The following is a 57671-nucleotide window of genomic DNA, read 5'->3' as shown; positions in this document are numbered from 1 at the left end:
GGCAAGCACGCCGGCGAGGTGGTGACCATCGAGGCGCCCGGCGGCATCAGCGAGTATGAGATCGTCGAGGTCAGCTACGGCTGATCCGGCGATGCCGGCCCCCAGCACCATCACCCTGCTGCTCCCGGCTGCCACGCGGCTCGGGCGGCAGCGCCTGTCCGTCGCGGACGCGACAGCGCTGGGGCGCGGCACGCGGCAGCCCGACGGCAAGCCCGGGCGACGCGCGCAGCTGCTCCGGCACTTCCCGCTGCGCGGCGAAGGCTGGCCGATCGCGGCGCTGTCGCGACAGGCCGAGGTCGGTGATGCCGAAGGCGCGGCCTGGCTGCGCGCCGATCCAGTGTGGCTGCGTCCGGACATCAACGGCGTGCGGCTGCTCGCGCATGGCGAGGCGCTCGCGCTGACGCGCGAGGAATGCGACGAACTGCTGCCCGCGCTGCGGCCGCTGTTTGGCGATGCCGGCTTCGCGCTCGACGCGCCGCACCCGGCGCGCTGGTACCTGCGCCTGCCCGGCGGCACGACGGTGCCAGCGTTCTCCGATCCGGGCGATGCGCTGGGCGAGGACCTCTTCGACCATCTCGACACCAGTCCCGAGGGCCGGCGCTGGCGCAGCCTCGCCAGCGAGGCCCAGGTGACCCTGCACAACCATCCGCTCAACGCGCGTCGCGCCGCGCGCGGGCAGGCGCCCGTGAACGCGCTGTGGTTCTGGGGTGGCGGTCGCCTCCCGGCGGTGGCCGGCGGCGGCGGCGAGACCGGCTACAGCGACGACGACACTGCGCGCGCACTGGCAGCGATCGGCGGCCTGGGCGAAGCGCTGCCGGACCGGTTCACCGGCGCGCCCGGCGTGTACGACATCGAGGGCACGCGCGATCTCGAGTGGATCGAGCGCGAGTGGCTGCTCCCGGCGCTCGAGGCGCTGCGTGGGGGGCATATCGCTGAGCTGCGGCTCGACGACGGCGACGGCTGGCGGCTTTCGCTCCGTCGCAGGCACCTGCTGCGGTTCTGGCGTCGCGCCACGCCCTGGCCGGCGCAGTGACGCCACCGCGCACCATCCGCCGCCGGCAGGTCCCCGGCGTGCAGCCTGGCGCCGATTGGCCGGCGGACGTGCCGCCACTGCTGCGCCGGATCTACGCCGCGCGCGGCGCCGCGGACATCGATGCCGCGCGCCCGCGCCTGGCCGGCCTGCTGCCGCCCGACGGCTTGCTCGACCTCGACCGCGCCACGAAGCTGCTGGCCACGGCCATCGCCGAGGGCCAGCGCATCCTCGTGGTCGGCGACTTCGACTGCGATGGGGCCACCGCCTGCGCCGTCGCGGTGCGGGGCCTGCGCATGCTCGGCGCGCGCGAGGTCCTGCACGCGGTACCCAACCGCATGATCCATGGCTACGGGCTGTCCCCGGCGCTGGTCGGCGAACTGGCGCCGACGCGCCCCGACCTGCTGGTCACGGTCGACCACGGCATCGCCTGCCACGCCGGCATCGACGCGGCCAAGGCGCTGGGATGGCGGGTCCTGGTCACCGACCACCACCTGCCCGGCGAACGCCTGCCGGCGGCGGATGCGATCGTGAACCCGAACCGGCACGGCGATGGCTTTCCCAGCAAGGTCCTCGCTGGCGTGGGCGTGATGTTCTACGTGCTGCTCGCGCTGCGGGCGCGGCTGCGCGCCGATGGACGGCTGGAAGGCAAGGGTCCGGACCTCGGGCAGCTGCTGGACCTCGTCGCGGTCGGGACGGTGGCCGACCTGGTGCCGCTGGACGCGAACAACCGTGCGCTGGTCGCCGCCGGCCTGCGCCGGCTGCGGGCGGGGCAGGGCTGCCCCGGGCTCAAGGCACTGATCGAGGTGGCCGGGCGCCGTGCGGAGTCGCTGGTGGCCGCGGATATCGGCTTCGCCGTGGGGCCGCGGTTGAACGCCGCCGGGCGCCTGGAAGACATGGCGCTGGGCATCGAGTGCCTGCTTTGCGACGAACCCGCGCGCGCCTACGAGCTGGCCCGCCAGCTCGACGCCATCAATCGCGAACGCCGCAACGTGCAGCAATCAATGCTCGACGAAGCAGAACGTGCGCTGTCGACGCAGGCCCTGGACGCGCTGGGGCGGACCGGAGCACTGCCTGCCGCGGTCTGCACCTTCGACCCGGGCTGGCACCCGGGCGTGGTGGGCCTGGTGGCCTCCAAACTGAAGGAACGCCTGCATCGGCCAGTGGTGGCCTTCGCGCCCTCCGAGCCGGGCAGCACCAGCCTGCGGGGCTCGGCGCGCTCGATCCCGGGCTTCCACATCCGTGATGCGCTCGCTGCTGTCGACGCCCGCCACCCCGGCCTGATCGAGCGCTTCGGTGGCCATGCGATGGCGGCCGGCCTGAGCCTCGACGCCGAGCGGCTGCAGGCGTTCGAAGCCGCCTTCCACGCCCATGCGGAGGCCACGCTCGATCCCGCTGCCTTGCAGGCCACCGTCGAAAGCGATGGCGCCCTGGCACCGTCCGAGTTCGATCGTGCCCACGCCCAGGCGCTGCGCGATGGTGGTCCCTGGGGGCAGGGGTTTCCAGAGCCCCTGTTCGATGGCGAGTTCGAGGTGCGCGACTGGCGCGTGGTCGCCGAGCGACATCTGCGGCTGACGCTGGGCGTGGATGGACTGCGTGCAACGCTGGCCGGCATCCACTTCGGCGCCTGGAAGGGGGAGCCGCCTCCGTCCCGCGCCCGACTCGCCTATCGGCTCACGCCCGACGATTACCGCGGCGGCGATGCCATCCAGCTGGTGGTGGAACACCTCGAAGCCTGCTGACGCCGGTCCAGGGCTATCGCTGAATACGTTAGCCCCGGATAATCCCGCGGCTTGGTCGGGCAATCAGGCCCTGCCGCATTTCTGGACCTCTTCAGCATGGAACACAAGCGACTGGCGGCACTGGCCGTTTCCCTCGGCCTTCTGGGCGGAGCGCATACGGCACTGGCCACCGAGCCCGCGGCAACGCGCATCACCCCGGGACAGCAGGTCCGCGGGGAGATCACCAGCGCGGACGTGATCAACTGGCGTGACGGTTCCCGCAGCGAACTCTTCTCCTTCGCGCTCGACGCCGGACAGGCCGTCCAGTTCGCAGTCGAAGGCCCGCTGCGCGCGCAGCTCTCGGTGTTCCTCGATGGCCAGCTGGTGCGCGCCTCGTCCGGTGACGGGGAGGCCACTAACCTTTCGATCCGCGCCCCGCGTGCGGGCCGCTACGTGCTGGCGGTCAGCGGGCATGACGGCTCCGCGTACGGACCTTTCATCCTCGGCGCGACCGAACTGCAGGTGTACGCAGGAGGCGAACTGGCGGCCGGCGCGTCGATCAGCGACTGGCTGGACGGCAGCAAGCGCATCCCGCTGCGCATCGAACGCGAAGGCGTGTACGCGCTACGCATGGCCGCCGACGGCTTCGACACGGTGTTGGGCCTGGAAGGCAACGGTGTCTCGCTCAGCAACGACGATGCCGAAGGCAGCAATTCGCAGCTGACCGCGTGGCTGGCGCCGGGCGCGTACACGCTGGTCGCCTCCGGCTTCGGCGGCAGGGCGGAAGGGCAGTACGAGCTTTCCGTGGCCGAACGCGAACTGCCGCCCGGCGTCGAGATTGCCGCCGGCGGCGAACTGGAGCCGGGCAGCGACATCACCGCGCTCTACCAGGGTCGGCCGGTGTCCTATCGTCTGAGCGTGAACGAGCGGCAACTGCTCGAGCTCGACATGCGCAGCCCCGAGCTTGATTCGCGCCTGCGGCTCGCTGGCGCGGGCGTGGTGCTTGAAAACGACGACTCCGGCGGGCGCCTGGACGCCCGCATCGCCTCGGTGATCGAACCCGGCGAATACACCGTGCAGGCGTCGGCATTCGATGCCGAAGGTGGCGCAGGCGTGTTCACGCTGGCGGCGCGCCTGTCCCCGGTGCCTCACGATGCCGGCGGCGGCGTCCTCCAGGTGGGCCAGCAGCGCGAGGCCAGGCTGCTCCCGGGCGTGACCGACCGCTACACCTTCCGCATCGCGCGCGCAGGCAGCTACGCGATCACGATGGGGGCGAACGACGGCGTGGATGCCCACCTCAGGCTGTACCGCGACAACGAACTGCTTGCCGAGGACGACGATAGCGGTGGTGGTTTGGACGCCCGCATCGAGGACACCCTGCAGCCGGGTGACTACGTGCTCGAGGCGTCATCTGCGGTGGGCGGCGAGCGTGGCCGCTACCAGGTGCAGGTGCGGCGCCGCTGAGTGCTGCATGGCCGCCAGCAGCATGCTGTAGACCCACAGATAAGCCAGGTCGTGGAGCACGCCGTGGCGGCCATGGATCAGCGGGCCGACGGACCTGTCGCCGCGATGGCCGCCGGCGCGGGACGGTAAAGCCGCAGCGCGCGCAGCATCGGTGCGGGCCCGGTCAAGAAGACGGTCTCGACGGCAGGTACAGGCCCAGCCAGCGGGCGAGCAACACAGTGCCCAGCAGGATGGCCACGAAGCCTGCCGCTGCGAAGAAGAAGGCTGCGGCGTGCCGCTCCGGCCAGCCGCCCGCCTCATAGGCGGCTTCAAACAGCCAGATCACGCCATAGCCAACCACCAGCGCGCAGGCCACGCGGCCTGCGCGTTTAACCAGCCCGGTGGCGTCATCGGGCCAGCCGAACCGCATCAGCGCGCCGATGCACAGCAGGGTGCCGACAATCTCGCCGGCCATGCCCGGATCGATCCAGGGCACCGCCCACGCGGCCGCCGCCAGCGCGCACATCGCGGCCAATGCGATCGCCCAGCTGCGCCAGGCCCGCGCGCCGGGTGTTTGCAGCCTGCCCATCAACGCCCATGCCAACGCTGCTCCGAGCATGCCCACCGCCAAGCCGCCCAGGACGTCGGCGAGGAAGTGCCGCCCGAGGTACATCCGCGACAGCCCCATCAGCAGCGGCCAAGCCACCACCAGCCCCCAGATCCACGCCGCGCGTGCGCGGAAGAACAGAGCCAGCGCGAGCGCGAACACCAACGCCGAGCTGGTGTGGCCGCTGACGAATCCGAAGCCTGGATCATGGGTGGCGCGCTTGGCAGAGATCGCCTCATCCGAAGGCAGGCCCCAGAAGCCCTCCGCTGCGCCGTCCGCCACCAGGTGTCGGCCGCCTTCGCCCTCGTACAGCACTCTTGCATCGACCTCGCTCGGCCGTGGCAGCCCGAAACCCTGCTTGAACCCTTCGGTCGCGAAAGCCACCAACAGCAGTGCCAGCAGCACGCCCATGCCCGGACGCAGGCGGATGCCGAACAGCAGCACCAGGATCGCGGGCACGTAGAACCAGGCTTCGCCAACCCAGCTCATGAAGCGCATGATTGCGTCGAACCAGGGAGCGGAGAATTGCTGCAACCAGAGGATGGGTTCGGCTTCGAACATACGGACGATCCTCGATGGTTATTGGCGTGCTGCAGCGGAAGTGGCTTCGGGGGGCCGCGGCCGTGTCCTGGCCGGCAGCCCGAACAGTGGTCGCAGCGGCCCGCCCCTGCGGATGATGCCCTCGTGCAGCAGCAGGCAGCCCGCGATCGTACCCGCGACCACCAGCAGCGGCTCCAGCCAAGGTCCCAGCGACAGCGAGCCGAGCGCGAACGCGAGTGGCACGATCAGGCTCTGGTGCAGGATGTACCAGGGATACACCGCCTCGCGGGCCCGTGGCAGCCAGCGGAAAGGACGGTCGAGCAGGGTACGCGCCCAGCCGAAGATTGCCAGCAGCGCGGTCCACGAGTACACGGCGCGGGCGATGCGTTCGATCATTGCCCAGTCCACGTGGAGCGCCCAGGCGGGAATATCCCCCGGAGGCAGATGGCGACCGGCCGCGCGCAGCGACAGCTCGATCGTGATCGCCAACAGCGCCAGCGCCAGCATCCGCCCGCGCATCGCCTGCACGCCGTCCCAGAACCTCGCCTCGTGTGCCACCAGCCAGCCGGCAAGGAAGAAGAACAGGTACTTCGCGTGCGCGTACCAGTCGCCGGCCAAAGCGTGGGTTTCCGGAAAGCGCGGCATCAGCCACCACAGGCAGGCGAACAGCCACGCTGCTGGCGCCAGCACCCACCACGCCCGGTCGCATCGGAACAACAGCCCCCGCAGCCGCCGGCTCCGGGCGGACTCCAGCACCGGGGCCAGCAGCAGCGCCAGCATGCTGTAGCTCCAGACATAGGCCAGGTACCACAGGTGGTTCCAGGTCACGCCGTACTCCGCACCACTCCAGCCGCCTTCGGGCCAGGGGCGCAGCTGCAGGTAACGCTGCATGAAGGCGCCGAATCCGGGCGTGATCGCGCCATTGGCCAGCGCTTCGCAGTAGGCCTGTACCGGCACGATCACCAGCATCCCGAACCCCAGCGGCAGCAGCAGCCGCCAGTTGCGTGACAGTCCGAGCCGCCAGCCCGGACGCGAGGCCATGGCCAGGCCCAGGGCGATGCCGGAGATCATGAACAGCAACGGCATCCGCCAGCGATTGACCGCGATCATCGGCCACTGCAGCCATTCGGTCTGGTGGACGCTCTTGACGTGGTAGCCCCACTGGGCGACGTAGACCATGCCCACGTGATAGGCGATCAGCAGGCCGAACGCGAACACCCGCAGGGCGTCGATATCGTGGCGTCGTGGGATGAGGGTCGAGGTTGTCATGGCGTGATTCCAGCGCCTCTCGAACCTCTGCGCCAGCTGGAAGTGCCGGAGTGACGTCGCTGGGGGACGAACCGCGGAATGGCGTGATGAGCCGCGGCGTGGCCGCGGGCCGAATCGCTACAATCGGTCCATGCAAGATCCCGTCGGGAATGCCGCCACACGCGAAAAGGACTTCTGGAGCCGGCACCTGTCCTGGCGGCGTCCGTTCGAGCTGGTGATCTGGACGCTGATCTTCGGCATCAGCGCCGCCGCAAACACCGTCGTGACCCTGATCGACGCCGAGCGCTACGGCCGGGTGATGGAAGCCTGGCAACCGGTGACCTGGGAGGGCAGCAGCGCACTGGTGTCGCTGCTTCTGCTGCCGCCGCTGTTGTGGCTGTGCGAGCGCTGGCCGCTGCACGCCGACACCTGGGCCAGGCGCCTGCCGGCTTACCTCATTGCCAGTCTGGCCTGGTCGCTGCTGCACGTGGCCGGCATGGTGCTGCTGCGCATTGTCATGTATGCGCTGATGGGGGACCAGTACAGCTTCGACTGGCACGTCGAGCTGCCCTACGAGTACCTGAAGGACGGACGCACCTTCGCCATGATCGTGTTTGTCGCCCACGGCTACAGCTGGTTGTGGCGGCGGCTGCAGGGAGAGGTGCGGCTGCTCGATCCGCCGGACCCGGGCATCCCGGCCCCGCGTGACGAGCGCCCTGGGCGGCCAGAACGCTTCCTGGTGCGCAAGCTGGGGCGTGAGTTCCTGGTCGCCGCCGACGACATCGAGTGGCTGCAGGCTTCGGGCAACTACGTCAACCTCCAAGTGGCCGGCCGCGCCTATCCGCTGCGCAGCACACTGGCCGGTATCGAGGCGCGGCTGGACCCTGCGCGCTTCGTGCGCATCCACCGCAGCTATCTCGTCAACCTCGACCAGGTCGGGTCAATCGAGCCCTTGGACACCGGCGACGCCCGCGTCCACCTTGTCGACGGTAGCCATCTGCCCTGCAGTCGCCGTTACCGCGACGCACTGCGCGCACGAAGCATGGCCGAGCAGCCCGCGTAGCCGCTGGCCGACGCGGGCAGACCCGGCGGAGCGCCGGAATTGCTAGAATCCGCCTCTTTCCACGCGGATCCACAGCACATGATGGAGCTCAATCCCGTCCGCCAGCGCATCGCCGACCTGAAGGGTCGGCTGGATGCGCTGAGGGGGTTTCTTTGACTACGACACCAAGCGCGAACGCCTCGAGGAAGTAGAGCGCGAACTCGAGAACCCGGATATCTGGAACGATCCCGAGCGCGCACAGGCGCTGGGGCGCGAGCGCTCGCTGCTCGACAAGACCGTCAACGGCATCCGCGACCTGACCGAGGGCCTGGTGGGCGCCGCCGAGCTGCTTGACCTGGCCGATGCCGAGGACGACGCGGACACCGCGCAGGCCGTCGAGGACGACGTGGAAAGCCTCAGCACCCAGGTCGAGAAGCTCGAGTTCCAGCGCATGTTCTCCGGCCAGATGGACACGGCCAACGCATTCCTCGACATCCAGGCCGGCGCCGGCGGCACCGAGGCCCAGGACTGGGCCGAGATCCTGCTGCGCATGTACCTGCGCTGGGCGGAAGACCGCGGCTGGAAGACCGAGATCATGGAGGCCAGCGGCGGCGACGTCGCCGGCATCAAGTCGGCCACGGTGCGCATCGAGGGCGAGTACGCCTATGGCTGGCTGAAGACAGAAATCGGCGTCCATCGACTGGTGCGGAAGTCGCCGTTCGACTCCGACAACCGCCGCCATACCAGCTTCACATCGGTGTTCGTATCGCCCGAAGTCGACGACGACATCGACATCCAGATCAACCCGGCCGACCTGCGTACCGACGTGTACCGGTCTTCGGGTGCCGGCGGCCAGCACGTCAACAAGACCGAGTCGGCGGTGCGCATCACCCACATTCCGACCAATACCGTCGTCGCCTGCCAGAATGGGCGCAGCCAGCACCAGAACCGCGACACTGCGATGAAGATGCTGGCCGCCAAGCTGTACGAACTCGAAGTGCAGAAGCGCAACGTCGAGAAGGACGCGCTGGAAGCCACCAAGTCCGACATCGGCTGGGGCAGCCAGATCCGCAACTACGTGCTCGACCAGAGCCGCATCAAGGACCTGCGTACCGGCATCGAGCGTTCGGATACCCAGAACGTGCTGGATGGCGACCTTGACGAGTTCATCGAGGCCAGCCTGAAGTCCGGGCTGGAAGCCGGGTCGAAACGCACCGACGCAGTTTGATTGCCCATTCGATCGCAGCTATAGCTGCTCCTACGGATGTTCCTCCGGCGCCACCAACGCCTGCGCGAGCGGCTACAGCCGCGATCAGGACCTGGCAGGCATCGCGGGCCGCCTGCAGCCACACCCGCCATACCGCTTCCCGAGACCAGCCATGACCACCCCCGTACAGCCCCAGACCGCCGCCGACGAAAACAGCCTCATCGCCGAGCGTCGCGGCAAACTGGCCACGCTGCGCGGGCAGGGCATCGCGTTCCCGAACGACTTCCGGCGCACCGACCACGCCGGCGACCTGCAGGACGAGTACGCCGACGCCGAGGCATGGAGCGCCGAGGCGCTGCAGGAAACCGGGCGGCGCGTGGCCGTGGCCGGGCGCATGCTCGCCAAGCGGGTGATGGGCAAGGCCGCGTTCGTGCAGCTGCAGGACGTCAGCGGTGGCGTCCAGCTGTTCCTGCAGGCGAACGCGCTGGGCGCCGCCTATGACGCGTTCAAGGCCTGGGACGTCGGCGACATCATCGCCGCCGAGGGCGGGCTGACCCGCACCCGCACCGGCGAGCTTTCGGTCAAGGTCGACTCGCTGCGCCTCTTGACCAAGTCGCTGCGCCCGCTGCCGGACAAGTGGCATGGCCTGGCCGACGTCGAGCAGCGCTACCGCCAGCGCTACGTCGACCTGATCGTGAACCCCGACGCGCGCGAGGTGTTCGTGGTGCGCTCGAAGGTGATCGCGGCCATGCGCCGCTGGCTCGATGCGCGCCGTTTCCTCGAAGTGGAGACGCCGATGATGCATTACATCGCCGGCGGTGCCACCGCGCGCCCGTTCACCACCCACCACAACGCCCTCGACCTTGAGCTCTACCTGCGCGTGGCGCCGGAGCTCTACCTCAAGCGGCTGGTGGTGGGCGGCTTCGAGCGCGTGTACGAGATCAACCGCAACTTCCGCAACGAGGGCGTCAGCACCCGGCACAACCCGGAATTCACGATGCTCGAGCTGTACGAGGCCTATGCCAGCTATATCGAGGTCATGGACCTGACCGAAGGCATGATCCGCGACGTGGCGCAGGAGTCGACCGGCACCACGCGCTTCGATTGGGACGGCCACGACATCGACCTGGCGCCAGCGTTCCGCCGCTGGAAGATGGAAGACGCGGTGCGCGAGCTCAATCCGGACATCAGCGCCGCCGACTGCCGCGACCGCGATGCGCTCGCCGCCCATTGCCAACGCCTGAAGGTGTCGATCAAGCCGTCCTGGGGCTGGGGCAAGCTGCTGCTGGAAATTTTCGAGGCGACGGTCGAAGACGGGCTGGTGCAGCCGACCTTCATCACCCACTACCCGGTGGAGGTCTCGCCGCTGGCGCGCGAGTCCGACTCGGATCCCGGCATCACCGACCGCTTCGAGTTGTTCATCGGCGGCAAGGAGTTGGCCAATGGCTTCTCCGAGCTCAACGATCCCGAGGACCAGGCCGCGCGCTTCCGCGCCCAGGTCGAAGCCAAGGCCGGCGGAGATGACGAGGCCATGCACTATGACGCCGACTACATCCGCGCGCTCGAAGTGGGCATGCCGCCCACCGGCGGGCTGGGCGTCGGCATCGACCGCCTGGTGATGCTGCTGACCGGTTCGTCGTCGATCCGCGACGTGCTGCTTTTCCCGTATATGCGCCCCAGCGGCACGGCGCAGGGGTGACCAGAACGGGCAGCAAGTGCCCGGTCCGTGCCGGATCTGTCGTATTCTCGGGCGTTGGCCCTCCAGAACGGGGGGCCGGGGCGGGCACGGACCATGCGTGCCCCGACTACCGGCGGCATCCGTGTGCCATGCCGGGACCGACCGCGCTGGGGGCAGGAATCACGTGAACATCGTCATCGTCGACGACCAGACTTCGGCACGCACGATGCTGCGGCACATCCTCGAGGACATCAGTCCCGAGCTGGAGGTGCTGGACTTCAGCGACCCGCAGGAAGCCCTGCGCTGGTGCGAGGACAACCGCCCCGACCTGCTGCTGCTCGACTACCGCATGCCGGTGATGGACGGCCTGGAGTTCGCACGGCGCTTCCGCCGCCCGCTGCTGCACCGCGACGTGCCGATCGTGCTGGTGACCGTGGTCGGCGATGAGCCGATCCGGCAGGCGGCACTCGATGCCGGCGTGATCGATTTCCTGGTCAAGCCGGTGCGCCCGCGCGAGCTGCGGGCGCGCTGCCGCAACCTGCTGCAGCTCCGCCAGCAGGCGGAGTCGGTCAAGCAGCGCGCGCTTTCGCTCGAGCAGCGGCTGCTTTCGAGCATGCACGAGGTCGAGGAACGCGAGCGCGAGACCCTGACCCGCCTGGCACGTGCGATCGCCTACCGCGACTCGGGCACCAGCGCCAACCTCGCGCGCCTGGCCGCAGTGGCGGGCATCGTCGCCGAAGGCCTGGGCCTGGGCGAAGACGAGGTCCGGACCATCGAGCTGGCCGCGCCCCTGCACGACATCGGCAAGATCGCGATCCCCGACGCCGTACTGCTCAAGCCCGGCCCGCTCACCGAGGACGAACTGGTGGTGATGCGCCGGCACCCGGAGATCGGCCACGAGCTGCTGCAGGGCAGCCAGAACCGTTTCGTGCAGATGGGGGCCAGCATCGCGCTGCGCCACCAGGAGCGCTATGACGGCAGCGGCTATCCCGACGCGCTGGTCGGTGAAGCCATCCCGCTGGAGGCGCGCGTGGTCGCGGTGGCCGACGTCTTCGACGCCCTGCTGTCCGAACGCCCCTACAAGCGCGCCTGGAGCATGGACGAGACCTTCGACTACATCACGTCCGAAAGCGGGCGACTGTTCGACCCGCGCTGCGTCGATGCGCTGGTGGCCAACCGCGGGCGCGTGGAAGAAACCTGCGCCCGCTACGCCGCCGAGGCTGCAGCAGCCGAGGCCGGGGAGGCCTGAGCGCGATGGTCGCCGCCCTGCACTGGGCTAGGCAGCGCCTGTCCGGCCGTGCCGATACCGAACACGGCCAGGCGCTGGTGCGCATGGCGATGCTGGTGCTGGTGGCGGCCTACCTGCAGGTGGTGGTCAGTGATCAGCCCGGGGTGGCGCAAGCGCTGAGCCTGTCGCGGCAACTCCTGGCAGTGGAGTTCGGGATCGGCTTCGTGATCCTCGGATGGCTGCTGGCGCGCCCGGGGGTGTCGTATCCGCGCCGGGTGCTGGGCATGATCGCCGACTACAGCCTGATGGGCGTCGGGCTGTACCTGCTGGGCGACCTGCTGGCCTGGATGTACGTGGTGATCATGTGGGTCACGGTCGGCAACGGCCTGCGCTATGGTCCGCGCTGGCTGTACCTGGCGATCGGTTTCGCGACGGTGTCCTTTGGCGCGGCCCTCCTGACCACGCCCTACTGGCAGCAGAACCTGTTGCTGGGCAGCGGGCTGCTGGTGGGGCTGGCCGCGGTACCGCTGTATCTCAGCTCGCTGCTGCGCAAGCTGGTGCAGGCCACCGAAGCCGCGGAAGCGGCCAACCGCGCCAAGAGCCGCTTCCTGGCCAATATCAGCCACGAGCTGCGTACGCCGCTCAACGGCATCCTGGGCATGTCGGAGCTGCTTTCTTCCACGCCCCTGAGCGCCGAACAGCGTGACAGCGCGGAGGTCATCCGCACCTCGGCGCGCTCGCTGCAGATGCTGGTGGACGAGGTGCTCGACCTGTCCAGCATGGAGGCGGGCAAGTTCAGGCGCACCGATGCCGACTTCTCGCTGACCGAGCTGATCCGCGGCATCCAGCTGATGCTCGAGCCCGGAGCCCAGGCCAAGGGGCTGCTGTTCGCGACCCGGGTGGCCGCGGGCGTTCCGGCGCAGATGCATGGCGACAGCAACCATTTGCGCCATGTGCTGGTGAACCTGGTGTCCAACGCGATCAAGTTCACCGACCACGGGCGGGTGTCACTCGAGGTCGAGCGGCTGCCACGCGATGACAGCGCGACCTGGCTGCGCTTTTCGGTCCGGGACACCGGTATCGGCATCGCGGAAGACGCGCACGGGCGTATCTTCGAAGCCTTCGAACAGATCGACAGCGGCCTGGGTCGCCGTTTCGGAGGCTCCGGCCTGGGCACGACCATCGCCAAGGCACTGGTCGAGCAGTTGGGCGGCAGCATCGGCGTGGAAAGCACGCCCGGCGGGGGGTCGCACTTCTGGGTGGAACTGCCGTTTGCGGCGGCGACGCAGTCGTCCGTCGGCGACGGCAGCAACATCATCGCCTTCGGCGACCCCTTCGTGCGCCACCGCGCCCGGGTGCGTCCGCTGCGCGTGCTGGTGGCCGACGACCAGGGTGCCAACCTCATGGTGATGCGTCGCCTGCTGGAAAAGGCCGGGCATCGCGCCCAGGTGGTCGACGATGGCGACGACGTGTTGTCCGCGCTCGAAGCGCAGGCCTTCGACGCCGTGATCATCGACCTGCACATGCCCGGCCAGAGCGGCGTGGAAGTGCTCAAGCAGGTGCGCTTCATGGAAGCCGGCCGCAAGCGCACGCCGTTCATCGTGCTCACCGCCGATGCCACGCCGGAGGCGCGGGCTGAATGTGAACGCGCCGGGGCCTACGCCTTCATGACCAAGCCGGTGGTGGTCGACCGCCTGCTCGAGCGCCTGGCCGCGATCGCCGAGGGCGCCGCGCCGTCGATCGCGGCCCAGGACGCCCAGCCAGCGGCCGCGGGGCAGGACGATGGCAGCGTGATCTCCCAGCACATCCTCGACGAACTGCGCGAGATGGGCCTGGGCGAGGAATTCGTGCACCGCTTCCTGGGCGAGTGCGCCAGGGACGCGCGCAAGTGCGTAGCCGAGCTCGAGGTCGCCGGCGCCGACGCGCAATGGGAGGCGTTCCGCGACGCCTGCCACGCGCTGAAGGGCGCGGCGGGCAACATGGGCGCGGTCCGCCTGTCCGACAGTGCCACGCAGGGCATGGGCATGCACAGCGACGAGCTCGCGCGCGAGTGGCCGGGCATGGTGCGCCTGCTCCGGCAACAGCTGGAACAGGCGCTGGCCGCGCTGCGTGCGCGCGGCGACCTGGTGCGCGGCGACGCCGCGACGGGTCCGGACAGCGCCTGAGGCGCCGCAGGCCCGGTCAGTGGCCGTGGGCGCGTGCCGCGGCGCCGTGCGATTCGGGCCGCTGCAGCTGGGCGCGCACCAGGCGCTCCATCATCCGCAGTTGGCGGTCGCCGAGCTGCAGCGCGGTGTCCACCCAGATGCGGGTGACTTCCATCAGGTCTTCGTGGGAAACGGGATCGATGGCATCGCGCACGCGGTGCAGGGCCAGCCTGGCAGCGGCGATGCGGCGGTTCTGGCGGATGACCTCGTTGACGCCGCGCACGCCCTCGCCGGGCTCGACCAGCACGTCGACGATGCCCATTTCATGGAGCCGCTCGCTGCTGTACATCACGCCGTCCAGCATCATCGCCTCGGCGCGCCTTGGACCGATGCGTTGCGAGAGCAGCGAGTAGGCGCCCATGCCGGGGAACAGGCCGAAGAGCACTTCGGGGAAGCCCATCTGCACGCCGCGTTCGGCAACGATGGTCTGGCAGGCGAGGGCGAGTTCGAAACCGCCGCCCAGCGCATCGCCTTCGACCAGCGCGATGGTGTGCGCGTTGGGGTGCAGGCGGGTGTGCAGCAGGTGGATGCTGTCGACGCATTCGGTGGCATAGCGCAACAGGCCGTCGCGGTCACGCTCGCGGATCAGCCGCGCGAACAGGTCAAGGTCGCCGCCAAGGTTGAATACGTGCGCATCGGAACCGATGACGATATGCGACAGCGACGGGGTGGACCCGGTTGCGGCCTCGGCCTCGGCCTGGCAGCCCTCGATGGCCTCGCGCGCGAACAGGCGCAGTTCGCGCAACAGCCGGGGCGAGAAACAGGGGCGGTATGACGCGTCGCGGAAGGCCCCGGTGGCGTGCATATGGCACCAATGCGAGGCGTTGGACGGGTCGTGTGAGATGCGGATCGTGGCCAGGTCCGTGGCGGTATTGCCGTGCAGCATTTCGACGTTCATGTGGAGGTCCCCTGACGTGCAGGACGCCTCCGGCCGGGCCCGCCGGCGGAGTCCAGGAAAGATGATGAATGCCCGTTAGCAGGCATCTATGCGCTGTTTCCCCCGCTTGGGCAAGCGGGGAGGGGGCAGCAGGGTCCAGGGCGAACGGTGTTCCGTTAAAGTTGTGATCTAAGTCACACTTCAGGCCGGTGTTTCGTCGCGGAGCTCCCGGCGCAGGATTTTTCCGACGTTCGTCTTCGGAAGTTCGTCACGGAACTCGATGATGCGCGGCTGCTTGTAGCCGGTGAGTTCGTTGCGCGCGTGCGCCTTCACCTGTTCGGCGGTCAGGGACGGATCCTTCTTCACGATCACGAGCTTCACCACCTCGCCCGATTTCTCGTCGGGAACGCCGACCGCGGCCACTTCCAGCACGCCGGGCATCATCGCGATCACGTCTTCGATCTCATTGGGATACACATTGAAGCCCGAGACCAGGATCATGTCCTTCTTGCGGTCGACGATGTAGAAGAAACCGCCTTCGTCCATGCGCGCCATGTCGCCGGTATGCAGCCAGCCATCGGCATCGATCGCCGCCGCCGTGTCTTCCGGGCGCTGCCAGTAGCCGCGCATCACCTGCGGTCCCTTGATGCACAGTTCGCCGACTTCGCCGACCGGCAGCACGCGGCCTTCCTCGTCCTTGACGCAGGCGTCTGTGGATGGAATGGGCAGGCCGATGGCGCCGTTGTATTCGACGAGGTCCATCGGGTTGATGCAGGCCGCGGGCGATGTCTCGGTGAGTCCGTAGGCCTCGACCAGGGTTACGCCGGTGGCCTTCTTCCAGCGCTCGGCCACCGAGCGCTGCACGGCCATGCCGCCGCCCAGGGTCAGCCGCAGCTGCGAGAAGTCCACGTCCTCGAAGCCGGGGGTATTGAGCAGGCCATTGAACAGGGTGTTGACGCCGGTGATCGCGGTGAACGGCTCGCGCTTGAGCTCCTTGACGAAGCCCGGCATGTCGCGCGGGTTGGTGATCAAGATGTTCTTGGCGCCGAACTTGGTGAACACCAGTCCGTTCGCCGTCAGCGCGAAGATGTGGTAAAGCGGCAGCGCGGTGACAATGACTTCCTGGCCCGGTTTGGCCTGCTTGCTGACCCAAGCAGAAGCCTGCTGCATGTTCGCCACCAGGTTGCGGTGGGTGAGCATCGCGCCCTTGGCGACGCCCGTGGTGCCGCCGGTGTACTGCAGGAAGGCGATGTCCTCTCGGTCGATGTCGACCTTGGGCGTGCCGTACCTGGCGCCGGCCTTGAGCGTGTCGCGGAAGCGGGTCGTGCCCTGGATGGAATAGTCGGGCACCATCTTCTTCACGTGCTTGACGACGAAGTTGACGATCGCGCCCTTGGGGAAGCCGAGCATGTCGCCCAGGCCGGTGGTGATGACGGTTTCGACCTTGCTGTCGGCGAGCACCTTCTGCACGACGTGGCCGAAGTTGTCCAGCACCAGGATCGCCCGCGCGCCCGAGTCCACCAGCTGGTGGCGGAGTTCGCGCGCGGTATACATCGGGTTGGTGTTCACCACCGCAAGCCCGGCGCGCAGCGCGCCAAAGGTCGCGATCGGGTACTGCAGGCAGTTGGGCATCATGATCGCGATGCGATCGCCCTTCTTCAGCTTCAGCACCTCAAGCAGGTAGGAAGCGAACTGGTTGCTGAGCGTGTCGAGCTCGCCGTAGGTGATCGAGACGCCCATGTTGGAGAACGCGGGCTGGTCGCGGTACTTGTCGATCGCTTCCTGGAGCAGCGCGGGGATCGACGGGTACTCGTCGGCATCGATATCCGCCGGGATCCCTTCCGGATAGTTCGCCAGCCACGGCCGTTCAGTACTGCTCATTCATTCCCCCTCGGGCTGTTGTGCCGGCATGCTCCATGCCTCGGCGTATCGTCTCGATTGGAGCACAGGCTTCCGCAGCGCGGCAAGGCGCAGTGCAGCTATGCTGGCAATCGCTGGATTGATCGGAGGATGCGGCATGCCCAGTCACGGAAGCGGGGACACTGCGGTTTGGCGCGCCGGTGCCCTGCTGGTGCTGCTCTGCATGATCGCGATCGGCTGCACGCGCCCGCCGCCGGAACAGGCATTGCGGGACGCTTTCAAGGGGCTGCAGGCGGCAATCGAAGCGCGCGACGCGGGCGATGTCGCGTCGTTCCTGGCGGAGGATTTCATCGGCCCCGGCGGTCTGGACCGCGACGGCGCGCGGCGCCTGGCCGCGCTTCATTTCCTTCGCCACGCCGACGTCGGCGTCCTGCCCGGACCGCTGGATGTCGAGCTGCAGGAGAACCATGCCCGGGTGCGCTTTGGCGCCGTGCTCTCCGGCGGTGGCAGCGGGCGCTTGCTGCCGGAAAGCGCCCGCGCCTGGCAGGTCGACACCGGCTGGCGCCTTGTCGACGGCGACTGGCGGATGGCCAGCGCCGACTGGTCGCCGGCGCTGCGCTGATCCTTTTTCCGTCGGAGCGGCTTTTTTGTAGGAGCGGCCTTTGCAGGAGCGGCTATAGCCGCGAAGGGGTCGCAGGACTGTCGCAAGATTGATCGCGGCTATAGCCGCTCCCACAGGTGCAGGGCGATGGCTTGGCCAAAGTGGTGCGGACTGGCCGGGTCGCAGCTATAGCTGCTCCTACAGGTGCTTCTGCGGCCGTTCCTGCAACCGCCCCTGCAACCGCCCCTGCAACCGCCCCTGCGACCGCTCATGCAGGGGCGGCGACAGGAGCGTCAGGCGGAGTGCTGCCCGGCCAGCTGCCGCAGCACGTAGTGCAGCAAGCCGCCGTTGCGGAAGTATTCCACCTCCTTGGGCGTCAGCAGCATCACCTCGGCCTGGAACGCCTTGCTGCTGCCGTCGGCTGCGGTGGCGGTCACCGTTGCACGCTTTGCGGCGCCGTCCTGCAGCCCGGTCACCGCATAGGTCTCGGTGCCATCCAGCCCCAGCGACGCCGCCCCTTCGCCCTCGACGAACTGCAGCGGCAGCACGCCCATGCCGACCAGGTTGGAGCGGTGGATGCGCTCGAAGCTCTCGGCGATCACCGCCTTCACGCCCATCAGGTTGGTGCCCTTGGCCGCCCAGTCGCGCGACGAGCCGGTGCCGTATTCCTTGCCCGCGATCACCATCAGCGGCGTGCCGTCGGCCTTGTACTTCATCGCCGCGTCGTAGATCGACATCTTCTCCGGCGGGGTGCTGCCGAAGTACAGCGTGTTGCCGCCTTCCTCGCCGCCGAAGAACTGGTTCTTGATGCGGATGTTGGCGAAGGTGCCACGCACCATGACGTCGTCGTTGCCGCGGCGCGAGCCGTAGCTGTTGAAGTCGGCCGGCTGCACGCCGCGCGACTGCAGGAACAGGCCCGCGGGCGAGTCCTTCTTGATCGCGCCCGCCGGCGAGATGTGGTCGGTGGTGATCGAGTCGCCGAACAGGCCGAGCACGCGCGCGCCATGGATGTCGTCGATGTTGCCGACCTCCATGGTCATGCCGTCGAAGTAGGGCGGGTTCTTGATGTAGGTCGAGGCCTCGTCCCAGGGATAGAGCTCGCTTTCCGGCGATTCCATCGAGTTCCAGCGCGCATCGCCCTTGAACACGTCGGCGTAGTTCTTGGCGAACAGTTCGGGGCCCACGGTCGCGGCGATCATGTCGCCGATTTCCTTGTTGCTCGGCCAGATATCGCGCAGGTAGACGTCGTTGCCGTCCCGGTCCTGGCCCAGCGCTTCGGTGGTCAGGTCGATGTCGACGGTGCCGGCGATCGCGTAGGCCACGACCAGCGGCGGCGAGGCGAGGTAGTTCATTTTCACCTCGGCGTGGATGCGTCCCTCGAAGTTGCGGTTGCCCGACAGCACGGCGGCCGCGGCGAGGTCGTTCTCGGCAATACCCTTGGACACCGCTTCCGGCAGCGGCCCGGAGTTGCCGATGCAGGTGGTGCAGCCGTAACCGACCACGTAGAAGCCGAGCTTCTCCAGGTCGTCCATGACGCCGGCCTTCTTCAGGTAGTCGGTGACCACCAGCGAGCCCGGGCCGAGCGAGGTCTTCACCCAGGGCGCGGCCTTCAGGCCCTTGGCCACGGCGTTGCGCGCCAGCAGGCCGGCGCCCAGCATCACCGCCGGGTTGGACGTGTTGGTACAGGAAGTGATGGCCGCGATCACCACCGAGCCATCGCTCAACTCGTGGTCGCAGTCGTTGATGGAGATCCTGGAAACCGGCTTGGCCGCCAGGCGCTCGGCCTGCGGCTGGCCGCCACCTTCCTTCTCGAAGCGGTTGACCTGCAGGTCGCGCGACTTTTCGCGCTGGGCGGTCATGGGGCCGACGTTGTCGTTGAAGTTCCGCTTCATGTCTTCGAGCAGCACGCGGTCCTGCGGGCGCTTGGGGCCGGCAAGCGACGGCTTGACCGTCGCCATGTCGAGTTCCATCACCGACGAATAGCTCGCATCGGCCTGGCCGGGCTCATGCCACAGGCCCTGCGCCTTCGCATAGGCCTCGACCAGCGCGATCTGCTCTTCGCTGCGCCCGGACAGGCGCAGGTAGCGCACGGCCTCGGCATCGACCGGGAAGATGCCGCAGGTGGCGCCATATTCGGGAGACATGTTGCCGATGGTGGCGCGGTCGGCCAGCGGCAGGTGCTGCAGGCCTTCGCCAAAGAATTCGACGAACTTGCCGACCACGCCATGCTTGCGCAGCATCTGGGTGACGGTGAGCACCAGGTCGGTGGCGGTGGCTCCTTCCGGGAGCTTGCCGCCGAGCTTGAAGCCCACCACCTGCGGGATCAGCATCGACGAAGGCTGGCCCAGCATTGCCGCCTCGGCCTCGATGCCGCCCACGCCCCAGCCGAGTACGCCGATGCCGTTGATCATAGTGGTGTGGCTGTCGGTGCCGAACACGGTGTCCGGGAACGCCCAGGTCTCGCCCTCCAGCTCGCGCTCCATCACCACGCGGGCGAGGTTCTCCAGGTTCACCTGGTGCACGATGCCGGTATTGGGGGGCACCACCTTGAAGTTTCCGAACGCGTTCTGGCCCCAGCGCAGGAAGCCGTAGCGCTCCCTGTTGCGCTGGAATTCGATCTTGCCGTTGAGATCCAGCGCATCCGGGCGGCCGAACACGTCGACCTGCACCGAATGGTCGATCACCAGTTCGGAAGGAATCAGCGGGTTGATCTGGTCCGGGCTGCCGCCCAGGCGCGCGACGGCATCGCGCATGGCCGCGAGGTCGACCACGCAGGGCACCCCGGTGAAGTCCTGCAGCACCACGCGCGCGGGCATGAAGGCGATTTCGGTGTCCGGCTCGGCGGTCGCGTCCCAGCGCGCCACCGCCTCGATGTGCTCCTTGCCGACCGTGACCCCGCCGTCCTCGTGGCGGAGCAGGTTCTCCAGCAGGATCTTCATGGCGTAGGGCAGGCGGGCAATGTCGAACTGCTGGCCGAGCTTGGCGAGGCTGGCGTAGGTGTAGGACTTGCCGTTGACTTCGAGGCGGTCGCGGGTAGAGAAGGAATCGGCCATGGCTGGGCTCCTTTTGTGCAGATGGCTGGCGGACTGGCAGGCCCCCAGTCTACGGATGAATGTGTAAGCGGGCGTTTGCGGCATTCCAGGTATGCGGCCTTGGGTATGCCTTGCAGGGTATGTATACTACGCGCATACCGTTCCAGCCATCCCCGCCCCGGGGCAGGAGTTCCCATGGAAGCCACCGTAGCCGAGCGCGGCCAGATCACCCTGCCCAAGGCGGTGCGTGACGCCCTGGGGTTGACCAAGGGCACCTTGCTCAAGGTCGAGCTGGAAGGCGGCCGCATCATCCTGCGCAAGAACGTGGACGATGCGATCTCCCGCGCCCGTGGCCGCTTCAAGCTGCCCGAGGGCGTGAGCACCGACGACGTCATGCGCGAGCTGCGCGGGCGCGCGCCGGGCGACCCGGTCGAGTCCTGACCGCGCCGATGATCGCGATCGACACCTCTGTCCTGATCGACCTGCTGGGGGACGACGCAGGCACGGCCGACGCCGCCGAGCAGTGCGTGCGCGACGCGCTCGCCCTGGGGCCGGTGGTGCTGTGCGACGTGGTGGTCAGCGAGATCACCGCCGGCCTCGGCCACGGCACCGACATCATGGACGTGGTTGAAGAAATGGGCATGCGCTACGTGCCCGTCGAGCGCCGCTCGGCGATCCGTGCCGGCGAGATGCAGCGCCGCTTCAACCAGCGCCGCCGCGCCGCGGGGCAGGGAGGACAGGCCTCGCCGCGCACCGTGCCGGACTTCATCGTCGGCGCCCACGCACTGCTGCAGTGCACCGGCCTGATCACCCGCGACGCAGGTTTTTTCCGCGACTACTTCAAGGGCCTGAAGGTCATCGTTCCCAAGGCCCCCTGATCGAATCCACGCTTCATTTCCACCGCGACATTCCTGGAGTACCCCCCCCATGTTGGAAGCTTATCGCCATCACGTGGCCGAACGCGCTGCGCTCGGCATCCCGCCGCTGCCGCTCTCGCCGCAGCAGACCGCCGACGTCATCGAGCTGCTGAAGAACCCGCCCGCCGGTGAAGAGCAGTTCCTGGTCGAGCTCTTGACCCACCGCGTGCCCGCGGGCGTGGACGATGCCGCCAAGGTCAAGGCCAGCTACCTCGCTGCCGTCGCGTTCGGCACCGAGCAAAGCGCCTTGATCGGCCGCGAGCGCGCCACGGAACTGCTCGGCACCATGCTTGGCGGCTACAACGTCGCGCCGCTGGTCGAGCTGCTGGACGATGCCGATCTCGGTGCGGTCGCGGCCGAGGGCCTGAAGCACACGCTGCTGGTGTTCGACGCCTTCCACGACGTGGAGGAGAAGGCGAAGGCCGGCAACACCAACGCGAAGGCCGTGCTGCAGAGCTGGGCCGACGCCGAATGGTTCACCTCGAAGCCCGAAGTGGCGGAAAGCATGACCATCACCGTGTTCAAGGTGCCGGGTGAAACCAATACCGACGACCTGTCGCCGGCGCCGGACGCGACCACCCGCCCCGACATCCCGATGCATGCGCTGGCGATGCTGAAGAACAAGCGTCCCGATGCGCCCTTCGTGCCGGAAGAGGACGGCAAGCGCGGCCCGATCCAGGCCATCGCCGACCTCAAGGCCAAGGGCCACCTGGTCGCCTACGTCGGCGACGTGGTCGGCACCGGCTCCAGCCGCAAGTCGGCCACCAACAGCGTGCTGTGGTGGACGGGCGAGGACATCCCCTTCATCCCGAACAAGCGCTTCGGCGGCGTCTGCCTGGGCTCGAAGATCGCGCCGATCTTCTACAACACGATGGAGGACGCCGGCGCGCTGCCGATCGAACTCGACGTGTCGAAGATGGAGCACGGCGACGTGGTCGAGCTGCGTCCGTACGAGGGCAAGGCGCTGAAAAATGGCGAAGTGATCGCGGAATTCGAGGTCAAGAGCGAGGTGCTGTTCGACGAGGTGCGCGCCGGTGGCCGCATCCCGTTGATCATCGGCCGTGGCCTGACCGGCAAGGCGCGCGAGTCGCTGGGCCTGCCCGCCGTCGACCTGTTCCGCCAGCCGGCGGTGCCTGCCGACACGGGCAAGGGTTTCACCCTGGCGCAGAAAATGGTCGGTCGCGCCTGCGGCCTGCCGGAGGGGCAGGGCGTGCGCCCGGGCAGCTACTGCGAGCCGAAGATGACCACCGTGGGTTCGCAGGACACCACCGGCCCGATGACCCGCGACGAACTGAAGGACCTGGCCTGCCTGGGCTTTTCGTCCGACCTGGTGATGCAGTCCTTCTGCCACACCGCGGCCTATCCGAAGCCGGTGGACGTCAAGACGCACCACACGCTGCCGGAGTTCATCTCCACCCGCGGCGGCGTCTCGCTGCGCCCGGGCGACGGCATCATCCACAGCTGGCTCAACCGCATGCTGCTGCCCGATACCGTCGGCACCGGCGGTGACTCGCACACCCGCTTCCCGATCGGCATCTCGTTCCCGGCGGGATCGGGGCTCGTCGCCTTCGCGGCGGCCACCGGCGTCATGCCGCTGGACATGCCGGAGTCGGTGCTGGTGCGCTTCAAGGGCAAGATGCAGCCCGGCGTCACCCTGCGCGACCTGGTGCATGCGATCCCGTTGTACGCGATCAAGGCAGGCCTGCTGACCGTCGCCAAGCAGGGCAAGAAGAACATCTTCTCCGGTCGCATCCTCGAGATCGAGGGCCTGCCGGAGCTGAAGATCGAACAGGCCTTCGAACTCGCCGACGCCTCGGCCGAGCGCTCCGCCGCCGGCTGCACCGTGCGCCTCGACCAGGCGCCGATCATCGAGTACCTGACCAGCAACATCACCCTGCTGAAGTGGATGATCGCCGAGGGCTATGCCGACGCGCGCACGATCCAGCGCCGGATCGACAAGATGGAGCAATGGCTGGCCGACCCGCAGCTGATGGAGCCGGACGCAGACGCCGAGTACGCCGCGGTGATCGAGATCGACCTGGCCGAGATCGTCGAGCCGATCGTGTGCTGCCCGAACGATCCGGACGACGCCAAGACCCTGTCCGACGTCGCCGGCGCGAAGATCGACGAGGTGTTCATCGGCTCGTGCATGACCAACATCGGCCACTTCCGCGCGGCGGCGAAGCTGCTGGAAGGCAAGCGCGACATCCCCACGCGCCTGTGGGTCGCACCGCCGACCAAGATGGACGCCAGCGAACTGACCAAGGAAGGCCACTACGGCACCTTCGGCGCCGCCGGTGCGCGCATGGAAATGCCGGGCTGCTCGCTGTGCATGGGCAACCAGGCCCAGGTGCGCGAGGGCGCATCGGTGATGTCGACCTCGACCCGGAACTTCCCCAACCGCCTGGGCCGCGGTGCGAACGTGTACCTGGGTTCGGCGGAGCTGGCGGCGATCTGCTCGCGCCTGGGCCGCATCCCGACGCGCGAGGAGTACCTGGTCGACGTCGGCGTGATCGACGGTCATGGCGCGGAGATCTACCGCTACATGAACTTCGACCAGATCGAGGAGTACCGCGAGGTGGCGGAGGCGGTGCCGGCGGCCTGATCCCGACCGCCGTCGCAGACAAGGAGACGCCCGGCATCGCCGGGCGTTTTCCTTACATCCTCCCCCGCCAATCCCCCGCTCTTGTAGGAGCGGCTTTAGCCGCGATCGCCCGGAGCGTGCTCCTGCAGAGCGGACATAGCCGCGACCAGCATGTAATCCCGCCTTTGTAACCCCCGCCTTGATCCGGATCCCAACAAATGCAATCCCCCCGAAACCCTCTGTCACCCACCGGCAAACTCTTCACGGCCATCGCCCTGATCGAAGCCTTCACCTGGGCCGGCCTGCTGGTCGGCATGTACCTCAAGTACGTCAGCGGCACGACCGAACTCGGCGTCTGGCTGTTCGGGCGCCTGCACGGCGCCGCTTTCCTGCTCTATGTCGTGGTCGCATTCGTCGCAGGCGTCAGGCTGCGCTGGCCGATGTGGGCACTGCTGCTCGCGGTGCTTGCCGCGATCCCGCCGTTGGCGACGCTGCCCCTCGAATACTGGTTCCGCCGCCGTGGCCTGCTGTCGGGAGCGGCGACGCCGGCTGATCCGGGTGCGGAACGCACAGGCCCCATGTAGCAGCCAAGTGTCGGCCGAACCCGACCCCAACCCCCAACCGCTTTTGCCCTATCCGCGAAAATCCGCCCTGATCCGCGCGAATCCGTGGCAAAAAAGCTGGTCAACCGCTCCCTCAGCCCAACAGATCCTCAACCGCCTGCGCCATCGCCCCACGGCGCAACAGGAAGTCCCACGGACTGCCGCCAAACTGACGCCACAGCACCGCCGAACGCAGCGCTGCCAGCAGCATCGCGCGGATCTCGGCCACGATCGCGGCCTGGCCCAGGTAGTGCGGGTTGCCCTGAACAAGCACGCGCGGGCGCAGGTGGCTGACGGTGTCGGCGTACAGGGTGCCGAGCTTCGCCAGCACCTCCGGGTGGGCCGTTCCCAGGCGTTCGGCCTCGATGCGCGCGGCAAGGATGCCTTCGTGCACGCGCCCGGCGATATCGTCGTCCTGCACGAAGCGGCGCTCGAGCTGGGTCACCGCCAGCGCCAGCTTCGGCAGCAGCGGGTCCTGGCCCTTGTTGGCCAGGTAGTCGCGCACCAGCATCAGGCCCGGGCGCACGTTGGGAACGCCGCCGTAAACGTCGGCGGGGGACTCCGCGTCGATCCGGAACACGCTGCCAAGCGCGGTTTCAAGCACCGTGCCCTCGGCCTGTCCGGTCTCTGCCACGCGGCGCACCTGGCGCAGCGCCTGGGCGAGGCCGGCGAGTGCCAGCATGCGCTCGTGCATGTCGCTCATGCCGATGCCTCCAACGTGCCGGCCGGCGCGTCGGTAGCGGCGATCACGGCGCCGCCGAGGCAGGCGTCGCCGTCGTACAGCACCACGGACTGGCCGGGCGTCACTGCGCGCTGCGGGCGCGGGAAGGCGACCCGCAGGGCACCAGAATCATCGACTGTCACTTCGCAGGGCTCCTCTTGCTGCCGGTAGCGCGTCTGCGCCGTGCAGCTGAAACGGGTGGATGGCGGCGCGCCGGCGATCCAGTGCGCGGCCTCGCTGCGCAGGATCTGTGACATGAGGTATGGGCTGTCATGCCCTTGGTCAACCGTGAGCACGTTGGACGCCACGTCCTTGCCCACCACGTACCACGGCTTGTCTTCGAAACCGCGACGGCCGCCGATGTGCAGGCCCTCGCGCTGGCCCAGCGTGTAGTAGAACACGCCCTGGTGTTCGCCCACGGCCTGCCCGCCGGGCGTGCGGATCTCACCCGGCCGCGCCGGCAGGTACTGGCCGAGGAACTCGCGGAAATCGCGCTCGCCGACGAAGCAGATGCCGGTCGAGTCCTTCTTCGCCGCGGTCGGCAGGCCGGCTGCGCTGGCCATCGCGCGCACGTCGCCTTTTTTCAGTTCGCCTAGCGGAAACACGGTGGCGGCGAGCTGCGCCTGCCCGAGCTGGTGCAGGAAGTAGCTCTGGTCCTTGCCGCGGTCGGCGGCGCGCAGCAGGCGCCAGTGCGCGCCGTCGTGGTCCACGCGCGCGTAGTGGCCGGTGGCGATGCGCGCGGCGCCCAGCTCGCGCGCGGCATCCAGGAAATGCTTGAACTTGATCTCGCGGTTGCAGAGCACGTCGGGATTGGGCGTACGCCCCGCTGCGTACTCGGCCAGGAAGTGTTCGAACACGCCGGCCCAGTACTCACCGGAAAAGTCGCGGAAGTGGATCGGGATCCCCAGCCGGCCGCAGACGGCCACGGCGTCGCGGCGGTCCTCGTCGGCGCGGCAGTGGCCGCTGCCGTCATCGGCCCAGTTGTCCATGAACAGTCCGGCGATGGATTCGCCGGCGTCGCGCAGGAGCAGGGCGGCGACCGAGGAATCCACGCCGCCGGACATGCCGAGGATGATGCGCGGCGCCATCAGCGCACCGAGCGCAGCAGCGAAAGCGGCTGCCGGCTGCCGGCCAGGTGGTCGGCCACGACCTGCCAGACCAGGGGGCTGCGGTGTCGCTCCGCCTGCGCCTCCAGCTCTGCGGGAGTCAGCCACATCGCGCGCACGATGCCCTCGTCCAGTGACCGCGCCGGATCATGCGAGAGCGGTCGCGCAGCGAAGGCGAAGCGCAGGTAGTGGCGGCCCGGCGTGCCGTCCGGGCGGGTGGGGGAGGTCCACTGGTAGGCGCCGATGAAGGCGGTGGGCTCCACCGTCCATCCGGATTCCTCGAGGGTTTCGCGCACCGCCGCATCTACAAGGTCCTCGTCGGGCTCGAGGTGGCCGGCGGGCTGGTTCAGCACCAGTCGGCCCGCGGAGTACTCCTCGACGCAGAGCACGCGGCCGTCGTCGACCACCACGGTGGCGACGGTCACGTCGGGCTGCCAGACCCGGCCCTGCCGATAGGTCACGGCCGGTAGCGCCCACGCGCGCCCGGACGCATCGGGGCGTCGGCGTGGATCGTCGGGACAAGGCGGGCAGGCTGCATGCGGGAACCGTTGGCTGGCAGGGCATTTTCCCCCGGCAGGCGGGGTCCGTCCACCGGGCGCGCCGGTATAATCACGGCCATGAGCAACAACTCCGGACATGAGCGCGACCACGGCGTCGCCGTCGAGGTCGGTCGCCCCGAACTGGCGCGGCCGCCGCTGTATTCCGTCTTCCTGCTGAACGACGACTACACGCCGATGGACTTCGTGGTGGAAGTGCTGGTGCGCTTCTTCGGCCTGGACCTGGAACGTGCCACCCAGGTCATGCTTCACGTGCATACCCGAGGTCGCGGCGTGTGCGGGGTATTCACCCGCGACGTGGCCGAATCCAAGGTCGCCCAGGTCAACGAGTACGCGCGCCTGAACCAGCACCCGCTGCTGTCGACGATGGAAAAGGCCTGAGCGGATCCGCCGCCTTCGCCTGCACCCTGCGCTGACATCGCCTGCCGGGATACTGTGGCCCGTGGCCGACGCTTGCCATTGGTGCAGGCGAAGGCCTACAAGGAATCCGTCGCCGGATGGAAAAAGCCTCCGGGCATCCCCATCTGGTAAGCAGTGAATCCAGGAGGCCCCCGCCCCATGTTCAGCAAGGATCTCGAATACAGCATCGGCCAGTGCTACAAGCGCGCCCGCGAGGCACGCGACGAGTACATGACGGTCGAGCACCTGTTGCTGGCGCTGCTCGACAACCCTTCGGCAGAGACGGTGCTGAAGGCCTGCGACGCCGACTTCCACCGCCTGCGCTCCGACCTCGAGCAGGCCATCGCCAGCTCTGTTTCCCGGCTGGCCGATGACGACGGCCGCGACACCCAGCCCACGCTGGGCTTCCAGCGCGTCCTGCAGCGCGCGGTCTACCACGTGCAGTCCTCCGGCAAGAAGGAGGTCAGCGGCGCCAACGTGCTGGTGGCGATCTTTGGCGAGAAGGATTCGCACGCCGTCTATTTCCTGAACCAGCAGGACGTGAGCCGGCTCGACGTGGTGAATTACCTGTCGCATGGCATCGCACGCACGGGTGAGGAGCCGCAGTCCGACTCCGGCGATTCCGAGCCCAAGGCCGAAGTCGGCGAGGGCGAAGGCAAGGGCGACGCGCTGGAAGAGTTCGCCAGCGATCTCAACGAACTTGCCCGCCAGGGCAAGATCGACCCGCTGGTCGGCCGCGCCGAGGAAATCGAGCGCACCATCCAGGTGCTCTGCCGCCGCCGCAAGAACAACCCGCTGTACGTCGGCGAGGCCGGCGTCGGCAAGACCGCGATCGCCGAGGGCCTGGCCAAACGCATCGTCGATGGCGAAGTGCCCGAGGTGCTGGCCGATGCCACCATCTACTCGCTCGACCTGGGTGCGCTGGTGGCCGGCACCAAGTACCGCGGCGACTTCGAGAAGCGGCTGAAGGCGGTGCTGGCCGCGGTCGGCAAGCACGAGAGCGCGATCCTGTTCATCGATGAGATCCACACCATCATCGGTGCCGGTTCCGCGTCGGGCGGCACGATGGACGCGTCGAACCTGATCAAGCCGGCGCTGGCTTCGGGCGAGCTGCGCTGCATCGGCTCGACCACCTTCCAGGAATACCGCGGCATCTTCGAGAAGGACCGGGCGCTTGCGCGCCGCTTCCAGAAAATCGACATCGTCGAGCCAACGGTCGGTGAGACCTACGAGATCCTGCAGGGCCTGAAGCCCCGCTACGAGGCCCACCATGACGTCACCTACGCCGACGAGGCGCTGCAGGCGGCGGTGGACCTGTCGGTCAAGCACATCGGCGACCGCCTGCTGCCTGACAAGGCGATCGACGTGATCGACGAGGCCGGCGCGCGCCAGCGCCTGCTGCCCGAAAACCTGCGCAAGTCGCTGATCGACGTCGAGGAGGTGGAGACCATCGTCGCCAAGATGGCGCGCATCCCGGCCAAGCAGGTCAGCGCTTCGGACAAGGACGTGCTGGAGCATCTCGAGCGCAACCTCAAGATGGTGATCTTCGGCCAGGATCCGGCGATCGGAACGCTGACGTCGGCGATCAAGCTCGCGCGCTCCGGCCTGGCCAATCCCGACAAGCCGATCGGCAACTTCCTGTTCGCGGGCCCCACCGGCGTCGGCAAGACCGAGGTCACGCGCCAGTTGGCGTTGCAGCTGGGCATCGAGCTGGTGCGCTTCGACATGTCGGAGTACATGGAATCGCACTCGGTCAGTCGCCTGATCGGCGCGCCGCCGGGCTACGTCGGATTCGACCAGGGCGGGCTCCTGACCGAGAAGATCGTCAAGACGCCGCACTGCGTGCTGCTGCTGGACGAGGTCGAGAAGGCGCATCCGGACATCTTCAACATCCTGTTGCAGGTGATGGACCGCGGCATCCTGACCGATACCAACGGTCGCGAGGCCAACTTCCGCAACGTGATCCTGGTGATGACCACCAATGCGGGCGCAGCGCAGGCGGCGCGGCGCACGATCGGCTTCATGCAGCAGGACCACAGCACGGATGCGATGGAGGTGATCCGCAAGGGCTTCACGCCGGAGTTCCGCAACCGCCTGGACGCCATCGTGCAGTTCCAGCCGCTGGGCTTCGAGCACATCCTGCGCGTGGTCGACAAGTTCATCATCGAGCTCGAGGAGCAGCTGCACGAGAAGAGCGTGAGCCTGGCGGCGACGCCGGCGGCGCGCGAGTGGCTGGCCCAGCATGGCTTCGACCCGCTGATGGGCGCGCGGCCAATGTCGCGGGTGATCCAGGACAAGGTGAAGCGGCCGCTGGCCGACGAGCTGTTGTTCGGGCGCCTTGCGGGCGGTGGCAAGGTCTCGATCGACGCCGTGGACGGCGAGCTGGTGCTCGACGTGCAGGCGGAGCCGGAGAAGCTGCTGCCGGCGACCGTGGACTGAGCTGCCCGGCCCCCGGGCGGTGGGTCTCGCTATAGCGGCGATCGCGGCCATGGCCGCTCCCACTACAAAAAAGGCGGCCCGCGGGCCGCCTTTCCTCTTCAGGCGCGGGCGCGCCTTACTTCATGCGATACGTGATGCGACCCTTGGTCAGGTCGTACGGGGTCATTTCGACCTTGACCCGGTCACCGGTCAGGATGCGGATGTAGTTCTTGCGCATGCGCCCGGAGATGTGCGCGATGATCTCATGCCCGTTCTCCAGCTTCACACGGAACACCGTGTTGGGAAGCGTCTCGGAGACCGCGCCTTCGAATTCAATGACATCGTCTTTCGCCATGCGGTATGTACTGACCAATCTGTGGGCCGGGCGCGTTGCCCGTAAGACGGGAATTGTCGCACGCCCGGCCGCGTAGCGCAAAAGTTCCCTGTGGGAGCGGCCATGGCCGCGATCGCGGCCCAGTCGATCGACCCCCGCCAACGGCATCGCGGCTATAGCTGCTCCCAGCGGGCCAGCGCGGGTGCGGAAAGCTCGCCGAAGTCACCCGCCCAAGACCCCACCCTGCCGGGCAGGGCGGTGAGGCGGCGCACTTCGGCCAGGAACCGGTCGCGCGGCCAGGACTGCGCGCCCATCCGCACCAGGTGCGCGTTCTCCACCTGGGCGTCCAGCAATGGCCAGCCCCAGCCATTCAGCACGCGGGCCAATGCGGCAAGGGCGACCTTCGAGCCACCGCTCTGCCCGCTGAACATGCTTTCGCCGAAGAACATCCGGCCCACCGCGACGCCGTAGAGCCCGCCCGCCAGCCGTCCGTCCCCGCCCCGGACCTCGATGGAATGCGCGTGGCCCAGGGCGTGCAGGGCCGAATACGCCTCGCGCATGGTGTCGGTGATCCAGGTCCCGTGGCCGTCGCCGCGAACGGTCGTGGCGCAGGCGTGGACGACCTCGTCGAACGCGCGATCGGCGACCACGCTCCAGTCCGAGCCCCGAAGCTGCCTGCGGAAGCGCGATGACAGGTACACACCGTCGGTGCGGAAGACCGTGCGTGGATCCGGGGACCACCAGAGCAGGGGCTGGCCTTCCGAATACCAGGGAAAGATGCCGTTGGCATAGGCATTGAGCAGCCGCGCCGGAGCCAGGTCGCCGCCCACGGCAAGCAGGCCGTCAGGCTCACGCAGGGCCGTCGCCGGATCCGGGAACGGCGCGCCCGGGTCCGCGTCCAGCAGGGCGGGCAAGGCGCGGCTCACGTGGCAGCCGGCACGTCGCGGAAGGGCGAGCGCCGCATCAGCGCCTGCATCATGCCGTCGACCGTGGCTTCCTCCTGCCGGCACCACTCCGAAAGTGCCTGGCGGAAGTCGGGGTCGGCAATCCAGTGGCGGCTGCGCACGGCCGTGGGCAGGAAGCCGCGCGCGATCTTGTGCTCGCCCTGGGCGCCCGGCTCGAAGTGCGAAAGCCCCTCGCGCAGGCAGTACTCGATGCCCTGGTAGTAGCAGGTCTCGAAGTGCAGCCCGGGCAGCTGGCGCACGGCGCCCCAGTAGCGCCCGTACAGCGTGTCGCGACCGCGCAGGCACAGCGCACCGGCGATGGCTTCGCCGTCGAGGTCGGCCAGCACCAGTACCAGCGCACGCGGCATGGTGGCGGCCAGGTGGTGCAGGAATTCGAGGGTCAGCGCCGGCGAGTTGCCGTAATCGGCGAATGTCTCGAGGTAGAAGTCATGCATGTTGGCGAGGTCGGTCGCGGTCGCCTCGTCGCCGTGCAGCACCCGGAACGTGACCCCGGCGCGCGCGACTTTCGCCCGCTCCTGGCGGATGTTCTTGCGGTGGCGGTGGTCCATGTCGGCGAGGAAGGCCGTGAAGTCGGGCCAGCCCGCCGCGTTGCGCCAGTGGTACTGGATGTCCGTGCGCCGCAGCCAGTCATCGCCGAAGACGGCCTCTTCCGCGGCCGTGTGGAAATTCACGTGGGCCGAAGACAGTCCCAGCGCGAGCGCGTCGTCGGCGATGGCCGCGAGCAGCCGGGCGCGCGCGGCCTCGTCGCGCGCCAGCAGTCGCGGCCCGGTGACCGGGGAGTAGGGCACCGCGCCCAGCCACTTGGGAAAGTAATCACGTCCGTAGCGCGCATAGGCGTGCGCCCACGCGTGGTCGAAGACGAACTCGCCGTGCGAGTTCTCCTTCAGGTAGCCGGGTGCCGCGGCGACCAGCGTGTCGCCGTCCCACAGCGCGACGTGCCGGGGCGTCCAGCCCCAACGCGGACGCAGGCAGCCGGCGGACTCCATTCCTTCCAGGAAGGCGTGCGCGACAAACGGGTTGCCGCCGTCATGCAGCGCGTCCCAGCCCGCGGCCGGGATGCCTGAAAGCGAAGCGTGGATGCGCACGACGGGCATGCCGCGGCTCAACCGGGGCCGCCCGCCGCGCGCCGCCGCTCAGGCGTCCTTGTCGAGGAAGCGCTCGGCATCCAGCGCCGCCATGCAGCCGAAGCCGGCCGAGGTGATCGCCTGGCGATACACCTGGTCGGCCACGTCGCCGGCGGCGAACACACCCTGCACCGAAGTTTCGGTGGCACCGCCGGCCAGCCCCGAGCGGATCTCGAGGTAGCCGTTGTTCATCGCCAGCTGGCCTTCGAACAGCGAGGTGTTGGGCGTGTGGCCGATGGCGACGAAGAAGCCGTGCACGTCGATTTCGCGCGTGCTGTCGTCCTGCACCGACTTCAGGCGCAGGCCGGTCACGCCGGCCTCGTTGCCGAGTACCTCGTCGACCACGTGGTGCCATACCGGCACGATCTTGCCGGCGTCGATCTTGGCCTGCAGCTTGTCCTGCATGATCTTCTCCGCGCGCAGGGTGTCGCGGCGGTGCACCAGGTAGACCTTGCGCGCGATGTTGGACAGGTACAGCGCCTCCTCGACCGCGGTGTTGCCGCCGCCGACCACGGCCACGTCCTGGTCCTTGTAGAAGAAGCCGTCGCAGGTGGCGCAGGCGGAGACGCCGCGGCCCTTGAACGCCTCTTCCGATGGCAGCCCCAGGTACTTGGCGGTGGCACCGGTGGCGATCACCAGCGCATCGGCGGTGTAGTCGCCGTTGTCGCCCTTCAGGCGGAACGGGCGCTGCGACAGGTCGGCGCTGTGCACCTGGTCGAAGATGACCTCGGCCTCGAAGCGTTCGGCGTGCGCCTGCATGCGGTTCATGAGGTCCGGGCCCATCAGTCCGTGCGCGTCGCCGGGCCAGTTGTCGACCTCGGTGGTGGTCATCAGCTGGCCGCCCATCTGCAGGCCGGTGACGACCACGGGCTTGAGGTTGGCGCGGGCGGCGTAGACGGCGGCGGTCCAGCCGGCGGGACCGGAACCGAGGATGAGCAGGCGGCAGTGCTTGGAAGTGGTCATGTATACTCGCGGGCCATGGAAACACGGCGTTGGGAAGCCCATAGCTTGGCGTCGCCGGGGCGGCAAGACAAGGCGCAAGCGGCTGTCGTGGCTGCAACGCAGGGTTGCCCGCAGCAGGATTGAGACGCGCCGCAAATGCGGCGTTTTTCGTGCATCACCCCAGAGGGCGAAAGATGCGTATCGGCGTTCCCAAGGAAACAAAGACCCTGGAGGGTCGCGTCGCCCTCGTCCCCGCCGCGGCGGGCGATCTCGTCAAGCGCGGCCACGATGTATGGCTGGAAAAGGATGCCGGGGTGAAGTCCGGTTTCGCCGATGCCGACTACGCCGCGCTGGGCGTCAACATCGCCCCCGATGCCGCCGCGCTGTACGAAAAGGGCGAGATGATCGTCAAGGTCAAGGAGCCGATCGCAGGCGACCTCGAGCACCTGCGCCGCGACCACCTCCTGTTCTGCTACCTGCACCTGGCGGCCGAGCCTGCGCTGACCCGCAGCCTGCTCGACATCGGCCTGACCGCCGTCGCCTTCGAGACCGTGGAGCTTCCCAACGGAGACCTGCCGCTGCTTGCGCCGATGTCGATCGTCGCCGGCCGCATTGGCGTGCAGGTCGGCACGCACCTCCTGCACCAGCCGGAAGGCGGCAAGGGCAAGCTGCTCGGCGGACTGCCTTCGACCGATCGCGGCAAGGTCGTGGTGTTCGGGGGCGGCAAGGCGGGCGGTGCATCAGCCACCCTGGCCGCCGCCGGCGGCGCCAACGTCACCGTGTTCGAGATGCGCACCGACCGCATGGACGAAATGATGCGCCTGGGCGCCAACGTCACTGCGCTTTATCCCTACCACGACGTGGTCGCGCGCGAGGTGGCATCCGCCGACCTGGTGATCGGTGCGGTGCTGGTGGCCGGGGCCAGGGCGCCCAAGGTGCTGACCCGCGACATGCTCAAGGCGATGGAGCCGGGCAGCGTGCTGGTCGACATCGCGATCGACCAGGGCGGCTGCTTCGAGACCTCGCGACCGACCACCTGGAAGGCGCCGACCTACGTCGAAGAGGGCGTGACCCACTTCTGCGTGACCAACATGCCCGGCGCCGTGCCACAGACGTCCTCGCAGGCGATCTGCGCCACGATCCTGCCCTGGGTGAACCGGCTGGCCGCCGGCGGCGACTGGACGTCCGACCCGGCGCTGGCGCGCGGCATCAACGTCGCCGGGGGCCAACTGGTCCATCCCGCCCTGCTGGGCATGGCCGTTTGACCTGCAATGTGATTAAAATCATCTCATTGCAGGAACTTCTTAAGGCCTGATCACACGTGGTAGCACGCCCGGCATCCGAACGCGGCACCCGGCGCCAGCGCAAACCGGCGCCGCGCATTGCCGCCTCGGCACCCAATCCGCGCCGGCAGAAGCTGCTGCGCGACATCGCGCTGATCGCGATCGCGCCGCTGCTGGTGTACCTGATGGTGTGCCTGGCGACGTATTCGCCGTCCGATCCGGGCTGGAGCAACGCCGGCAGCCTGACCGCGCCGCTGAACAACGCCGGCGGCAGGGTCGGTGCCTGGACCGCCGACGTGCTGCTGGGGCTGTTCGGCCACGTCGCGTTCGTGCTGCCGCTGATCCTCGGCGCGGTGGCCTGGATCGCTCTCTTCGGCATGGACACCGATGGCGATGGCGAGGCCGATCTCGGCCCGGCGCTGCGGCTCGTGGGCATTGTCGGCTTCATCGTCTCGTCGACCGGACTCCTGTACCTGCGCATTGGCGCGGTGGCGGGCTATTCGGCGGGCAGCGGCGGCATCCTCGGCCGCCTGGTCGGCAACTCGCTGTATTCGGCGTTCGGGCCGGTGGGTGGCAACCTGTTCCTGCTGGCGCTGCTGCTGGTGTCGGTGACCCTGGCCACGGGCCTGTCCTGGTTCAAGGTGATGGATGTCATCGGTCACTGGGTGCTGCGGCTGCCGGAGCTGTTCCGCCGCGGCAGCAAGCAGGCCAGCGAGTGGCAGGAAGCGCGCGCCCACCGCGAGGAGCGCACCGAGGTCCGCAAGATCGACACCGAGCTGCGCGCCAAGCGCGGCAAGGTCCGGATCGAGCCGCCGCCGGCACCGGTGGTGGAAAAGAGCGAGCGCGCCAAGCGCGAGCAGCAGATCCCGCTGTTCAACGTCGCCGACGGCAGCGGCATCCCGCCGCTGGCGCTGCTGGACGATCCCAAGCCGCAGCCCAAGGGCTACGACGACGACACCCTGGAAACCCTGTCGCGGCAGATCGAGTTCAAGCTCAAGGACTTCCGCATCGACGCGCAGGTGGTCGGCGCCTATCCGGGCCCGGTGATCACCCGCTTCGAGATCGAGCCTGCGCCGGGCATCAAGGTCAGCCAGATCAGCTCGCTGGACAAGGACATCGCCCGCGGCCTTTCGGTGAAGTCGGTGCGCGTGGTCGACGTGATCCCGGGCAAGTCGGTGATCGGCCTGGAAACGCCCAACACGCACCGCGAGATGATCTACCTGTCCGAACTCCTGCGCTCGAAGGAATACGACAAGGCGGCCGGCCCGCTGACGCTTGCGCTGGGCAAGGACATCGCCGGCCGGCCGACGGTCGCCGACCTTGCGCGGATGCCGCACCTGCTGGTCGCCGGCACCACCGGCTCGGGCAAGTCGGTGGCGGTCAACGCCATGGTGCTGAGCCTGCTGTACAAGGCGTCCGCCAAGGACGTGCGCATGCTGATGATCGACCCGAAGATGCTGGAGCTCAGCGTCTACCAGGGCATCCCGCACCTGCTGGCGCCGGTGGTCACCGACATGAAGGAGGCCGCCAACGGCCTGCGCTGGTGCGTGGCCGAGATGGAGCGCCGCTACAAGCTGATGAGCGCGGTGGGCGTGCGCAACCTGGCCGGCTTCAACAAGAAGGTGCGCGAGGCCGCGGACAGCGGGCAGCCGCTGTTGGACCCGCTGTTCAAGGCCAACCCCGACATCGACGAGCTGCCGCAGCCGCTCGAGCCCCTGCCGTTCATCGTCATCTTCATCGACGAATTCGCCGACATGATGATGATCGTCGGCAAGAAGGTGGAAGAGCTGATCGCGCGCCTGGCGCAGAAGTCCCGCGCGGCCGGCATCCACCTGATCCTGGCCACGCAGCGGCCGTCGGTCGACGTCATCACCGGCCTGATCAAGGCCAATATCCCGACCCGCATCGCGTTCCAGGTGTCGAGCAAGATCGACTCGCGCACGATCCTGGACCAGTCGGGCGCGGAGACGCTGCTCGGCCACGGCGACATGCTCTACCTGCCGCCGGGCACGGCCATGCCCGAGCGCGTGCACGGTGCTTTCGTCTCCGACGAAGAGGTGCATCGCGTGGTCGAGAACCTGAAGCAGTCGGGCGGCGGCCCGGACTACATCACCGGCGTTCTGGAAGAAGTGCAGACCATGGGCGACGGCGTCGTGGTCGGCGCCACCGGCCTGCCTGAGTCCAGCAGCAGCGGCGACGAGAGCGATCCGCTCTACGACGAGGCCGTACGCGTGGTGACCGAGACCCGGCGCGCGTCGATCTCGGGCGTGCAGCGCAGGCTCAAGATCGGCTACAACCGCGCCGCGCGGCTGGTCGAGGCCATGGAGGCCGCAGGCGTGGTCACGCCGCCGGAGCACAACGGCGACCGCAGCGTGCTTGCGCCGCCGCCGCCGCAGTAGCCCTTCGACTTGTGGGAGCCGCTATAGCGGCGATCGCGGCCATGGCCGCTCCCACAATGGGAACTCGCGAGCATGGCCATTCCCACATTGGAAACTCGCGTGATCCCGCATTCAGCCTGCGCAAGCGACACTTCGCAACGCATTCCCCGGATGGAGCCACCTATGACCCGCATGCGCTACTGGCTGGCCGCACTGGCCCTGCTGTCCACCATCGCCGGCACCGCGTACGCGGGCGCCCGCGACGATCTCGCTGTGTTCAGCGCCAGCCTCAAGGGGCTCGACGGACAGTTCGAACAGAAGCTCTACGACCTCGATGGCCGCCTGAAGGAAACCTCCAGCGGCCGCGTCGCGCTGTCGGCGCCGCGCCTGTTCCGCTGGGAATACGCGACGCCCTACGAGCAGCTGATCGTGGCCGATGGCGAGAAGATCTGGGTCTACGATCCCGACCTCGAGCAGGTGACCGTGCGTGCGCAGGGGCCGGAAGAGCAGAACAGCCCGCTGGCGGCCCTGGTCGATCCGGCGAAGCTCGAGCGCGACTTCAACGTCCGCGAAGGCGGTGAGGCCGAGGGCCTTTCCTGGCTCCAGCTGTCGCCGCGCGATGCCGACCAGGCCAGCTTCAGCAGCGCCCGCCTGGGCTTCAAGGGTGCGTCGCTGGTGCGCATGGAAGTGGTCGACAGCCTGGGCCAGCGCACCGAGGTCACGTTCAGCGGCTGGAAGCGGAACCCTGCCTTCGATCGCGGGACCTTCCGCTTCGTCGCGCCGGCTGGCGTGGACGTGGTCGGCGAGGGGTGAGTCTTCGGGGCCGGTGCTTGGCGCCGGCCCGGAATGCTGCCCGCGGAGACCTGAAAGGTGTCCATGGTGTCCCCGTTGGCGCCGTTCCTGCGTTCTCAGGAACATAACCGCAACGGGACACCCTCCATGCCGGCAGTCCGCCGCGCCAAGCTGCTGCTCCTGGCCATGCTTTCCGTGGCCGCGCCGTGTGCATCCGCGCAGGCAGGAGAGGACGCTGCTGTGCGGGCTGCCGACACCATTTCCATGCCTTCGCCGGTGGACGAGCAGGTCTTGGCGGCCGTTGCCGCGGTGCTGGTCGCCACACTTGGCGATGAGTTCGGCGACAGCATGCTGGAGCTGAAGCTCGGCGCAGCGGAGGTGGAGATCACGGGCCCGCGAGACCACGTCGTGCACGGCGTAGGCGAGCTTCGTTTCAGCGGCAACGACGACGACTGGCTCGCATTCCACTACCGGTCCCGCTACGACCCCCTGTTCGCCACCGCTGGCTATCCGGAAATCGACCTGGGAGCGGATGGCGAGGGCGCCGGTGAACGCTTCGTCCCCAATGACGCAGCCCTGCTGGGCGAACTGGAAGCGCGCATGGCCGGCGAGCTCGAGTCACTGCCCGGGGCCGCGCGCGTGTTCCTGCAGTTCGACGATATCAGCAGCATGCAGTCGGGCAGCCGCTTCCTCCACATCGAGGCCAGCGGCATTGCCGACTTCGGGCCCGGTGGCAGCACCGTCGCGAACGTCGAGGCGCTCTACGACCTGCACGCCGGTACATGGCTGCGCATCAACCACACATTGGCGACCGCTGCCGCTGCGCGGGAGGACGAGCCGCTGGCGGGTTACTGAGCAGGTCGGGCACGCTAGAATCGCCCGACAACCATGTTCAGGAAGACACCATGACCATGCCGGAAGCAGGGGAACTGCTGGCACCGATTTCAGAAGACAACCCGTGCGGCGAGGACATGGCGTTCTCCATCGAGTACGACCGGATCCAGGAGGCCAGGCGCGGGGATGACCCCACCCTGGACCAGGGCGAATGGGTCACCGACCTCAAGGTCGCCGACTGGCCCGCTGTTTACCGCGACACGACCGAGCTGCTGGGCAAGCGCACCAAGGACCTGCAGCTTGCCGTGTGGTTTTCCGAGGCGTCGGTTCGCCTCCACGGCTTCCAGGGCCTGGCGCAGGGGTATCGCGTCATGGCCGGGCTGTGTGAACGCTATTGGGACGCGCTGTACCCGGAGGTCGAGGATGACGATTACGAGCAGCGCATCGGCAACTTCAGCTGGCTGCTGTCGCACTCGGTCCAGTGGATCAAGGACATTCCCCTGACGCAGGGGCAGCAGGGGAGCTTCAGCCAGATCCAGTTCGATACCGCGCGGATCAGGCAGAACAGCCCGGATGAACACGCTGCCGCGATCGATGGCCTGCCACCGCTGGAGGTGATGGAGGCGGCGCGGCGCGCGACTTCGCGCGAGTTCTACGCACAGCTGGTCGACGCAGTGCCCGATTGCGAAGCCGCGCTCAAGGAACTGGAGCTTGTCGTCGATGCGCGGCTGGGCAGCGATGGCCCGAGCTTCGGCGCGGTCCGCGACCAGCTCGCGTATTCGCGAGGCCTGGTCATGCGCTATGCAAGGGACGCGGGAGTCCTGTTCGACGGTGATATCGAGCTGGAGCAAGGCGACGAACCGCAGGCGCAGGAAACGGCTGCGCCGGCGGGGCAGGGCAGCGGGCTGTCCTCGCAGATCGGTTCACGCCGGGAGGCCTTGGCCCAGCTGCGCCGCGTGGCGGAATTCTTCCGCCGCACGGAGCCGCACAGCCCGGTCGCCTATCTTGCCGAGAAAGCGGCACGCTGGGGCGAGATGCCGCTCCACGTGTGGCTGAAGCGGGTGATCAAGGATGACTCCACGCTGGCCCAGGTGGAAGAGCTCCTGGACGTCGACGAAGGCGTGCGCGACGAATAGATCGCCGCCGTAACAAGCTCCCGCGCCGTGGCGCGGGAGCCGGACTACTGAAGGACCGTGAACTGGATCCTGCGATTGCGGGCGCGGCCATCCGGCGTGGCGTTGTCGGCGACGGGCTCGTCCGGCCCACGGCCAAGGACGCTGAGGCCCGAGGTCGGCACGCCCCGCCCACTGAAGTACTCGAGCACGCGCTCCGCACGGGCGAGGCTCAGGCCCAGGTTGGCCTGGCGCTGACCGACGTTGTCGGTGTGTCCGATGATCTGTACCCGCGCATTGCCGACGTCCTTCATCGGGCCGACGAGCTCGTCCAGGATCCGCTGGCCGGCGGGGGTGAGCCGGTCGCTTCCGCTTTCGAACTCGATGATCCGGTCGGCCAGCACCTCGTCGATCAGGTTCTGCGGCGAACCCCCGATCACCAGGCCGTCGGCATTCACCGCATACGATGAGTTCAAGGAGGTCAGCAGCTGGCTGGCCACCTGCTGTCGCTGCAGCTCGTTGACCACGGTGCCCTTGATGGTGACGCTGTTGCCGTTGACATCAAGCTCGCCCTTGGTGACCTGCTTGAGCTTGGGGTCCACCAGCTTCGCGACGTTTTCGCTCCAGTTGGGCGGCGCAACCACGGTGCCGATCAGGACCTTGTCGACCACGCGTTCGGCGCCGTAGACCTCACGCACCTTGGCGAGAACGGCGGCCTTGGTGGCTTCGTCGGGGACCACGCCCTCGACCACGATGGGCGGGAGATCCGCGCCTCCGGCCTGGGCCAGTACGGCGTGCGGGGCCAGGAAGCCGATGGCCAGGATGCCGGTGGCGATGGCGGTTCGCATGTTCATGCTCCAAGGAACGTTTCGCGGAAAACCTGCCGCGCGGACCGCAGCGACAGATCGCCGCGGTCGAGGTAGCTGGCCAGCTTGTTGAGGGCGTAATCGCCCTGCAGCTGGTCCTCGACCCAATCCGCGGCGTCGACGTTGATCAGGCGTTCGGCACCCACCCGGGGATCGATCGCGCTGTGCAGGATCCGGCCATCGGCGCCGTTGAAGCCGATGGTCAGGCGCGGCTTGTCGCCCTCGTTGATGATCAGTGCAAGCTCGACGTCGGCACGCGCCAGGAAGCCGGAGACCAGGTCCAGCCAGAACGCGGCGGCAAGGGGGCGGTACAGGGGATCCCGTGGCAGGGGCAGCGACAGGCCCTTGTCGATGGGCATGGCGGCGCCGCCCAGGGCCGGCTGCAGCAGCAGACCCAGTGCCGGCAGCGCCCATTTCAGCGTGACCTGGCCGTGCCCGGCATCGGCCAGGGCGCTTTCGAGCGAATCCAGCACCTGCATGTCCAGGAAGTCCTGGAAGGTCGCGTCATACGCGGCAGGAGTCGGGTTGAGCGAAAAGCGTGTCTCCGCGATCTGGCGTAGCGGGTCGGTCGGGTCCTCCGCGGCTACTGCCGCACGCACCATGCGGGCCAGCGACACCCACAGGCGGGAGAATGCCAGCGGGCTGCGCGCGACGAAATCCAGCGAGGGCGGGACCTGCAGGTGCGTGGCTGCGATGAACGGGAACCGGCGCTCCGAGGTGTCGCGGCTCGGCTGCAAGTGGCCCGCGATCACCAGCTTGCTGCGCGGCCCCAGGAACGCGAAGTGCAGGGACTGCGCGGCTTCATAGGACTGCTTCCATGCAACGTCATGGCTCAGCAGCTCCAGGCCACTGCCAACCCAGCGGTCGAGCAGGTTCATCAGCTGATGGTTGTCCGGCGTGCGCACGAAATCGCCACGCGATGGCAGCTTGCCGAAATAGCTGACCGGGATCGCCACCTCGTTCATCGCTGCACCTCCGGCTGCGGGCTGCCAACGGATGGCTGGGTGGCCGGTGCCGGCGTGGCCGGCGTGACCGTTGCGGGCAGGCGCAGTCCGCGCATGCTGTTGGTAGTGAGCCCGGCCGAACTTCCTCCGCTGTTCGACTGGACGGGCGCCGCGATGATCTGGAGCTCGATGGTGATGGCAGGGCTGCCCGCCGCTTGCCAGGTCAGCTGGTAGTGGCCGTCGCCGATGGTGCGTTGATCCGCGGCGTCGAAGAGCCTGCTCAGGCCCTCGTTGCCCGGCGCGTTCAGGAATTCCACCGACTGGCCGCTCGCGGTGATCGAGAAGACCCGTACGCCCGGCGTCCCCTGGCCGGGCCAGCGGAAGGTCTGCCACTGCGGCGGCGTGTTGCGGTAGCGAAGGACCTGGCCGTCGATCTCGATCGTGTACTCGTTGAGACCCGACACCGGCTGCGGCTTGATCTGGAAGGTCTGCTGCGCGCCGCCGCCGGAACCACCAGCGCTGGAGGCGACCTGGCCAAGCGGTGCCACCCAGGTGGGGTATCCCGCCAGGAACTCGGGCGACAGCGTGATCCCGATGTTTGCCCAGCGCGCCGGCTCCAGCGCGTTGCCGCGTCGGGTGACCAGGCTGCCGAGCGTGTCCTTGCTGAACTGGGCGACGTTGCCGTTGGGTCCGAATACCTGCTCGATGTCGGACTGCACGGCCTCTACCGAAGCGCCGGGAGTGAACGGGTAGCGCTGTCCGATGCCGTTCTCGAAGGGCTGGTAGACCTGCGCGGACCAGACATGGTTGAGCTCGGTCTCGGTGGGGCCGACCAGCGCGGCATAGGTCTGCGTCAACGGTCTCAGCAACAGGCTGCGCAATGATTGCCTCTGCGCGTCGTCGATGCCGTCGAGCATCTGCTCGTCCACCAGCTTCAGTGCTTCCGACAGCTCGGATCCCGAGGCCAGCGTGTCCTGCATCAGCTTGCTCGCGCCGGCTTCCGTCGCGCCCCGGGTACGAATGCCGTTCAGTCGCGTCCGCACCCCGCCCAGTGCTTCGAAGTAGCTGCCGAGCATCGACGCACCGCCGTCACGCCCGGCCATCAAGCGCGCGAAACCTGCGAACTCGCTTCCCACGGGGCCTGCTGGCACGGGCTCCTGGCGACCGGTCTGCGGATCGAGTCGAACCGGGATCGAAGTCGGGTTGCGACGCATGATCACGCGCTCGAACCAGCCGGTGATGCCTTCGCGGGCCTTGCCCATGAGCTCGCTCTGGGCCTTCGGGTTGTCCCAGATGGTGTTCTCGTTGATCTGCGTCATCAGCTTGAGCAGCGGGGAGTTCCTTGGATCACCGAGGCTGTCCATCCGGGTCACCGCCACGTCGAAGCTCGGGAACTCGGCGATCGCGACATTGTCGACGAAGCGCCGCCATTCCCGTGCGTACTCGGTCTTGTACATCCCGGCCAGCTCCTGGGCGATGTGCTCGGGGCTCCCGGCGATGGTGAGGTCGGTGGCCGCGCTGGTTTCCAGGACCCAGTCGGTGGTGCTGAGCTGGGTGTTGGATGCTTCCTTGATCGCATCCTGGATATAGCCTTCCCATGCCGCGCGGGAGAAGGCGCCGGAAATCGCGTAATTGCCCGTGATCGCGCCCTTGTTGACGTCCTGGCCGACGAGATAGTCGACGGTGATCGTCGGGAAGCGGGTGGCTGCCCGGGTCTTGACGTCGTCATATACCCGCTCGACGGCGGGCTTGCCCTTCATGATCTCGCGCAGCAGGTTGCGGGAGTCGTCGACAAGCGCAAACCTGGTTTCGATCGTCGGCCAGTCCGATGCGGACGACTGGGATATGTAGAACGTCATCAGCCGCTCCGCGTTGCGGACCATCTCCTCGCGCGTCATCTGGCCGCGGTTGGCTTCCAGCCAGTTGCGCCAGAACCGGGTCAGCTCCGAGGACAGGGCACTGGGCTCTACGCGCGACCGGTCACCAAGCATCAGGTAGGCCTTCAGCGCGGCGTAGCCGTCATCGGGACTCGTGGCCGACGCCTCCTGGTAAAGCGTGTCGGTGGCTTCCTGCGTGCCGCCTTCAGGAGCCTCTGCAGCGGGGCTCGATTTTCCGTTGGCGACGAAATCGCCGATGAAGCCCTCAAGCCGCTCGGTCACCGGCTGCAGCATGATCTGGCGCATGCCGTTGAAGTACTCGCGGCGCACCTTCTCCTCGATGCGCGCCCCCTGGTACAGGCCCAGGCCGAGCGACAGCGGCTTGTCCTCGCGGTACTGCTCGAGCTGTTCCAGGCGCTGCTGCAGGATCAGCAGTGCCTCGATCCGCGATTTCAGATCGACGCGGCCCTGCTGCACCTCCACCGCCTTCCCGAGGTCCGCGGTGACGTTGGAGGCGAACTGGCGGTTGGCCGTATACGACCAGGTCCAGCCGGCCAGGACCAGGGCCAGCACGGCGGCGGCGCCGAGGAAGGCGACGTAACGCAGACGCGTGCGGCGCGGAGTGGAGTGCTGCTTGACCAGCTGCCGGTCGGCGAAAACGACCTTGCGGAACAGTCCCTTCAGGAAGAAGCCGTCCTGCGAGCCATCCTCGGGCGCCGGTGTTTCCTCTGCCGCGGGCGCCGGGCCGAGGTCGAACTGCCGGGAAATGCGCTCCGAGGCGCGATGGACCGATGCGCCTTCCTGGATCGCGCTGGTGAAGTAGAAGCCGCGGAACACCGGCTTGAACTGGTAGGGGTTCTCTTCGAACAGCGTCGCGATGAAGGTGCGCAGGGCGGGTTTGATCGCCGCGAACTCCAATGGCAGCGTCAGCAGCGCCGGCCCGGACTCCTGGCCGCGGCGCATGCCAAGCTGGGACAGCGCGACTTCCTTCAGGCCGTCGGAGAGGATGTCGAAATGCGTGTCGAACGAGACGAGTGCGTCGGCCGTTCCACCGGTTTCATAGGGCAGCGTGGCACCCCAGCCGTTCTCACGCTCCGCGGGATCGAGCGTGCTGAAGAACTCGGAGAACCCGGCGATCAGGTCGGCCTTGGTGAACACCACGTACACCGGCGCGAATACCTCCAGGCGCTCTGTCAGCTCCTGCACGCGCTGGCGCAGGTTCTTGGCCAGCTCGATCGCGAACTCCGGCTTGCTGCCGGTGAGTTCGGCGATGCTCGCGGCAATGATCACGCCGTTGATGGGGGCCATGGGCCGGTTGGCGCGCAGCAGGTCGAGGAAGGTCAGCCAGTCCAGTCGGTCCTCGACGCTGACGGTGTAGCGGCCGGCGGTATCGAGCACGATGCCTTCGGTGGTGAAGTACCAGTCGCAATTGCGGGTGCCGCCGATGCCGTGGATGACGTTGCTGCGGCTGTCCTCGAACGGAAACTGCAGCCCGGAATTGAGCACCGCCGTGCTCTTGCCGGCTGCGGGATTGCCGATGATCACGTACCAGGGCAGCTCGTAGAGCGCCGCGGTGCCGCGGGCCTGGCCCAGGCGCGAAGTCTTGATCGCCTTGACCGCCTCGAGCATCTTTTCGCGCAGCACCTCCGTGTCCGCACGGCTGGCCGGCTTGGCATGCGCCAGGGCGGTGTCCGCCTGGTCGCGCATCATGTCGTCAAGCTTGTTCGCGGCCCGGCGCGTACGGATCCTGCGGATTCCCCAGACCAGCAGCCAGACCAGCGTAATCACGACACCGGCGACCAGCAGCCAGAAGCCCACCTGCTTCATGCCGTCGACGCCGAGGAAGAGGGTGGCTCCGGCGAGCAGCAGCCCGAGCGCCGTGATCGTTCGATAGTCGGTGAGGAAATAGCGGAGTCTGCTCATGTTGCCTGCGGGTTGCTGGAGGATTCGGCCGTCTCGTCGGCAGCCGGGGAGTCGGGGGGAGACACAAGGGCGATGGTGCGCTGGTCGGGTTCCGCAACCGCCACTGCAAGCACGGGCTGGTCATTTGCCGCCGCTCGTTCGGCGGCCAATGCAATCAGGGAAAGCGGGGACACGATGCCCGCATGGCCACAGCTGCTCCCCGTGGCCATGCAGTCGCTCTCGGGATCCAGGTGCTCAAGGGCCCGATCCATGAATCCGGCAACGGCGGTCGCGCGCGACTTGCGCAGGTCGGCATCGCTGACCATTGCCTTCACTTCATCGCTGGTCGCGCCCGGTGCGCGCGCGAGAACCTGCCCGAAAAGGTCTTCCATTTGCTGGACTGCCGTGCGCGGTTGCCAGGACACGCCCTGGCGCATGGTGGCGTGTGCGCGGAGCACGGCCTTCGGCGGCAGCGCGAACCCGCCGTCCGCGTCGGCTGCGAGCAGCAGGACGCCGGCCGCGCCTTCACCCGGCACGATGCCTTCGCTGCGCATGGCCGAAAGCAGCTGCCCCGCCTGGTCCAGCCGCTGGACGCTGCGTTCCCCGAGCTGGGAGTGGCATGCCAGTACGAGATGCAGGACCGGCGCGGGGGAGGGCGGGGAGGATGGCAATGCGATTTTCGAAAGGTGGCGCCAGACCTCGTCGCTACCAGAGGCCGGGATGACCTCAGCAACCAACTGTCCGGCGAGGATGCCGGCAGCGCGTGCTTCTTCCACGAACCAGGCCACCGCCAGTTCCCGGATCGCGGAAGTCCATTCCGAAGGAAGGAGGATGCTGGCCTGCAGCCTGGGGGGCGGCGGGGCCGTCGAGCGTCCTCCGCTGACCGAGGGGAGTGGCGCAGCAAGCCAGTCTTCTGCGACCACCTCGGCGAGCAGGTCCTGCGTGACGGGCAGCATCAGGCCGAAGGCGCGGAGTTGCTCTTCGGGGAGGCGGCGAATATCGGCGTGTTTGCCGCCGGCGGCTTCAAACGCCTGCATCACCGCATCGGTGTCGACGTCGTCGATCCAGCTGGCGAACACCGGATAACCGGACCCGTCCTTGAGTTTCTGATGCAGCTGCGGTGCCGCAGGCGTGCCGATCGCCCCGAGCACGCTCGCGACGTCGCTGCCCGCGGGCAGTTGCACTGCACTGGCCAGGATGCCGACAGGCGTGGCGGGCTCGCCTGCGGGGGCGTCCCCACCCGTCGCTGCGTCGTCGCCTGCAGCTTCCAAAGAGTCAGCCTGCGCGTTGGAGGCCTTGCTGCGGGCGTTCGCAAGGCCGTGCTTGAGCAGCGCCAGGACCGCGAACGTACCCAGCGGCAGGACGCCGAGGTACAGCACCAGGGCACGGACATCGGGACGTACGCCCACGATCTTCCAGTAGCCGATGACGACCACCCAGACCACCAGGGCGGTCAGCAACAGCCACATGAGAAAGCGCAGAAGTCTGCTCATCATCCGTTGATCAGGAACCCGTGGCCGTTCAACGGATGCCGGTGGTGGCCTGGCTGGGCATCAACGATGCGCCGCATGCGGTGGTGTCCCCGGAGCGCGCGACGGCCATGCCATCGATGACCAGCGTCGGATCGCCGCTGGCGATCGTAGTTGGGCCGTGCTTCGAACAGACGCAGGCGTCGCCGACGCGGGCGATTGGACGCCCGGCGACATCACTCTGCACGGAAGCGGACGTGACCGTGCCGCCGTGGCTGAGCGCGTCTCCAAGCAAGATAAAAGGGCGTGACATGATGTTCTCCCGAATCCCTGGATCGACATCGTCGATGAACGACGGGTAACGATAGCAGAGCGGCTATCGCTTCATCACGCCTTCACGTCTCAGTTCCACGTGCATCAGGTCCTTGATGCTGGTCCAGTCGCCGCCCCAGACCAGTCCGGCCTCCCTGGCGACTTGCCCGTACAACTGGTAGCCCCGCATCGCCCACGGGTCGCGCTCGGTGATCACCAGCTTGCCGTCGCGCATGAAGGCGCTGTCGGCGGCCAGACCGTACTGGTGCCAGCTCCGCCCGCCCCGTGCCCGGGTCACGTGCTGGCCACGCGCCGCCAGTTGGTCCTGCCGGGCCGGGCTGCGATAGCCCTCCACCAGCACCATTTCGTACCCGTGCTGCTCCCGCATGACCTGATAGATCGCAAGCAGCCGCTGGGTGAACTCCGCATCCAGCTGATCCCACTTGCGGTCCGCGCTCGCCGTCATCGGCCGGACCTCCTCGACTTCTGCGGTCATGAACACTTCCGGAGGCGGCGGGGAAGGGGGCACCAGTCGCTCGCCACGAAGGAGCTCCTCGAGCTTTACGCTGGCCACCGGCCTGGCGACGCCTTCGAACCCGTCCAGGATCACCTCGCGCCGGAACAGCAGCACCAGCAGTGGCGGCAGCGCGATGACAAGCAGTCCTGCCAACAGCAGGTGACGATACGTCTGGAAGATTTCCGCAAGGTGCGAAGGCTGGTCACGCCGCGATTTGCGAGCCAGGCCGTGTTGCACCGAGCCGCTGATACGCCTGGCCCGGCCGCCGACTGCGCGCAGTCGGGCAAGGAGCCACGCAAGCAGCCGCTCCCGCACGTCGGCGAAGTATGCAAGCCACGCCAGCAGGCATGCGAATGCGAAGAGCAGGGCCATCCATAGCGCGATCACTGGGTCGTCTGGTCTCGTCCGTGGACCGGAGTGGTCTTGCGGGAGGGATGAAGTATGCTTGGCGAATATACAGCCCGGCCATGGAAAGAACAGGCACGCCCGTGGACAGCAAGGATCGCAAACCAGCCCGCCCCAGTCTTTTCGAATCCGGCCCCGCGCCTGGAGGACAGGAGGGCGCGCGCGCGGCCGGTGGCAGGCTCGACGTGGAGCTGGCGGGGCAGGGGAGTCAACAGCGACCTTGGCCGCGGTTCTTGCCGTGGGTATTGGCCGCCGGCCTGGCCGCCATCGGGATCGCGGGCTGGGCTGCACTGTCTGATCGCGGTTCGGCCGAGTCGATGCAGGTCGCCCATGCGCCCCTGTCACCGTCAGGCGTCGTGGACCGATCATCCACGGCCGTGCTCGTGGATGGAGGGAGCGCGCACGGCGGGCAGCCATCGACGGATGACCCGCTGTCCAACATCGGCGCGAATGCCGAAGCAGCCGAGGCGGGAACCGACCTCGCCAGCCGGCTCGGGCTCAACACCGAAGCTGCGCCGGCAGCAACGGCAAGCCGGGGTGGCACATCGGCAAGCGCCAGGCGGACCGCGCGTCCGCGCGCGCAAACCGCGGACGAGAAGGCGGACCTGCTTGCCGTCCTGATGGCGAACATCCGCGAACAACCTGACAAGGCCCAAGCTGGCGGCACCGGCCCGCAAACCCTGGATGAGCTGGTCGCGCAATTGAGCAAGGCGCCCTCGGCGGAGCCTGGATCCCCGGCCAGCAGCGAAGTCGCCGCGGCCAACCAGAGTTCGGCAAACCTGCAGAGGCAGTTGCGGTCCTGCCCCGCGGCCAATACCACGGCCGGCATTCGCTGTCGGCAGAAGCTGTGCGCGAAGCATCGCGGCGATCCTGCCTGCCCGATGCAGTGAGTGGCGCCTGCCTCAGGGAAGTCGCGGCGTTGTATGAGGCGTGAGACTGTAGTCGGGGGGCGGCTTAGTCCGCCACTGTCTGTCTAGCCAAAGCCAGCACAGCCGCCGCCACGTCAGCCGAGGTGAGCAGGAATACCTCCTCATCGCTTTCAGGCACCTTGCTGCCGTTGTCCTCGATGACAAGGCCTTGGCTGGACGTAATGAACGCCCTGGGCGAGAAACAGTAGGGAGTATCTTCGTCGCCGGTTGGTTGCTTGATCAAGCTGACGAATTCTGCAGCCTGCATGGAGCCGGGATCGATCGCCTCACAGAACGGATGGGGCGCCAGGATATCGCTCACGGCATCGACATCGACCAGCTCCGTCGCGATCGCCGGCTTTCCAAGCGCCACCCCCTGGACCTTGCCAGACGACCCATCGACCAGCCATCCGAAGTTGTCGTGCGAGGTGCATTTGCACTCGCAGGAAAGAAGATAGTGCCTCCGACCCTCGGTCCAGTACAGCGTCGCCGTATCGCCTTCGCACAGCGCGAGGGCGTCCTGGTTGCCGGCGAGTGCCGCGTTGCAGCGCCCCTCCGAATCGCATTGCTCCGATGCAGGAGGTGCGTCAGCTACCAGCTTCAGTCGGGGCTGCAAGGTTTCCACCTGTCTCCTGGTGCTGTGCTCGCGCTCGGAGCAAGCGACGAGGAACAGCGCCAGGGTAAGTACGGCGACCATGGAGCTGGCAAATCGGCTGATCATGGGTTTTCTCCAACAGATGGAAGTTGGCATTAGGAACCTTTCGGAGTTCAGATCCGTGGGCTCGCCATGGCGGCGTGATTCATTCGGGATTCCCGGGCGGTTCACCCCTCAGTCGGGTTTGGTGCAGATCAGGACCGAGGCTGAAGCGTCGGCGGGGTCTTGGACGAGTTCCGGCGCGACGCCAAACTGTGATTCCGCGGACTCGCGGAAGTCCTTTCCGAGTTTCGCCATCAGCGTCGATCGAGCCGTTTCGAGATCGGCATCGAAGTAGAGCGCAAATACCGGGAGCGTAGTTCGGGGAACCGCAAGGCGATCCACGGCGAGCCCAAGGAACTGCTCGTCGATGCAGTAGGTCACCAGCGTGTCCGAAGTGTTGCAGCGGAAATCCTCGATCGCCTCCAGATACGGGCTTGACGACGTTCGCGTGTACTCGTCGATGAACAGGTCGCCCATGTCGCAGGTCGGAAAGCCATGAGTGGCCTGCTCAAACAGCGAACGCGATGTGGTTGCATCGGAAGCATCGACTGTTGCGTTGTGGACCTGGCTGCCGTTGCAACCGAGAAGTGCTGCGAAAAGAAACAGGACTGCTGCCAGCATGCCGTTGGCGTACGTAGGCTGAAGATGCGGCATGAGGAAACCCTTAATCGGAGAAGCTGAAGAAGCGACGAGGCTCGATGTTGACTAAGCCATCCGGAAGCGACAGATCTACATTGCCGCTTGCGGCCGCCATGAAAGGATGCTGCGACGCCTTGACCCTGAGCACCCCGGGCACTCGAACGCGACGCTGCCGCCTTCCAAGGTGGCGCGCGTCTCCTTTTCTTGCTTCGGCTCAGTCATCAGATTCCTGCATGTATTGAGTGGTGTGGCCTTCAAAACGCCCACCATCAAAGGTAAAGCAGAAGCGGCCTGCTTCAATGACACGGTAGACCAACAGCGAACCTTCAATGCATACGGTGCTGCTGTCGATGGAGAAGTCGAGCGCGCCTTCCCCGACCGGGTTGCCGTGCACATCAAGTGATCCCGCATATGCATCGAACGGAAATGGCCAGACGGCACCCGTATCCGGTTCTATTACCACCAGTGACTTCTGGTGATATTCGGGACGAGTGGATACATTCAATAGGATCCGATCACTCGCGAAGTTTGCTGTTTGTCCTTGAAGTGCCTGCGTGTAGGCATTGATGTGGACGACGTCGCAGAAGTTGGTTGGACTGTAGGGATACGCACAGCGTGAATACGGATAGGCGAATTTAACCTGGGCAATGGTAGCCCGCGACTGGACAGGTGGTCCGGCGCGCGGTGTCGTATCAGCAGGCACCGCGGGCGGCTTCGTAGATACCGGCGAAGCCGGCTGCAGTTGCGGCTGTGCACTACAGGCGGTCTGCGAGAGAAGCAGCTGCGAGCCAATGAGAAAGGCGAATGGCCATTTGATCGATTTCATCGGTGTTTCTGAACTTCATGAATGATGGCGCGGAAATCATGTAATGACCCAACGGTTTTTGCTCAGGTCAGGCCGCTAACGCATACGCTTCAGCGGGTGTCTTCATGCCCGGCGCCTGATGCGGGCGCCGGAAGTCGTAGAGCTGGATCCATTCCCCGATCACGTGCATCGCGTGCTGCTGGGGTTCCAAGCGGTGACGGTGGGCGCATTGCTCCTTCAACGTGCGGATCTTGTAGTACATGCTGCGCCGTGCCACACCGAACCAGCGGCACAGCTTAGACTCAACTCCCAAGTGCAACGCCCTCATATAAGGGCGTTGTCATGTCCCGAACCTACCATCACCTGAGTCCGGAAGATCGCGCCGTGATCATGATCGAGCGCCAGAACGGCAGCAGCCTGCGTTCGACTCCGCGCCGGCTGGGTCGTTCGCCGTCCACCTTGTCGCGTGAGCTGCAGCGGGCAGGACCCGGAGCCTATGGCGCGACGCTGGCCACCCAAGGCTGTCGCGAACGTCGCAGCGCCAGGCCGCGTGGCGCTCTCAAGCAGGACATGGTCGCCGCGCTGCGCCGCGCGAAGCCGGCGGCTGAAGATGGACATCTGGTTCTGCGATCCGCATGCACCGTGGCAGCGCGGAAGCAATGAGAACACCAATGGCCTGCTGCGTCAGTTCCTGCCGAAGGGCCGCGACCTGCCGATCGCCAGCCAGACGCTTGCAAGTTGAGACCGAGCATTTTTGTAGGTACCTGCAAGGTCTGGCCGGTCCATTCAGGGCGAATGAATTGCGTTACACGAGACCACTGAAGCAGCGCTGTGTTGATGCGTGTTGGTGAGGTCGGAGAAACTGACGCCCTCGCTCTCGGCAACATAGCGGCGGTAGCTTTCTACTGTGATCTTCGTATAACCCTGGTAGCAAGCTGAATCAGAATGCTGGAGGGAGTCCAATCCCAGCATTTCTCTCGCCTCGGCGTTATTGGAGAAGCACATCCAATGAAACGGCTTTCCATCAGAGTCTTGTGGAAGCGATTTCTGGCTGGAATCGTCTGGGAAGAAGCACACGGCATCGTGAATCTCGATGTTACTCGGATTTACGAAGTAAACCCCGCTTATTGTCGCTGTTCCTGCATAGTCTATGAACTCACCATCGTTGCTCAGCATAAACATCTGGACAGGTGTTGAGCACGAAATTGCAGAAAATGGCGCTGCGATCACTAGGGCAATGGTTCGAAGAAGTCTCATTAACTTCGTTCCTGTGTGCGCCTGATGTTCATGGTTGGTCGGTTCCCAGGCTGATATGTACATGGTGGATATGCGTGTCATCCGTTGTGACCCGACACATCGTCACCAGCCGCAAATCGCCAACGTGTGCGCGCATGAACGCGCACTTCGCCCTTACCCCCTGACAAAGTACGACGCGTCCAGTCTGGCACCCGGATTGCAGGCGGCCAGCAGCAGGGTCACGGTCACAAGGGGGCACTTCGCATGACGGTCATCTGCCCAGCGTGTACATGATGAAGGAGCCGTGGTCGCCCGAGAGGTAATCGATTGTCGTGCTCTGCCGCACGAAAAATCAGTCCGACTGCTTACCTGAAAATAAAGGGCAGGACTCGGCTGCCAGATTGATGTCTTCTGTCATTCCGATAACTTCGCCTGAAGCTTGGTCAACGACATAGTCGTCCACTGTTGCCCGGCTCTGGTCTCGGCTGAAGGTCACTTCATAAGGGCCGCGAGTCACTGTGTAATGGTTGATGGGTTCGTCACGCTCAATGTCAATTAAATAGACCTTGACGACTGGCGGGGCACCCATTTCTACTAGATTGTTGTCATGGCCCCAAACAATAGCGCGCGTTCGACTGCAACTGACGGCCCAGCCGCTGACGGTCACGTCAAGAGGGATATTGGCTGTGCGGTTGCCGCGATCGAAAGAGAACTGATCGGCAATTGCTCGGAATGATCGACCTAAGTTTTGGTTGTCGGCACAGGCTACGCCTGATGCGATGAATATGAATAGAAACGGCAACGATATCGTGTTTTTAAGCTTCATCGCCGAGCACGCGGTAAGAGGATATGGTTTCGGTTGCCCGCCTTGGAGCGGGTGGGCGCTCGTATGGATTGACTAGCCGGCCGAAGCTTGTGCAGTAGCTTCGCCATCAGCCGCCCTGTAAATGCCAGTCTTGGCACAGTAGAATCCGCCCTCTCCGATCTCCTAGAACCGATGGCGCCATCCTCGATCGGCACGTGCTCTCAGTGCGGCTAGGCTGAAAGTTCGTGCTAACAGCTGCTACTTGAGATCCAGAGCTATTCATTTCTCCTTGGATAGCACTATAGGTGAATTGTCTTTGCAGGAAATCTCAATTTCCGTCGATTCTTTAGCTATAACGCCAATGGTCTGGAGCGGCAGAACGGCATTTGCAACCGCTACGCTGGGGTCAAAGAACTCAGAGACAACTGAGCTAAGGTCTTGCGAAAAAACTACCCGGTAATAATTTCTCTCAATTATGTCTGCATTCTGGCTCGGCCCGGTCTGAATGACGAGATCAATGTGTTTCGCGCCGCAGGAATGATTCTCGACCACAAACATTCTTTCTGCCCTTGAAAAATGCGGTTCCATCAGCTTGTGCTTTATTCTGGCGCCGTTGCCGGAAGTTCCTTCGATAACGTAAAATTGATCCGGAGATGGCTTTAGTTCAAACTGATACTCTGAAGTTTTGATTAGCATTCCTCGGTCAATTTTAGGCACTACAAACAGCTCGGACCCAGAAAGCAGTTCGGGGCTGCAGGGCATAGCACAGGCGGCCATTAGAATTAAAGTATACATAACGTCATAGCCTCGAGGGTGTTGGGATTTGGCAGTTTGGCGGATAGTGTGCCTCAAGGAGGAGCGCGTACTGCAATGCATCGTGCTTGAGCTATACGGCATCTATAAAAATCCTGCCATTCCTTATAAGCTCGACAAGACTCCACCGTTCCTTGTGGCTTTTCGTGCCTTTGTTAATTAAATCGGTAATTTTGTCTGCAGGGTCTCGGTGATTCCGTTGTCTGCCTGTAGATATAATTTTTTATCAACCCAGAACATCAATCCTGACCGAACAGCATGGGTTGGCTCGTCTACTTTATCTGGATTCGCCTCGAAATCGATACTTCCACCCAGATTCGTTCATGCGTTGCTGCGAGATCTCTGTAATTACCACGTCCAGTCAACTGTTTCAGGCCGCGGCCGCGGCGGTGGCACTGGTTGTACTCGGCAAGTACTCGGTAGAAGCTGGATTCGGACCCTGCCAGACCCCATGGTGCTCGCAGACCCAGGATCTGGGCATAAAGCTCGCTATCTCTCGTCCGTCGAAGACTAAGCTACGCACTCGAAACGATGAAGCGCCGTTAAAGGTTGGAGCCCCGGAAAGGTCGGCGGTTCACTCCACTATAGTACTTGTTTATAACGCAACGGGACTAAGTGAGGCCACTCGGCCCTCAATGAAGGTAATGCTCCTTGATGACGTCATTTCCATGGTCGTTGACATAATCAAGAGCTCGACCTGCTTCATCTCTTTCAACTGGGTCAAAGACTTCCTCTGTGGTGGTGAACTTTCCATTCAAGTAATGGAGATCCCTGATTCTGATGGAGCCTTCGTATTCGTACCACGAGGATAACTCCTGCATGGGCTTTATTGGCTTCCCGTTAGCGTCAAGCACGATTCCGGATACTTCCACCGCCTCCCCTTCACCATCGCTCATGTCGTAGTTCTTGTGCAGGTACGTTACCAGGTAGTAATTTTCTTGAATCCTCCAAACTGAAAGCGGGAAGAGTTGCGATTCGGTTCCATTCACCAGCACACCATCCGTAAGCACCTTGAACTCGAAGGCATTCTTAGGCAAACAGGCAGAAAGAGCCGTGATCTGGTCTGGGAACGGCTCAATGACTACCTCGCCAGGACTCTTGGCATTCGCAACTGGTGGGTAGTCGTTGAATACTCTGAATGCACTCAGGGTGCCTTCGCTGACTTTTTCTGCAAAAGATAAGGCTTTTGCGCATGTATTCCCGTCGGCCATCTTCGCTCTGGTGAACTCGCTATCCTTTGCTTGATCTTTCTCCCGTTGCTCATTCGGATTTGCGATAGATGTTTCGGAATGGGCCTTCCCCGATGCCTCTGAATGCCCGCTCGCAGAGCATGCTTGAATAAGCATCGCCAAGGAAGCAAGGAAGTTCCTCATTGCGCCGTCTCTGCCATACTTTGGTGAGTGTCTCTTTCTTCATCCAAGGCATTCGCCCCCGCAATTGTGTTTAGGTGGGTCAATGTGTTCGGGTTCCGCTCCGTCCGCAGGAACCTGAAATCGCCATCCTCACCGTTTATATGGGATGAGCTCACGCCGGGCGCCCCCTCTCGCATGCTGGACGCTGTCGAAGTAATGTCGTCTAAGCCTACGTCATGGTAGGCCAGCAGCGAAACTCGGATAGGAAAGCCGAACCTGGGCAGTGATAGCCCGCGATTCCCGACGTGCCCCCGCGGGCGTTCTTGGATGCCGGCGAAGCCGGCCGCCGCTTGTCCTGGTCCAGTTGCGGCTGTGCACTACAGGCGATCTGCGAGAGAAGCCGCAGCGAGCCAATCAGAAGGGCGAATAGCCGTTCGGTCGATTTCATCGGCGCTTTCGATTTCCTGAAGGGCGGCGCGGAGATGACGTGCGGCACCGCTTATGGCGTCAGCTAACCTGTGGAGAGGATTGTCGTGGGCGCGCGGTAAAAATGAGCTTGCCCCGGAACTCCGGACATCCATCTAAGCGACACGGGATAGCTCAAACTCCTCCGGGCTGAGATAGCCGAGCGTGGAGTGGAGCCGCTGTCGATTGTAGTAAACCTCGATGTAGTCGAACACCTGCGCCTTGGCTTGTTCGCGAGTACTGAAACGCTCGCTGTGCACGGCCTCGACCTTCAAGCTGTGATTCCGGCTTTCCATCGCAGCGTTGTCGTAGCAGTTGCCCTTGGCGCTCATGCTGGCCACCAAGCCGTGCTCGTCGAGCAGCGTGCGGTGCTCGCGCGAACAATACTGGCTGCCGCGATCGGAGTGCACGATCACGCCACGAGGCCGATGGCGCCGGAACAGGGCCATGCGCAGCGAATCGCACACCAGGGGCGCGGTCATCCGATCCGACATCGACCAGCCCACCACCATGCGCGAGTACAGATCCAGCACCACCGCCAGATACAGCCAGCCTTCGTCGGTGGCGATGTAGGTGATGTCGCCGACCCGCTTCTGGTTGGGCCGCTGGGCACTGAAGTCCTGCGCCAGCAGATTTGGCAGCGAGTGTTTTTGAGTTCGTCGTCGCCTTGTGCTTGCGTGCATCTTTGGCCCGCAGGCCATGCCGGCGCATGCTCTGCGCCACCTGGTGGCGGCCGGCGGTGTGGCTTTGCGCCTTCAGCCGTCGAGATAGACCCGTCGAGCCCGCACGGCTATTTTCAGCCGTAAAAGCGAGCTTCACTTCGGCATCAAGCTGCTTCTGCGCCCGCGCCCGCGCCCGACCGCGCCATTCGTAGTAGCCGCTCGGCGACACCGTCAGCACACGGCACATCATGTGCACCCGGAACTGAGCTTCGTGCGAGCGGATCATCGCGTACTTCACTTGGGTTGCCTGGCGAAGTACGCCGCCGCCCATTCTAAGAAGGCGTTCTCCTCTTCCAGCTGCGCCACCTCACGCTTGAGCCGGGCATGCTCAGACTGCTGCAGCCGCTGCTCCTCGCTGGTCTGGCCGGTCAACTTGGCCTTGGTGCGCCGCCCATAGAGCTGGCTCTCTTGCAGCCCCAAGTCCTTGGCCGCCATCGCCATGCCGTCTTGCGCGGCGCGCGCCAAGGCTTGCTGCTTGAACTCCGGGCTGTAACGCTTCCGGACCTGCTTCACCACGGTTTTGCTCTTCATCTGCTTCACATTGGATTGCGATATTGAATCGCTTATCCGGATGTCCGGCAAACAGGGGCAGGATCAGGCAGTTACACAGTTCAAATTACAGACTCGCCGAAGCGGTCTACTATCAACAGATCCGAGAGCTCGCCATGGCAGCGTGACTCACGCCAACGAGCCTCCGGAATTTCCGGGGCGGTTCACTGCGAGCATGGGAATATGTACAGTCCAAGCTCCTCAACCATACAACCCATCTCAAAGACCATCAGCACTACCTACATCTCCAAGGCAACCTTCCAACTGTTCGTGAAATAAATGAATAAAATCAACTACATCACGGCCGTATGCCTGTCACTCCTTCTACCCGGCTGCGCAATGAGCACTGGAAGCCAAACGGAGGGTTGTATCTCCTTTCTCGCAGGCGTATCCAAGATCCCCAACGGGAGCGAAGTGGGTTTCGACATCGAAAAGGCGTATCGCATAGAAGACGGCATGTTCGTCCAAGCGTATGACGCGATGCGCCCCATCAATTCTGGCTGCACGCTCGGCAGCATCATCCCTATCCCCCCGAGCGAGATCAAGTCGCCTTGGAAGGCCCACGAATTCATTGATGTTGCATCGGGAACCCATAATGGGTCTCCGTGGATACAGTTCGTGTATCCCTCTATTGATGACGGGCACGGCCCTGGACTTTCATCAAGCATCGTCTTCTATGACGACGAAGGCCATCCGACATCAACCAGTCTTGTGTCTTCCTATCATTCCTGGGAAGGAGCAAGAGTACTGAATTCAAAGATCAAAGGGTCACAACTTGAACGTTGCACTCAATTCATCGAGTTCTTCAGCTACACAAAGTCCGGGGATATTGACCAGGAACTTGACACGCCCATTCGTTCGTCTTGCGCGATTTCGCACGGCGAGCTGCCGTGATGCCCGGCGGATTGACTGATCCTGCCCCTGCTTCACGGACACCCGGATAAGCGATTCAATATCGCAACCCGAGGTGAGACAGATGACCAGGAAGAAGTCAGAGACAAA

Annotated in this window: 50 protein-coding genes and 2 pseudogenes (1 of these 52 running past the window's edge); 25 read left to right on the top strand and 27 right to left on the bottom strand. The window is 66.2% G+C overall.

Features of this window, described 5'->3' with window-relative positions:
* From greA to ACW7GZ_RS04190, 4 genes are all read left to right on the top strand, one after another.
* Positions 1-84, top strand: the 3' portion of a protein-coding gene (greA, locus tag ACW7GZ_RS04205; protein WP_457008026.1) for a transcription elongation factor GreA. Its footprint begins 390 nt before the window's first position; only the last 84 of its 474 coding nucleotides appear in the window; its start codon lies off the left edge, out of view; it ends in the stop codon at positions 82-84.
* Between the two features lie 7 nt (positions 85-91).
* Positions 92-1033, top strand: coding sequence for a phosphoglycerate mutase (locus tag ACW7GZ_RS04200; RefSeq protein ID WP_457003842.1), 942 nt, complete (start codon positions 92-94; stop codon positions 1031-1033).
* Positions 1030-2772: a single-stranded-DNA-specific exonuclease RecJ gene (gene recJ, locus ACW7GZ_RS04195; protein ID WP_457008024.1), complete on the top strand. Its 1743-nt coding sequence runs from the start codon at positions 1030-1032 to the stop codon at positions 2770-2772. Before ACW7GZ_RS04200 ends, recJ begins: the two co-directional genes overlap by 4 nt.
* 96 nt (positions 2773-2868) lie before the next feature.
* Complete coding sequence (locus tag ACW7GZ_RS04190; protein WP_457003845.1) at positions 2869-4215, top strand: hypothetical protein; 1347 nt, start codon at positions 2869-2871, stop codon at positions 4213-4215.
* Between the two features lie 163 nt (positions 4216-4378).
* Here the strand turns inward: ACW7GZ_RS04190 and ACW7GZ_RS04185 are convergent, their stop codons facing one another.
* Complete coding sequence (locus ACW7GZ_RS04185; RefSeq protein ID WP_457008022.1) at positions 4379-5362, bottom strand: phosphatase PAP2 family protein; 984 nt, start codon at positions 5360-5362, stop codon at positions 4379-4381.
* Between the two features lie 18 nt (positions 5363-5380).
* Positions 5381-6610 (bottom strand): acyltransferase family protein, encoded by a 1230-nt coding sequence (locus tag ACW7GZ_RS04180; RefSeq protein ID WP_457008020.1) that lies wholly within the window; start codon positions 6608-6610, stop codon positions 5381-5383.
* A 130-nt stretch (positions 6611-6740) separates the two neighbouring features.
* Between ACW7GZ_RS04180 and ACW7GZ_RS04175 the strand changes: the two genes are divergently transcribed.
* The 5 genes from ACW7GZ_RS04175 (at position 6741) to ACW7GZ_RS04155 (ending at position 13909) form a co-directional block, all read left to right on the top strand.
* Positions 6741-7652, top strand: coding sequence for a LytTR family DNA-binding domain-containing protein (locus ACW7GZ_RS04175; RefSeq protein ID WP_457008018.1), 912 nt, complete (start codon positions 6741-6743; stop codon positions 7650-7652).
* 78 nt (positions 7653-7730) lie between these two features.
* Positions 7731-8859 (top strand): peptide chain release factor 2 gene (prfB, locus tag ACW7GZ_RS04170; protein WP_457003853.1). Its coding sequence is split into 2 segments (ribosomal slippage): positions 7731-7805 and positions 7807-8859, totalling 1128 coding nucleotides; the frame shifts between segments, so codons are not numbered across the junction.
* A gap of 151 nt (positions 8860-9010) precedes the next feature.
* Complete coding sequence (gene lysS / locus ACW7GZ_RS04165) at positions 9011-10537, top strand: lysine--tRNA ligase (RefSeq protein WP_457003855.1); 1527 nt, start codon at positions 9011-9013, stop codon at positions 10535-10537.
* A gap of 205 nt (positions 10538-10742) precedes the next feature.
* On the top strand, positions 10743-11765 hold the full coding sequence (locus tag ACW7GZ_RS04160) for an HD domain-containing phosphohydrolase (RefSeq protein ID WP_457003995.1): 1023 nt from the start codon (positions 10743-10745) through the stop codon (positions 11763-11765).
* 5 nt (positions 11766-11770) lie between these two features.
* On the top strand, positions 11771-13909 hold the full coding sequence (locus tag ACW7GZ_RS04155; RefSeq protein WP_457003857.1) for an ATP-binding protein: 2139 nt from the start codon (positions 11771-11773) through the stop codon (positions 13907-13909).
* Positions 13910-13925: 16 nt separating this feature from the next.
* On the opposite strand, the gene ACW7GZ_RS04150 is transcribed toward ACW7GZ_RS04155, so the two are convergent.
* Positions 13926-14846 (bottom strand): crotonase/enoyl-CoA hydratase family protein, encoded by a 921-nt coding sequence (locus ACW7GZ_RS04150; RefSeq protein ID WP_457003858.1) that lies wholly within the window; start codon positions 14844-14846, stop codon positions 13926-13928.
* Positions 14847-15026: 180 nt separating this feature from the next.
* A complete protein-coding gene (locus ACW7GZ_RS04145) occupies positions 15027-16706 on the bottom strand; it encodes a long-chain fatty acid--CoA ligase (protein WP_457003860.1) in 1680 nt (559 codons plus the stop codon).
* A 136-nt stretch (positions 16707-16842) separates the two neighbouring features.
* Here ACW7GZ_RS04145 and ACW7GZ_RS04140 point away from each other — a divergent pair, with 136 nt between their 5' ends.
* The gene (locus ACW7GZ_RS04140) at positions 16843-17307 is read left to right on the top strand and encodes a nuclear transport factor 2 family protein (protein ID WP_457003862.1); all 465 of its coding nucleotides are present in this window, start codon (positions 16843-16845) and stop codon (positions 17305-17307) included.
* 272 nt (positions 17308-17579) lie between these two features.
* Here the strand turns inward: ACW7GZ_RS04140 and acnA are convergent, their stop codons facing one another.
* On the bottom strand, positions 17580-20423 hold the full coding sequence (acnA, locus tag ACW7GZ_RS04135; protein WP_457008016.1) for an aconitate hydratase AcnA: 2844 nt from the start codon (positions 20421-20423) through the stop codon (positions 17580-17582).
* 90 nt (positions 20424-20513) lie between these two features.
* Between acnA and ACW7GZ_RS04130 the strand changes: the two genes are divergently transcribed.
* The 4 genes from ACW7GZ_RS04130 to ACW7GZ_RS04115 all read left to right on the top strand — a co-directional run bounded on the left by ACW7GZ_RS04130 (position 20514) and on the right by ACW7GZ_RS04115 (position 24403).
* A complete protein-coding gene (locus ACW7GZ_RS04130; protein ID WP_457003866.1) occupies positions 20514-20759 on the top strand; it encodes an AbrB/MazE/SpoVT family DNA-binding domain-containing protein in 246 nt (81 codons plus the stop codon).
* An 8-nt stretch (positions 20760-20767) separates the two neighbouring features.
* Complete coding sequence (locus ACW7GZ_RS04125) at positions 20768-21196, top strand: type II toxin-antitoxin system VapC family toxin (protein ID WP_457003868.1); 429 nt, start codon at positions 20768-20770, stop codon at positions 21194-21196.
* 49 nt (positions 21197-21245) lie between these two features.
* Entirely contained in the window at positions 21246-23840 is a 2595-nt protein-coding gene (gene acnB, locus ACW7GZ_RS04120; protein ID WP_457003870.1) for a bifunctional aconitate hydratase 2/2-methylisocitrate dehydratase, read from the top strand.
* A gap of 197 nt (positions 23841-24037) precedes the next feature.
* Positions 24038-24403, top strand: coding sequence for a DUF3817 domain-containing protein (locus ACW7GZ_RS04115; protein ID WP_457003871.1), 366 nt, complete (start codon positions 24038-24040; stop codon positions 24401-24403).
* Between the two features lie 112 nt (positions 24404-24515).
* On the opposite strand, the gene ACW7GZ_RS04110 is transcribed toward ACW7GZ_RS04115, so the two are convergent.
* From ACW7GZ_RS04110 to ACW7GZ_RS04100, 3 genes are read right to left on the bottom strand one after another with little or no spacing between them, the layout of a single operon-like run.
* Positions 24516-25115, bottom strand: coding sequence for a lysogenization protein HflD (locus ACW7GZ_RS04110; RefSeq protein ID WP_457003997.1), 600 nt, complete (start codon positions 25113-25115; stop codon positions 24516-24518).
* 5 nt (positions 25116-25120) lie between these two features.
* Positions 25121-26233 carry a tRNA 2-thiouridine(34) synthase MnmA gene (gene mnmA, locus ACW7GZ_RS04105; protein ID WP_457008609.1) on the bottom strand — a complete coding sequence of 371 codons (1113 nt, stop codon included), beginning with the start codon at positions 26231-26233 and terminating at the stop codon, positions 25121-25123.
* Complete coding sequence (locus ACW7GZ_RS04100) at positions 26230-26709, bottom strand: NUDIX hydrolase (protein WP_457003873.1); 480 nt, start codon at positions 26707-26709, stop codon at positions 26230-26232. The genes mnmA and ACW7GZ_RS04100 overlap by 4 nt, the downstream gene beginning before the upstream one ends.
* Before the next feature lie 156 nt (positions 26710-26865).
* On the opposite strand from ACW7GZ_RS04100, the gene clpS reads away from it, so the two are divergent.
* Both clpS and clpA read left to right on the top strand, forming a co-directional pair.
* On the top strand, positions 26866-27186 hold the full coding sequence (clpS, locus tag ACW7GZ_RS04095; RefSeq protein ID WP_343253919.1) for an ATP-dependent Clp protease adapter ClpS: 321 nt from the start codon (positions 26866-26868) through the stop codon (positions 27184-27186).
* A gap of 177 nt (positions 27187-27363) precedes the next feature.
* A complete protein-coding gene (gene clpA / locus ACW7GZ_RS04090; RefSeq protein ID WP_457003875.1) occupies positions 27364-29643 on the top strand; it encodes an ATP-dependent Clp protease ATP-binding subunit ClpA in 2280 nt (759 codons plus the stop codon).
* Positions 29644-29758: 115 nt separating this feature from the next.
* On the opposite strand, the gene infA is transcribed toward clpA, so the two are convergent.
* The 4 genes from infA to trxB form a co-directional block, all read right to left on the bottom strand.
* Positions 29759-29977, bottom strand: coding sequence for a translation initiation factor IF-1 (infA, locus tag ACW7GZ_RS04085; protein WP_343253921.1), 219 nt, complete (start codon positions 29975-29977; stop codon positions 29759-29761).
* Positions 29978-30129: 152 nt separating this feature from the next.
* On the bottom strand, positions 30130-30882 hold the full coding sequence (gene aat, locus ACW7GZ_RS04080; protein WP_457008014.1) for a leucyl/phenylalanyl-tRNA--protein transferase: 753 nt from the start codon (positions 30880-30882) through the stop codon (positions 30130-30132).
* A complete protein-coding gene (locus ACW7GZ_RS04075) occupies positions 30879-32015 on the bottom strand; it encodes a GNAT family N-acetyltransferase (RefSeq protein ID WP_457003879.1) in 1137 nt (378 codons plus the stop codon). Before ACW7GZ_RS04075 ends, aat begins: the two co-directional genes overlap by 4 nt.
* A 39-nt stretch (positions 32016-32054) precedes the next feature.
* The gene (gene trxB / locus ACW7GZ_RS04070; protein WP_457008012.1) at positions 32055-33008 is read right to left on the bottom strand and encodes a thioredoxin-disulfide reductase; all 954 of its coding nucleotides are present in this window, start codon (positions 33006-33008) and stop codon (positions 32055-32057) included.
* A gap of 173 nt (positions 33009-33181) precedes the next feature.
* Between trxB and ald the strand changes: the two genes are divergently transcribed.
* The 5 genes from ald to tssA all read left to right on the top strand — a co-directional run bounded on the left by ald (position 33182) and on the right by tssA (position 39410).
* Positions 33182-34252, top strand: a complete 1071-nt coding sequence (gene ald / locus ACW7GZ_RS04065; RefSeq protein WP_457003883.1) for an alanine dehydrogenase — start codon at positions 33182-33184, stop codon at positions 34250-34252.
* Between the two features lie 116 nt (positions 34253-34368).
* Positions 34369-36669, top strand: a complete 2301-nt coding sequence (locus tag ACW7GZ_RS04060; protein ID WP_457004001.1) for a DNA translocase FtsK — start codon at positions 34369-34371, stop codon at positions 36667-36669.
* A gap of 150 nt (positions 36670-36819) precedes the next feature.
* The gene (gene lolA / locus ACW7GZ_RS04055; protein WP_457008010.1) at positions 36820-37461 is read left to right on the top strand and encodes an outer membrane lipoprotein chaperone LolA; all 642 of its coding nucleotides are present in this window, start codon (positions 36820-36822) and stop codon (positions 37459-37461) included.
* A gap of 75 nt (positions 37462-37536) precedes the next feature.
* Positions 37537-38295 (top strand): hypothetical protein, encoded by a 759-nt coding sequence (locus ACW7GZ_RS04050; RefSeq protein ID WP_457008008.1) that lies wholly within the window; start codon positions 37537-37539, stop codon positions 38293-38295.
* Between the two features lie 50 nt (positions 38296-38345).
* Positions 38346-39410, top strand: a complete 1065-nt coding sequence (gene tssA, locus ACW7GZ_RS04045) for a type VI secretion system protein TssA (protein ID WP_457008006.1) — start codon at positions 38346-38348, stop codon at positions 39408-39410.
* Between the two features lie 44 nt (positions 39411-39454).
* Here the strand turns inward: tssA and ACW7GZ_RS04040 are convergent, their stop codons facing one another.
* The 6 genes from ACW7GZ_RS04040 to ACW7GZ_RS04015 all read right to left on the bottom strand — a co-directional run bounded on the left by ACW7GZ_RS04040 (position 39455) and on the right by ACW7GZ_RS04015 (position 47645).
* The gene (locus tag ACW7GZ_RS04040; RefSeq protein ID WP_457008004.1) at positions 39455-40234 is read right to left on the bottom strand and encodes an OmpA family protein; all 780 of its coding nucleotides are present in this window, start codon (positions 40232-40234) and stop codon (positions 39455-39457) included.
* A gap of 2 nt (positions 40235-40236) precedes the next feature.
* Positions 40237-41217: a type VI secretion system-associated protein TagF gene (gene tagF / locus ACW7GZ_RS04035; RefSeq protein WP_457008002.1), complete on the bottom strand. Its 981-nt coding sequence runs from the start codon at positions 41215-41217 to the stop codon at positions 40237-40239.
* Positions 41214-44996 (bottom strand): type VI secretion system membrane subunit TssM, encoded by a 3783-nt coding sequence (tssM, locus tag ACW7GZ_RS04030; protein ID WP_457008000.1) that lies wholly within the window; start codon positions 44994-44996, stop codon positions 41214-41216. The genes tagF and tssM overlap by 4 nt, the downstream gene beginning before the upstream one ends.
* Positions 44993-46468, bottom strand: coding sequence for a hypothetical protein (locus ACW7GZ_RS04025; RefSeq protein WP_457003894.1), 1476 nt, complete (start codon positions 46466-46468; stop codon positions 44993-44995). The genes tssM and ACW7GZ_RS04025 overlap by 4 nt, the downstream gene beginning before the upstream one ends.
* A gap of 28 nt (positions 46469-46496) precedes the next feature.
* Positions 46497-46757, bottom strand: a complete 261-nt coding sequence (locus ACW7GZ_RS04020; RefSeq protein WP_457003896.1) for a PAAR domain-containing protein — start codon at positions 46755-46757, stop codon at positions 46497-46499.
* A 63-nt stretch (positions 46758-46820) separates the two neighbouring features.
* The gene (locus tag ACW7GZ_RS04015) at positions 46821-47645 is read right to left on the bottom strand and encodes a M15 family metallopeptidase (RefSeq protein ID WP_457003897.1); all 825 of its coding nucleotides are present in this window, start codon (positions 47643-47645) and stop codon (positions 46821-46823) included.
* A 116-nt stretch (positions 47646-47761) separates the two neighbouring features.
* Between ACW7GZ_RS04015 and ACW7GZ_RS04010 the strand changes: the two genes are divergently transcribed.
* On the top strand, positions 47762-48568 hold the full coding sequence (locus ACW7GZ_RS04010; RefSeq protein WP_457003899.1) for a hypothetical protein: 807 nt from the start codon (positions 47762-47764) through the stop codon (positions 48566-48568).
* Between the two features lie 64 nt (positions 48569-48632).
* On the opposite strand, the gene ACW7GZ_RS04005 is transcribed toward ACW7GZ_RS04010, so the two are convergent.
* The 4 genes from ACW7GZ_RS04005 to ACW7GZ_RS03990 form a co-directional block, all read right to left on the bottom strand.
* Entirely contained in the window at positions 48633-49307 is a 675-nt protein-coding gene (locus ACW7GZ_RS04005) for a hypothetical protein (protein ID WP_457007998.1), read from the bottom strand.
* A 108-nt stretch (positions 49308-49415) separates the two neighbouring features.
* Entirely contained in the window at positions 49416-49937 is a 522-nt protein-coding gene (locus ACW7GZ_RS04000; RefSeq protein ID WP_457007996.1) for a hypothetical protein, read from the bottom strand.
* A gap of 199 nt (positions 49938-50136) precedes the next feature.
* Positions 50137-50748, bottom strand: coding sequence for a hypothetical protein (locus ACW7GZ_RS03995; protein WP_457007994.1), 612 nt, complete (start codon positions 50746-50748; stop codon positions 50137-50139).
* Between the two features lie 67 nt (positions 50749-50815).
* Entirely contained in the window at positions 50816-50989 is a 174-nt protein-coding gene (locus ACW7GZ_RS03990; RefSeq protein ID WP_457007992.1) for an integrase core domain-containing protein, read from the bottom strand.
* 80 nt (positions 50990-51069) lie between these two features.
* Between ACW7GZ_RS03990 and ACW7GZ_RS03985 the strand changes: the two genes are divergently transcribed.
* Positions 51070-51390, top strand: coding sequence for a helix-turn-helix domain-containing protein (locus ACW7GZ_RS03985; RefSeq protein ID WP_457007990.1), 321 nt, complete (start codon positions 51070-51072; stop codon positions 51388-51390).
* Positions 51344-51454, top strand: a pseudogene (locus ACW7GZ_RS03980) (IS30 family transposase); the annotation flags it as partial. The gene ACW7GZ_RS03985 and the pseudogene ACW7GZ_RS03980, both read left to right, overlap by 47 nt.
* Before the next feature lie 59 nt (positions 51455-51513).
* On the opposite strand, the gene ACW7GZ_RS03975 reads toward ACW7GZ_RS03980, so the two are convergent.
* The 5 genes and pseudogenes from ACW7GZ_RS03975 to ACW7GZ_RS03955 all read right to left on the bottom strand — a co-directional run bounded on the left by ACW7GZ_RS03975 (position 51514) and on the right by ACW7GZ_RS03955 (position 56651).
* The gene (locus ACW7GZ_RS03975) at positions 51514-52047 is read right to left on the bottom strand and encodes a hypothetical protein (RefSeq protein ID WP_457007989.1); all 534 of its coding nucleotides are present in this window, start codon (positions 52045-52047) and stop codon (positions 51514-51516) included.
* Positions 52048-52315: 268 nt separating this feature from the next.
* Positions 52316-52789 (bottom strand): hypothetical protein, encoded by a 474-nt coding sequence (locus ACW7GZ_RS03970; RefSeq protein ID WP_457007987.1) that lies wholly within the window; start codon positions 52787-52789, stop codon positions 52316-52318.
* Between the two features lie 258 nt (positions 52790-53047).
* Positions 53048-53485: a hypothetical protein gene (locus ACW7GZ_RS03965; RefSeq protein ID WP_457007985.1), complete on the bottom strand. Its 438-nt coding sequence runs from the start codon at positions 53483-53485 to the stop codon at positions 53048-53050.
* Between the two features lie 728 nt (positions 53486-54213).
* On the bottom strand, positions 54214-54954 hold the full coding sequence (locus tag ACW7GZ_RS03960) for a hypothetical protein (RefSeq protein WP_457007983.1): 741 nt from the start codon (positions 54952-54954) through the stop codon (positions 54214-54216).
* A 560-nt stretch (positions 54955-55514) separates the two neighbouring features.
* A pseudogene (locus tag ACW7GZ_RS03955) lies at positions 55515-56651 on the bottom strand (IS3 family transposase).
* A gap of 297 nt (positions 56652-56948) precedes the next feature.
* On the opposite strand from ACW7GZ_RS03955, the gene ACW7GZ_RS03950 reads away from it, so the two are divergent.
* Positions 56949-57563, top strand: a complete 615-nt coding sequence (locus ACW7GZ_RS03950) for a hypothetical protein (RefSeq protein WP_457007981.1) — start codon at positions 56949-56951, stop codon at positions 57561-57563.
* Positions 57564-57671: the final 108 nt, after the last annotated feature.

The organism is Luteimonas sp. A537 (assembly GCF_054052065.1).
This window is presented reverse-complemented; position numbering and strand designations above follow the sequence as displayed.

Coding starts and splice junctions, on each gene's coding strand:
- ACW7GZ_RS04185 (WP_457008022.1), bottom strand. CDS start 5,362: ATGTTCGAAGCCGAACCCATCCTCTGGTTGCAGCAATTCTCCGCTCCC.
- ald (WP_457003883.1), top strand. CDS start 33,182: ATGCGTATCGGCGTTCCCAAGGAAACAAAGACCCTGGAGGGTCGCGTC.
- ACW7GZ_RS04115 (WP_457003871.1), top strand. CDS start 24,038: ATGCAATCCCCCCGAAACCCTCTGTCACCCACCGGCAAACTCTTCACG.
- ACW7GZ_RS04160 (WP_457003995.1), top strand. CDS start 10,743: ATGCTGCGGCACATCCTCGAGGACATCAGTCCCGAGCTGGAGGTGCTG.
- ACW7GZ_RS04190 (WP_457003845.1), top strand. CDS start 2,869: ATGGAACACAAGCGACTGGCGGCACTGGCCGTTTCCCTCGGCCTTCTG.
- ACW7GZ_RS03950 (WP_457007981.1), top strand. CDS start 56,949: ATGAATAAAATCAACTACATCACGGCCGTATGCCTGTCACTCCTTCTA.
- trxB (WP_457008012.1), bottom strand. CDS start 33,008: ATGACCACTTCCAAGCACTGCCGCCTGCTCATCCTCGGTTCCGGTCCC.
- ACW7GZ_RS04110 (WP_457003997.1), bottom strand. CDS start 25,115: ATGCACGAGCGCATGCTGGCACTCGCCGGCCTCGCCCAGGCGCTGCGC.
- ACW7GZ_RS04130 (WP_457003866.1), top strand. CDS start 20,514: ATGGAAGCCACCGTAGCCGAGCGCGGCCAGATCACCCTGCCCAAGGCG.
- tssA (WP_457008006.1), top strand. CDS start 38,346: ATGACCATGCCGGAAGCAGGGGAACTGCTGGCACCGATTTCAGAAGAC.
- clpA (WP_457003875.1), top strand. CDS start 27,364: ATGTTCAGCAAGGATCTCGAATACAGCATCGGCCAGTGCTACAAGCGC.
- ACW7GZ_RS03970 (WP_457007987.1), bottom strand. CDS start 52,789: ATGAAGCTTAAAAACACGATATCGTTGCCGTTTCTATTCATATTCATC.
- ACW7GZ_RS03975 (WP_457007989.1), bottom strand. CDS start 52,047: ATGTACATATCAGCCTGGGAACCGACCAACCATGAACATCAGGCGCAC.
- lysS (WP_457003855.1), top strand. CDS start 9,011: ATGACCACCCCCGTACAGCCCCAGACCGCCGCCGACGAAAACAGCCTC.
- ACW7GZ_RS04015 (WP_457003897.1), bottom strand. CDS start 47,645: ATGGCCCTGCTCTTCGCATTCGCATGCCTGCTGGCGTGGCTTGCATAC.
- ACW7GZ_RS03995 (WP_457007994.1), bottom strand. CDS start 50,748: ATGAAATCGATCAAATGGCCATTCGCCTTTCTCATTGGCTCGCAGCTG.
- ACW7GZ_RS04180 (WP_457008020.1), bottom strand. CDS start 6,610: ATGACAACCTCGACCCTCATCCCACGACGCCACGATATCGACGCCCTG.
- acnA (WP_457008016.1), bottom strand. CDS start 20,423: ATGCCGCAAACGCCCGCTTACACATTCATCCGTAGACTGGGGGCCTGC.
- ACW7GZ_RS04040 (WP_457008004.1), bottom strand. CDS start 40,234: ATGCGAACCGCCATCGCCACCGGCATCCTGGCCATCGGCTTCCTGGCC.
- ACW7GZ_RS04125 (WP_457003868.1), top strand. CDS start 20,768: ATGATCGCGATCGACACCTCTGTCCTGATCGACCTGCTGGGGGACGAC.
- ACW7GZ_RS03990 (WP_457007992.1), bottom strand. CDS start 50,989: ATGTACTACAAGATCCGCACGTTGAAGGAGCAATGCGCCCACCGTCAC.
- clpS (WP_343253919.1), top strand. CDS start 26,866: ATGAGCAACAACTCCGGACATGAGCGCGACCACGGCGTCGCCGTCGAG.
- ACW7GZ_RS03985 (WP_457007990.1), top strand. CDS start 51,070: ATGTCCCGAACCTACCATCACCTGAGTCCGGAAGATCGCGCCGTGATC.
- tssM (WP_457008000.1), bottom strand. CDS start 44,996: ATGAGCAGACTCCGCTATTTCCTCACCGACTATCGAACGATCACGGCG.
- ACW7GZ_RS04000 (WP_457007996.1), bottom strand. CDS start 49,937: ATGCCGCATCTTCAGCCTACGTACGCCAACGGCATGCTGGCAGCAGTC.
- ACW7GZ_RS04075 (WP_457003879.1), bottom strand. CDS start 32,015: ATGCCCGTCGTGCGCATCCACGCTTCGCTTTCAGGCATCCCGGCCGCG.
- lolA (WP_457008010.1), top strand. CDS start 36,820: ATGGAGCCACCTATGACCCGCATGCGCTACTGGCTGGCCGCACTGGCC.
- acnB (WP_457003870.1), top strand. CDS start 21,246: ATGTTGGAAGCTTATCGCCATCACGTGGCCGAACGCGCTGCGCTCGGC.
- ACW7GZ_RS04020 (WP_457003896.1), bottom strand. CDS start 46,757: ATGTCACGCCCTTTTATCTTGCTTGGAGACGCGCTCAGCCACGGCGGC.
- ACW7GZ_RS03960 (WP_457007983.1), bottom strand. CDS start 54,954: ATGAGGAACTTCCTTGCTTCCTTGGCGATGCTTATTCAAGCATGCTCT.
- ACW7GZ_RS04140 (WP_457003862.1), top strand. CDS start 16,843: ATGCCCAGTCACGGAAGCGGGGACACTGCGGTTTGGCGCGCCGGTGCC.
- ACW7GZ_RS04175 (WP_457008018.1), top strand. CDS start 6,741: ATGCAAGATCCCGTCGGGAATGCCGCCACACGCGAAAAGGACTTCTGG.
- ACW7GZ_RS04025 (WP_457003894.1), bottom strand. CDS start 46,468: ATGAGCAGACTTCTGCGCTTTCTCATGTGGCTGTTGCTGACCGCCCTG.
- tagF (WP_457008002.1), bottom strand. CDS start 41,217: ATGAACGAGGTGGCGATCCCGGTCAGCTATTTCGGCAAGCTGCCATCG.
- ACW7GZ_RS04200 (WP_457003842.1), top strand. CDS start 92: ATGCCGGCCCCCAGCACCATCACCCTGCTGCTCCCGGCTGCCACGCGG.
- infA (WP_343253921.1), bottom strand. CDS start 29,977: ATGGCGAAAGACGATGTCATTGAATTCGAAGGCGCGGTCTCCGAGACG.
- ACW7GZ_RS04005 (WP_457007998.1), bottom strand. CDS start 49,307: ATGATCAGCCGATTTGCCAGCTCCATGGTCGCCGTACTTACCCTGGCG.
- ACW7GZ_RS04150 (WP_457003858.1), bottom strand. CDS start 14,846: ATGAACGTCGAAATGCTGCACGGCAATACCGCCACGGACCTGGCCACG.
- ACW7GZ_RS04145 (WP_457003860.1), bottom strand. CDS start 16,706: ATGAGCAGTACTGAACGGCCGTGGCTGGCGAACTATCCGGAAGGGATC.
- ACW7GZ_RS04155 (WP_457003857.1), top strand. CDS start 11,771: ATGGTCGCCGCCCTGCACTGGGCTAGGCAGCGCCTGTCCGGCCGTGCC.